Annotated in this window: 46 protein-coding genes and 1 other RNA gene (2 of these 47 running past the window's edge); 17 read left to right on the plus strand and 30 right to left on the minus strand. The window is 35.9% G+C overall.

Features of this window, described 5'->3' with window-relative positions; translation table 11 throughout:
• On the plus strand, positions 1-1764 hold the 3' portion of the coding sequence (gene thiC, locus FEZ13_RS06600) for a phosphomethylpyrimidine synthase ThiC (protein WP_146551940.1). The gene continues 15 nt to the left of window position 1, outside the view; only the last 1764 of its 1779 coding nucleotides appear in the window; its start codon lies beyond the left edge, outside the window; it ends in the stop codon at positions 1762-1764.
• 301 nt (positions 1765-2065) lie between these two features.
• Here thiC and FEZ13_RS06605 read toward each other — a convergent pair whose 3' ends face one another.
• Both FEZ13_RS06605 and FEZ13_RS06610 read right to left on the minus strand, forming a co-directional pair.
• A complete protein-coding gene (locus FEZ13_RS06605) occupies positions 2066-3256 on the minus strand; it encodes a hypothetical protein (RefSeq protein WP_146551941.1) in 1191 nt (396 codons plus the stop codon).
• 566 nt (positions 3257-3822) lie between these two features.
• Entirely contained in the window at positions 3823-4386 is a 564-nt protein-coding gene (locus tag FEZ13_RS06610; protein WP_146551942.1) for a GNAT family N-acetyltransferase, read from the minus strand.
• Between the two features lie 246 nt (positions 4387-4632).
• Between FEZ13_RS06610 and FEZ13_RS06615 the strand changes: the two genes are divergently transcribed.
• Positions 4633-4821 (plus strand): hypothetical protein, encoded by a 189-nt coding sequence (locus FEZ13_RS06615; protein ID WP_146551943.1) that lies wholly within the window; start codon positions 4633-4635, stop codon positions 4819-4821.
• 273 nt (positions 4822-5094) lie between these two features.
• Here FEZ13_RS06615 and FEZ13_RS06620 read toward each other — a convergent pair whose 3' ends face one another.
• From FEZ13_RS06620 to FEZ13_RS06635, 4 genes are all read right to left on the minus strand, one after another.
• Complete coding sequence (locus FEZ13_RS06620; RefSeq protein ID WP_146551944.1) at positions 5095-5382, minus strand: hypothetical protein; 288 nt, start codon at positions 5380-5382, stop codon at positions 5095-5097.
• 346 nt (positions 5383-5728) lie between these two features.
• Entirely contained in the window at positions 5729-6856 is a 1128-nt protein-coding gene (locus FEZ13_RS06625; RefSeq protein ID WP_146551945.1) for a conserved virulence factor C family protein, read from the minus strand.
• Positions 6857-6874: 18 nt separating this feature from the next.
• The gene (locus tag FEZ13_RS06630) at positions 6875-8758 is read right to left on the minus strand and encodes an ABC-F family ATP-binding cassette domain-containing protein (protein WP_146551946.1); all 1884 of its coding nucleotides are present in this window, start codon (positions 8756-8758) and stop codon (positions 6875-6877) included.
• Between the two features lie 259 nt (positions 8759-9017).
• Positions 9018-10769: a formate--tetrahydrofolate ligase gene (locus FEZ13_RS06635; RefSeq protein WP_146551947.1), complete on the minus strand. Its 1752-nt coding sequence runs from the start codon at positions 10767-10769 to the stop codon at positions 9018-9020.
• A gap of 487 nt (positions 10770-11256) precedes the next feature.
• On the opposite strand from FEZ13_RS06635, the gene FEZ13_RS06640 reads away from it, so the two are divergent.
• A complete protein-coding gene (locus FEZ13_RS06640; protein ID WP_146551948.1) occupies positions 11257-11457 on the plus strand; it encodes a cold-shock protein in 201 nt (66 codons plus the stop codon).
• Between the two features lie 182 nt (positions 11458-11639).
• The gene (gene tnpA, locus FEZ13_RS06645; RefSeq protein WP_146551549.1) at positions 11640-12116 is read left to right on the plus strand and encodes an IS200/IS605 family transposase; all 477 of its coding nucleotides are present in this window, start codon (positions 11640-11642) and stop codon (positions 12114-12116) included.
• Positions 12117-12248: 132 nt separating this feature from the next.
• Here tnpA and FEZ13_RS06650 read toward each other — a convergent pair whose 3' ends face one another.
• The 4 genes from FEZ13_RS06650 to FEZ13_RS06665 all read right to left on the minus strand — a co-directional run bounded on the left by FEZ13_RS06650 (position 12249) and on the right by FEZ13_RS06665 (position 16367).
• Entirely contained in the window at positions 12249-13556 is a 1308-nt protein-coding gene (locus FEZ13_RS06650; RefSeq protein ID WP_146551949.1) for a hemolysin family protein, read from the minus strand.
• 311 nt (positions 13557-13867) lie between these two features.
• Entirely contained in the window at positions 13868-14089 is a 222-nt protein-coding gene (locus tag FEZ13_RS06655) for a hypothetical protein (protein ID WP_146551950.1), read from the minus strand.
• A 131-nt stretch (positions 14090-14220) separates the two neighbouring features.
• The gene (locus FEZ13_RS06660; RefSeq protein WP_146551951.1) at positions 14221-15588 is read right to left on the minus strand and encodes an aspartate kinase; all 1368 of its coding nucleotides are present in this window, start codon (positions 15586-15588) and stop codon (positions 14221-14223) included.
• Positions 15589-16172: 584 nt separating this feature from the next.
• Positions 16173-16367, minus strand: coding sequence for a zinc-finger domain-containing protein (locus FEZ13_RS06665; RefSeq protein ID WP_146549957.1), 195 nt, complete (start codon positions 16365-16367; stop codon positions 16173-16175).
• Positions 16368-16914: 547 nt separating this feature from the next.
• On the opposite strand from FEZ13_RS06665, the gene FEZ13_RS06670 reads away from it, so the two are divergent.
• Entirely contained in the window at positions 16915-17316 is a 402-nt protein-coding gene (locus FEZ13_RS06670; RefSeq protein ID WP_146551952.1) for a ribonuclease HI family protein, read from the plus strand.
• 286 nt (positions 17317-17602) lie between these two features.
• On the opposite strand, the gene coaW is transcribed toward FEZ13_RS06670, so the two are convergent.
• The gene (gene coaW, locus FEZ13_RS06675; protein WP_146551953.1) at positions 17603-18430 is read right to left on the minus strand and encodes a type II pantothenate kinase; all 828 of its coding nucleotides are present in this window, start codon (positions 18428-18430) and stop codon (positions 17603-17605) included.
• Positions 18431-18933: 503 nt separating this feature from the next.
• Between coaW and FEZ13_RS06680 the strand changes: the two genes are divergently transcribed.
• Both FEZ13_RS06680 and FEZ13_RS06685 read left to right on the plus strand, forming a co-directional pair.
• Positions 18934-19350: a hypothetical protein gene (locus FEZ13_RS06680; protein WP_146551954.1), complete on the plus strand. Its 417-nt coding sequence runs from the start codon at positions 18934-18936 to the stop codon at positions 19348-19350.
• A gap of 412 nt (positions 19351-19762) precedes the next feature.
• Positions 19763-20581: a squalene/phytoene synthase family protein gene (locus tag FEZ13_RS06685; RefSeq protein WP_186725808.1), complete on the plus strand. Its 819-nt coding sequence runs from the start codon at positions 19763-19765 to the stop codon at positions 20579-20581.
• 232 nt (positions 20582-20813) lie between these two features.
• On the opposite strand, the gene FEZ13_RS06690 is transcribed toward FEZ13_RS06685, so the two are convergent.
• Entirely contained in the window at positions 20814-21284 is a 471-nt protein-coding gene (locus tag FEZ13_RS06690) for a YaiI/YqxD family protein (RefSeq protein WP_146551956.1), read from the minus strand.
• A gap of 581 nt (positions 21285-21865) precedes the next feature.
• Here FEZ13_RS06690 and gdhA point away from each other — a divergent pair.
• Both gdhA and pepF read left to right on the plus strand, forming a co-directional pair.
• Entirely contained in the window at positions 21866-23239 is a 1374-nt protein-coding gene (gene gdhA, locus FEZ13_RS06695) for an NADP-specific glutamate dehydrogenase (protein WP_186725809.1), read from the plus strand.
• A 935-nt stretch (positions 23240-24174) separates the two neighbouring features.
• Positions 24175-25989, plus strand: a complete 1815-nt coding sequence (gene pepF, locus FEZ13_RS06705; RefSeq protein ID WP_370467634.1) for an oligoendopeptidase F — start codon at positions 24175-24177, stop codon at positions 25987-25989.
• Between the two features lie 132 nt (positions 25990-26121).
• On the opposite strand, the gene FEZ13_RS06710 is transcribed toward pepF, so the two are convergent.
• On the minus strand, positions 26122-26799 hold the full coding sequence (locus tag FEZ13_RS06710; RefSeq protein ID WP_146551957.1) for a TerC family protein: 678 nt from the start codon (positions 26797-26799) through the stop codon (positions 26122-26124).
• Positions 26800-27958: 1159 nt separating this feature from the next.
• On the opposite strand from FEZ13_RS06710, the gene FEZ13_RS06715 reads away from it, so the two are divergent.
• Positions 27959-28927, plus strand: coding sequence for a 2-hydroxyacid dehydrogenase (locus tag FEZ13_RS06715; protein WP_146551958.1), 969 nt, complete (start codon positions 27959-27961; stop codon positions 28925-28927).
• Positions 28928-29253: 326 nt separating this feature from the next.
• Complete coding sequence (locus FEZ13_RS06720) at positions 29254-29493, plus strand: hypothetical protein (protein WP_146549148.1); 240 nt, start codon at positions 29254-29256, stop codon at positions 29491-29493.
• A 173-nt stretch (positions 29494-29666) separates the two neighbouring features.
• Here FEZ13_RS06720 and FEZ13_RS06725 read toward each other — a convergent pair whose 3' ends face one another.
• From FEZ13_RS06725 to FEZ13_RS06750, 6 genes are all read right to left on the minus strand, one after another.
• Positions 29667-30311, minus strand: coding sequence for a Yip1 family protein (locus FEZ13_RS06725; protein ID WP_146551959.1), 645 nt, complete (start codon positions 30309-30311; stop codon positions 29667-29669).
• 78 nt (positions 30312-30389) lie between these two features.
• Complete coding sequence (locus FEZ13_RS06730; RefSeq protein ID WP_146551960.1) at positions 30390-30683, minus strand: hypothetical protein; 294 nt, start codon at positions 30681-30683, stop codon at positions 30390-30392.
• 218 nt (positions 30684-30901) lie between these two features.
• A complete protein-coding gene (locus FEZ13_RS06735) occupies positions 30902-32113 on the minus strand; it encodes a hypothetical protein (protein ID WP_146551961.1) in 1212 nt (403 codons plus the stop codon).
• A gap of 521 nt (positions 32114-32634) precedes the next feature.
• Positions 32635-33567, minus strand: a complete 933-nt coding sequence (locus FEZ13_RS06740; RefSeq protein ID WP_146551962.1) for a C39 family peptidase — start codon at positions 33565-33567, stop codon at positions 32635-32637.
• Between the two features lie 23 nt (positions 33568-33590).
• Complete coding sequence (locus FEZ13_RS06745) at positions 33591-34406, minus strand: sulfurtransferase (RefSeq protein ID WP_146551963.1); 816 nt, start codon at positions 34404-34406, stop codon at positions 33591-33593.
• The gene (locus tag FEZ13_RS06750) at positions 34406-38032 is read right to left on the minus strand and encodes a dynamin family protein (RefSeq protein WP_146551964.1); all 3627 of its coding nucleotides are present in this window, start codon (positions 38030-38032) and stop codon (positions 34406-34408) included. Before FEZ13_RS06750 ends, FEZ13_RS06745 begins: the two co-directional genes overlap by 1 nt.
• A 359-nt stretch (positions 38033-38391) precedes the next feature.
• Here FEZ13_RS06750 and FEZ13_RS06755 point away from each other — a divergent pair, with 359 nt between their 5' ends.
• Positions 38392-38853, plus strand: a complete 462-nt coding sequence (locus FEZ13_RS06755; protein WP_146549155.1) for a chemotaxis protein CheX — start codon at positions 38392-38394, stop codon at positions 38851-38853.
• Between the two features lie 208 nt (positions 38854-39061).
• Here FEZ13_RS06755 and FEZ13_RS06760 read toward each other — a convergent pair whose 3' ends face one another.
• Together FEZ13_RS06760 and FEZ13_RS06765 are read right to left on the minus strand one after the other, a co-directional pair.
• A complete protein-coding gene (locus FEZ13_RS06760) occupies positions 39062-39994 on the minus strand; it encodes an ABC transporter permease (RefSeq protein ID WP_146551965.1) in 933 nt (310 codons plus the stop codon).
• Entirely contained in the window at positions 39972-40886 is a 915-nt protein-coding gene (locus FEZ13_RS06765) for an ABC transporter ATP-binding protein (protein ID WP_255473067.1), read from the minus strand. The genes FEZ13_RS06760 and FEZ13_RS06765 overlap by 23 nt, the downstream gene beginning before the upstream one ends.
• An 864-nt stretch (positions 40887-41750) precedes the next feature.
• Between FEZ13_RS06765 and FEZ13_RS06770 the strand changes: the two genes are divergently transcribed.
• The 3 genes from FEZ13_RS06770 (at position 41751) to FEZ13_RS06780 (ending at position 44097) form a co-directional block, all read left to right on the plus strand.
• On the plus strand, positions 41751-41873 hold the full coding sequence (locus FEZ13_RS06770) for a cytochrome c oxidase subunit 2A (protein WP_146551967.1): 123 nt from the start codon (positions 41751-41753) through the stop codon (positions 41871-41873).
• 23 nt (positions 41874-41896) lie between these two features.
• On the plus strand, positions 41897-42379 hold the full coding sequence (locus FEZ13_RS06775) for a cytochrome c oxidase subunit II (RefSeq protein ID WP_146551968.1): 483 nt from the start codon (positions 41897-41899) through the stop codon (positions 42377-42379).
• Between the two features lie 116 nt (positions 42380-42495).
• Positions 42496-44097: a b(o/a)3-type cytochrome-c oxidase subunit 1 gene (locus tag FEZ13_RS06780; RefSeq protein ID WP_255473139.1), complete on the plus strand. Its 1602-nt coding sequence runs from the start codon at positions 42496-42498 to the stop codon at positions 44095-44097.
• Between the two features lie 104 nt (positions 44098-44201).
• Here the strand turns inward: FEZ13_RS06780 and FEZ13_RS06785 are convergent, their stop codons facing one another.
• From FEZ13_RS06785 to FEZ13_RS19460, 9 genes are all read right to left on the minus strand, one after another.
• Positions 44202-46103, minus strand: a complete 1902-nt coding sequence (locus FEZ13_RS06785; RefSeq protein ID WP_146551970.1) for an ATP-dependent DNA helicase — start codon at positions 46101-46103, stop codon at positions 44202-44204.
• 149 nt (positions 46104-46252) lie between these two features.
• Positions 46253-47404, minus strand: a complete 1152-nt coding sequence (locus FEZ13_RS06790; RefSeq protein WP_146551971.1) for a THUMP domain-containing class I SAM-dependent RNA methyltransferase — start codon at positions 47402-47404, stop codon at positions 46253-46255.
• Between the two features lie 2 nt (positions 47405-47406).
• On the minus strand, positions 47407-49143 hold the full coding sequence (locus FEZ13_RS06795; protein WP_146551972.1) for a putative bifunctional diguanylate cyclase/phosphodiesterase: 1737 nt from the start codon (positions 49141-49143) through the stop codon (positions 47407-47409).
• A gap of 84 nt (positions 49144-49227) precedes the next feature.
• An RNA gene (gene rnpB, locus FEZ13_RS06800) (RNase P RNA component class B) lies at positions 49228-49613 on the minus strand.
• Between the two features lie 114 nt (positions 49614-49727).
• Entirely contained in the window at positions 49728-50054 is a 327-nt protein-coding gene (gene gpsB / locus FEZ13_RS06805; protein ID WP_146549163.1) for a cell division regulator GpsB, read from the minus strand.
• Positions 50055-50145: 91 nt separating this feature from the next.
• Positions 50146-51411 carry a ribonuclease H-like domain-containing protein gene (locus FEZ13_RS06810; RefSeq protein ID WP_146551973.1) on the minus strand — a complete coding sequence of 422 codons (1266 nt, stop codon included), beginning with the start codon at positions 51409-51411 and terminating at the stop codon, positions 50146-50148.
• Positions 51412-53694, minus strand: coding sequence for a DEAD/DEAH box helicase (locus tag FEZ13_RS06815; protein WP_146551974.1), 2283 nt, complete (start codon positions 53692-53694; stop codon positions 51412-51414). It lies immediately after the preceding gene.
• Positions 53684-54049: a YppE family protein gene (locus FEZ13_RS06820; protein WP_146551975.1), complete on the minus strand. Its 366-nt coding sequence runs from the start codon at positions 54047-54049 to the stop codon at positions 53684-53686. Before FEZ13_RS06820 ends, FEZ13_RS06815 begins: the two co-directional genes overlap by 11 nt.
• Positions 54050-54236: 187 nt before the next feature.
• The gene (locus FEZ13_RS19460) at positions 54237-54413 is read right to left on the minus strand and encodes a hypothetical protein (RefSeq protein WP_186725810.1); all 177 of its coding nucleotides are present in this window, start codon (positions 54411-54413) and stop codon (positions 54237-54239) included.
• 182 nt (positions 54414-54595) lie between these two features.
• Between FEZ13_RS19460 and recU the strand changes: the two genes are divergently transcribed.
• Positions 54596-55201, plus strand: coding sequence for a Holliday junction resolvase RecU (gene recU / locus FEZ13_RS06825; RefSeq protein ID WP_146551976.1), 606 nt, complete (start codon positions 54596-54598; stop codon positions 55199-55201).
• A 35-nt stretch (positions 55202-55236) separates the two neighbouring features.
• Positions 55237-57671 carry the 5' portion of a PBP1A family penicillin-binding protein gene (locus FEZ13_RS06830; RefSeq protein WP_146551977.1) on the plus strand. It continues 199 nt past the right edge of the window, so only the first 2435 of its 2634 coding nucleotides appear in the window; it begins with the start codon at positions 55237-55239; the stop codon falls past the right edge of the window.

Below are 57671 nucleotides of genomic sequence, written 5' to 3' on the forward strand. Positions count from 1 at the left end.
GAAGAATTAAATTTCACCATTATGTCCAGTTTTTCAGGAAGTCAGAAAGTATATGTAGAAGGATCACGTCCAGATATAAAGGTGCCAATGCGTGAAATTACTTTAACGCCAACACATAACAATACGGACGTTATGAAAAATCCTCCATTGCGTGTCTATGACACAAGTGGCCCATATACAGACAAACATCGCTCCGTTCATATTCGAGAAGGCTTATCCCCCCTTCGTCGTGATTGGGTTTTGGAGAGAAACGATGTAGAGGAATATGTAGGCAGAAATATCAGACCTGAAGATAATGGCTATCAAAAAGAAGATCGGACTCATTCTATGGAGCAATTTCCTTGCATCAATGGTCAACCATTGCGTACTCAAAAAGGAAGAAATGTCACACAACTTCACTATGCACGGAATGGGTTGATCACACCTGAAATGGAATTTATCGCCATAAGAGAAAATGTAGAACCCGAATTTGTTCGTCGAGAAGTAGCTGAAGGGAGAGCAATTATACCAGCCAATATTAATCATCCTGAAATTGAACCTATGATCATAGGAAGAAATTTCTATGTGAAGATCAATGCTAATATTGGAAACTCGGCTGTCTCATCTTCTATCGAAGATGAAGTTGAAAAAATGACTTGGGCGACTCGCTGGGGTGCTGATACAATTATGGACCTTTCTACAGGTAAAAATATTCATACAACTAGAGAATGGATTATTCGAAATTCTCCAGTACCTGTTGGAACAGTCCCTATTTACCAAGCCTTAGAAAAAGTTGGTGGAATCGCTGAGGATCTAACTTGGGAAGTCTTTCAAGATACTTTGATCGAACAAGCAGAACAAGGTGTAGACTATTTTACGATTCATGCAGGTGTACTTTTACGCTATATTCCATTGACCGTTCATCGTATGACTGGAATCGTATCTCGTGGGGGTTCAATCCTTGCACAATGGTGTTTAGCACATCATGAAGAAAATTTTCTCTATAGTCATTTTGAAGAAATTTGTGAGATTGCAAAATCGTATGATATCGCTCTCTCATTGGGTGATGGTTTACGCCCAGGGTCCATTGCGGATGCGAATGATGCAGCGCAATTTGCTGAGCTCGAAACACTTGGAGAACTAACCAAGATTGCTTGGAAACACGACGTACAAGTCATGATCGAAGGCCCAGGACATATCCCCATGCATTTGATCAAAGAAAATGTCGATAAACAAATGGAAATCTGTCAGGAAGCTCCCTTTTATACATTAGGCCCACTTACTACAGATATTGCACCTGGCTATGACCATATCACCTCTGCAATTGGTGCCGCGATGATTGGATGGTTTGGCACAGCGATGTTATGCTATGTAACACCAAAGGAACATCTAGGTTTGCCCAATAAAGAAGATGTGCGTACTGGTGTGATTACGTATAAAATTGCTGCACACGCTGCTGACTTAGCAAAGGGACATAAAGGTGCCCAACAACGAGATGATGCCTTATCAAAGGCACGCTTCGAGTTCCGTTGGAGGGACCAATTCAACCTATCTCTCGATCCTGAAAGAGCATTAGAATACCATGATGAAACATTACCAGCTGAGGGCGCTAAAACAGCGCATTTTTGTTCAATGTGTGGTCCTAAATTTTGCAGTATGCGCATTTCACAGGATATTCGAAATTTAGCAAAAGATAAAAAACTTACGGTTGAAGATGTCATTGGAGAAGGCATGAAGGATAAAGCTTCTGAATTTCGTCATCAAGGAAGTCAAATTTATCAATAAGAAGAACTTCACACAGGGGAGAATTTTTCATCTCCTACTGTGTGTTAGTTGAAAGAATCAAATCTATACTGGCAGTTGCTCCTTGTTTATTCCCTTCAACTTGGTATAGTAGAAGTTTGCTACCTGTTCATGCAGATTCAACCAATCGTTTATCATAACGGCGCTGTCAGAAATTCCTTTAAAAGAAAATCCCTTTAAATTATCCTAAACGCAAAATAGTATGCTAGGATTAGAGATAGCCCTCAGCATACTATTTTTATTATACGAATAAAAACCCTCACATACTTCTTCTACAAGGTGATTATTTCAGCACTTCTAGGCTTGTTAAAAAGTAATTCTTATCGCCCATTGGTAAAAGACGATCTAAATTTTGTATTTCTACAGTGTTGGTTGATTTTTTTAAAGACAAATCATATGTTTCTAGGTAAAATCGTTGTTTCTCGTTCGAGTAGATATGATGAATTTGATTGTTTTGAAACGTAATTTGTTCAAAACGGCTATTCCCCTTTTCGATATGACTAAGTTGCAATATCTTTTGGATATCTCCAGCAGCAACGTGATACTCATACACTTCACCAAGTCCATTGACATAATAAAAATGCCCATCATTCACATAAGCTGAATGATTAAAATTAAACGGTAATCCATTTTCAACTTGATATTTTGAACGATATTGGATAAACGGTACATTCTTCACTTTTTTCGTATCTCGATTAACAACCACCAATTGCAGATCTTCCCGATTTTCCGCCTGATAATGCGACATGATGAAATAATAGTTCTGATCATCTGCAACAACTGGTGTAATCGCATCTAACTCTTCCGTCTTTTCTAATGATAGATCTAGCAGCTTTCGTGTCTTTACTTTAGGCGTAAGCTCTACTTTTTGTAAAGCAAACTCTCCAGAAATTAAATCTTGCGTCACAATCATCAAGCTGTCCGATAATTGGCCAGCAGTTGATATAAAGTAAGGAATATGTGCAGAGTGTATACCTTTCTTTCCACCATAACGAATTGTAGAAACATAATCATCCTTTTTACTAAAACCTGTGTTATATAAACTATAAAACTGTTTTGTTGTTGTAAGATAACCAGTTTGAATACCTCGTAATTCTTCAGATGGCATATCATATGTATTCAGTCCACTTCCATCGAGCATCATTACCCGATCCGATTCCTCCATGAAAAGTCCCTTTGTATGAAAATATGTACTGCCGCTTTCCAAGCCCGAAAGTGTCAGCCCACGTGCGTGTCCTCGCCGATCGATAAAGATGACTTGACTATTGCCCTTTTCTTTCTGTAATACTTCCGTCGTAGATGAAGCATAAAGGACCGCTTGCTGATGATTCAGAAAGTTTTGGTGTTTTAAATCATTTATTGACAGCGTTGCATCATTGAATTTTGATGTTTTTTTATAATTGGCAATTACAAGTATTCCAACGATTAACAGCACAATCATCGAAACTAAAATAAAACTCTTCTTGTATTTCATGCTTCCTCCTCAATATTTTTATATTGAATAATCCCAACTATATCTTACCATAAATTCTAAGTAAAATTATGTAAAAATGATTTCTACAAAAATAATTGTACTATGTAAAAAAAACAGGATATCTATAAATGAATCAATTTCATCAATCATTTTCTTCTTAAAAAATACGAACATTTAATAATAACCAATTTTGATAGTTGTGGAGCGGAAGACGGCGACTCCTCGATTAGGCTTGCGCATTTCCTTCGTGCGGTGTGAGTTCAAGGAGGCTTATTCAAAGTCCTACGGGAAAAGCTTGAGCTGAAAGCCCCGCAGGAACAATTTAAGGGACAAAGCCTAAGTTCGCCACGTCCTGTGGCAACGGCTTCGGGGTCAACATCGTGTCGACCCGAGGAGATTGAAGCCAAGCCCGTGGAAAGCGCCGTCTGTAGCGGAACAAAAATTTCTGAATATTAACGTCCATGTCTATTTAAAATGTTCGTGTTTTCCATCTAAATTTTGCATTGTGAAATTGATTCAAATACAGTTAAAATAAAAAAAGGTTGATTCTCCTTCATCGAATCAACCTAACTAACAGCTATATCTTGGTAATACCAATTTAAAAAATCTTCCCTTCTGACAACATTTAGGATGCAAGGCGTATGTTCTAACCATTCAAGTTTTTTCCATTCACGATAAAACTGCTGACCCACATTAAGTGTCATATATGGCAGTTTAGCTTGAGCCTTCTGTGAGCGGATATTTTCCAAACGCGCTCCTGCGAATACATAATTTAATTGGAATCTTTCAAACGCTATTTTTAACATTTCCATTTTAGCGACTTGGTTATATCCTTTTCCCCAATATTGTCGTCCTAGCCATGTACCGATATGGCATATTTTTTGTTTTTCATCCATACCTTTTAATGAAATAACACCGATTAACTCATCGTCCTCATTAAAAATCATTCGTGAAAATTGTTGACCAAGTTTTTCTTCTAATTGCATCAAACGAATATAGTCTCTTGTTCCTGCAATTGAGCATTGTGTATCGGATAATCCAAGAGCATTACGTATAGCTGGAGCACTTGTCATTTTCGAGATCTCTTCGGCATACTGAACATCATGAGGAACTAAAGTAATACATACCATATAAAAACCTCCTTGCAGTAATATTTACCCACAATTTACTTATTGCCAAACTTTGCATCCAACTTTCATTGGATTGCACTCATTATAGACATAAAATTTTCACATTTCAAATATTTCTCATCATTTTCAAAAATATTCCTTCCAATTAGTTTTCTTAGTAAAATGGGTAAAATTCAGATAAAAAGAGGATTAAGAATTAAAAATATAGAAATAATAGTGTTACAAACGCATAAGGAGAGGATATACATGAAGGATATAAATACGGCGATTTTTCTTTTAATATTAGGGATCATCTTATTATTTTCAGGACTCTTTGCACCCATTCATAGTATTGAAATCCGTTGGTTAGTAGGAATATTAAGCATTCCTTCTTTTTATACTAGCTATGTGTTAACAGCAAAAAGTAAACGTCAGGAAAACATGATTCGTTCGTGAAACTAAACAAGCATTATAGTTATATCAGGACAACGTATTTTGTTAGCAAAGGCAAAGGGACCTCTTAAAATTTTCAACATTATTAGATGACCCAATCATTTATCTATTGATAAGTGAAACTTCACACAGTGTTGGTTTTCTTCTTTCCCTACTCATTGTGTGTTAGTTGAACGATCGGGCTTTTTACAGACAGTTGATCCACACGCTACTGATTATCAACTTGTTACTTGCGTCTTGATTGGGGCTTATTGCCAAATGATATAGGTTAAAGCTTTAAATGTCTTCAAATTGAACATGGGTAATTCCTGAAGAATTTATGGTAGCGCAATAATTATTAATTTCCATTAAAACCGATTGTGGCACTATTGTTTCACACTCACACATTATCGCAGGAATATTATGAATATGAACATGTCCATTAGTCGTCTGAAAACTTTGCGATAAATGGACATTTTTCTTTTCACAACTACATTTTCCACAAATCATAAATACGCCCCTTACTGCATCTTTTAGAAAGGCAATTTTAAAATAAATTGCAACAATAGACTTATCAAGAATCATTATATTAGTTCTTTATTCTCAATGTCAATAATTAAAGATAGTTCTAAAATCTCAAAATCATTTCCAAACTATCCATTCATTAAAATAAGTTCAAATTTTTAGTTCATTATCGTAACTTAGGATTGATTTGTGCTTTGCGAATGCTTTCCAAAGACCTCCGATAAGCCACGTGAGTCGTGTAAAACCGCAGCCAAAAAATAGGCTATCTGATTTTTATACCGCTTTAACAGGTAGTAAGATCCCCATCTCAAGATTTAAAGAAAAGCGAGATAGATTAGTGAGAACCCCCTACTGATGGAAGCTTTACCTTATGTCGAGAACAGATTTTGGTGTAGATTCTAAAAATCTATTCTTTTTTCTTAGCAGTCGCACGTGCTTCCGTCATTTGTTTCCAGACAGATCCCATTGCTTCTTCCCCATGTGAAATGCGGGCAATTGCCATCTTCGCTTGTAATTTCACTTCAAATTCTGCATCATCACTTGCCGCCTCTAATGCTCCTAAACAAGCTTCCGTCCCGGTTTCATAGAGGAACATAGCCGCACGCCAACGAACAAGTTTATTGCGGTCTTTCAAAGCTTGCATCATAGCTGGTTCAAACTCTACAAAGCCTAAATCACTCATACAATCACCCGCTGTACGACGAACAGCAGCACTTTTATCTTGTAGTGCTTGTACTAAACTAGGAACAACCTCTTTATCTTTAATCATGCCTAAATATACAGTTGCAAGGCGGCGAATAGACATTTTTTCATCTTGCAAGGCTTTTTGCAGCAATGGTAAATCGCTTACTTCCGGATCCGCCATCTGATCAAGCAATTGGAAACGAGTTTCCCAATCTTCAACATCAAAATCCTGTAACGATACTTTGCGTTTATGATTGTCAATTGCTATTTTTTGATTATTGCTAGCCGAAATAAGCCCTGTTATTCTGCGCTCTGGAAATGCTGCTTCCAATTCATCAACTACGCTTTGACCGATTTCGTCTTTTTCACCATATCTAACGCCATAATCTACCCATTTACGCTGTAAAATATAATTTTCATCACTTTGCATCGCTTGGTTAAATGCATCGATAAAGCGTTTCGCTAAACCAAATCGTTGTTCAGACATATTATCGAACACTTTTACTTGTAGTGGAATTCCTTTAAACATTTGCACATGAACATAAACTTCCCCATAGTGCTCGTTCACCTGCTCACCTGCTGATGTGCTATTTTGTTCACCAAAAGCATTACGAACAGCCGCTAATATATTTTCCCATTCATATTTTGCAATACGTTCAACTGCAAGAAAATCCGCAACGTGATAAACACCTTTCACACCTTCAATAGCAAGAATATCTTGAATCTCTTTCGGAGCATCCTGCTTGTTTTTTTCATTGTAATTATTGGCCGTTCCAAAAGGCAACTCTTGATCTAATATTACTTTCATCGTGTTTGGACTTGGAGTGGGTTCAATCGTTACTATTTTCATCTCTTTTACCTCCTCATTTTACCCGTTCACTATATCTTGTAAGTATTCCCATCGTTCAATAAGATGTTCGTATTTTGCATTCAAGTCATCTAACTCTGCTGTTAAGTTTTGTAGTAAAGTGAAGTCAGAGCCTGCTGCTGCGATTCTTTCTTCCTTATCTATAATTGCTTCCTCCACTTTGGCAATATCATCTTCGATTGTTTCCCATTCTTTTTGCTCTTTAAATGACAATTTTTTCTTTTGCACTTTCACTTTTTGTTCTTTCGTTTTTTCTACTTTTACTTTCTTGACTTGAGATGGCAGTTGAGTTTGCCTTGATAGATAATCACTATACATTTCCAAGCTTTCTTCGACACGACCATTGCCATCTAAAATCCATAGTTTTTTCGCTATTCGATCGAGGAAAAATCGATCATGAGAAATCGTCACTATGACACCGGGAAACTGCTCGATAAAATCTTCTAATACTGAAAGTGTTTCGATATCTAAATCATTTGTCGGTTCATCTAGTAATAGCACATTTGGCTGTTCCATTAATAATTTCAGCAAGTATAAACGTTTTCGTTCACCACCAGATAATTTTCCAATTGGTGTCCCATGTGTATGCAATGGAAATAAAAAACGTTCTAACATAGATGCCGCTGAATGATGTTCGCCAGTGGCATCTTCAATATCATTGGCGGTTTCACGAATATACTCAATCATTCGTTGATGGATATCCATCGTAGGTAGATGTTGTGTGAAATGCGCAATTCGTACAGTTGAACCTGCGTCAATAACACCTGCATCCGGCTGAAGATCACCGGCAATCATATTCAATAATGTACTTTTCCCTACACCATTAGCACCAATAATGCCAATTCGATCCCCTTGTTGTAAAAAAAACGAGAAATGTTCGATCAGTTGCTTATGTTGATAACCTTTTGAAATATCTTTCGCTTCAATTACTTTTTTACCTAGTCTTGATGTTGCTAATCCCAATTCAAGATGACTATCTTCCGTTTTATGTTCAAGTTTTTCTGATAGTTCATCAAAACGTTGAATCCTTGCCTTTTGTTTTGTCGAACGAGCTTGTGCACCACGTCTTATCCATTTTAGTTCGGAACGATAACGATTACGCATCTTGGCTTGGGTTGCAATCGTCATTTCCTCTCTTATCGCTTTTGCTTCTAAATAAGCCGCATAATTTCCATTATGCCTGTACAATGTTTGATCAGCTAATTCATAAATATGAGTTGAAGTCGCATCGAGAAAGTAACGATCATGTGTGATGAAAATGACTGCACCCTTAAGTCTCATTACCATTTCTTGTAACCATTCAGTAGCCTGTACATCTAAATGGTTCGTCGGTTCATCTAATAAATATAAATCAGCTGGTTCTATTAATACTTTTGCTAAAGCTACTCGTTTTTGTTGACCGCCAGAAAGGTTCACCACTTGTGCTTCAAATGTACTTATTCCTAGTTTCGTCAATGCGGTTTTTGCCAAAGCATTGACATCCCAAGCATGTTGTTGATCCATTTGCTGCTGTAAACGAAATAGTTTTTCCTGCAAAGAATTCGATTGAGGATCACTACTTAACGCAGCAACCGTTTCTTCATATTCACGATTAAGTTTTAAAATGGGAGAATCTCCAGCAAAAACCGCTTGTAAAACAGTTTCTCCATCTGCAAAGATAGGATTTTGTGGCAAATAAGCAATGTGATATTTATTAGGATGATCTAATTCAATTGAATCTGCTTCTAATTTTTCAGCTAAAATGGCCATTAAGGTGGACTTTCCTGTTCCATTTATACCGATTAATCCTACTCTTTCCCCTTCTACGATTGTAAATTCTATATTTTCAAATAGGGTTTTATCCCCTACTGTTTTCGTACAATTTGAAACAATTAAATGACTCATAATTTCCCTTCTCTTTCTAACCTCTCTTAATATAAAAAGTCTACCACAAATCGATGCTATCCTTCAGCCATTTGCTTTTCAATTTAAATGTTCACAGGAAAACCCTACCACTCCGCTTTCGTCTAAAAACTCAACTGAATAAAGACAAAAAATCTGCCCATCCTTCCCATTAGATTGAGCAGATTTTCCCTAATTTATGGAATCCTTATTTTGTACAAATGTTCTTTGTAAATATACTATCAACTATTCATGCTAGTCTCTAAAATAACCCTACAGCATTCCCGTTGTCATCTACATCCATTTTCAATGCAGCAGGTGCTTTTGGAAGCCCTGGCATTGTCATAATATCACCTGTTAAGCACACCAAAAATTTCGCCCCTAGCTTTGGAATAATTTCTCGAACAGTTATTGTAAATCCTTCAGGACGACCCAATAGAGTAGGTTGATCTGAAAGTGAATACTGTGTTTTTGCCATACATATTGGCATTGTATCCCAACCAAACTTTTCAATCTCAACCATTTGCTTTCGCGCTTTGTCTGTAAAATTCACATCTCGACCACCATAAACTTTTTGAACAATTGTCCGAACCTTGTTTTCAATGGAATCTGTTACATCATAAATGGGTTTAAAATGATTTTCGGTTTGAATGACTTCTAATACAGCTTTCGCAAGATCGATTCCTCCTGCTCCGCCCTCCTCCCATACATTTGTAAGAGCAATTTTAATATGATGCTCTTGACACCATGTGATGATTTCATCCATTTCCGCTTCTGTATCTGTCACGAAACGGTTCAATGCCACGATTGGTTCTACTCCAAATTGACGTACAGTATCGATATGTTTGGCAAGGTTCGCAATCCCTGCTTTAACTGCTTCAACATTCTCTATTTTTAACTGTTCTTTATCCATACCACCATGCATTTTTAGTGCACGTACAGTTGCAACAATCACGACTGCATCAGGCTTAAGGTTTCCTTGAACAGATTTTATATCCATAAATTTTTCTGCGCCCAAATCCGCACCAAAACCAGCTTCTGTCACAACAATATCTGCCAGTTTACGCGCAGTATTGGTTGCTTGTATGGAGTTACAACCATGTGCAATGTTTGCAAATGGACCACCATGAATAACAGCAGGCGTTCCTTCAATTGTTTGTACAAGATTTGGTTTGAAAGCATCTTTTAAAAGAAGCGTAAGTGCTCCTTGTACACCTAAATCTCTTACAAATACAGGATTTTTATCATAAGTATAACCGATAACTATATCAGAAAGTCTCTTTTTCAAATCTTGAAGATCTGACGCTAAACAGAAAATAGCCATTATTTCTGAAGCAACTGTAATATCAAAGCCATCTTCACGAGGTGTACCTTGTCCAGCACCACCTAGACCAATAACAATATGACGCAACGCACGATCATTCATATCTAATACGCGCTTCCAAATAATTCTTCGCGGATCAATCCCTAACTTGTTTCCTTGCTGGATATGATTGTCGATTAATGCTGCAAGGGCATTATTAGCTGTTGTAATTGCATGAATATCACCTGTAAAGTGAAGATTGATGTCATCCATTGGTAAAACCTGAGCATGCCCCCCACCAGTTGCGCCACCTTTTATCCCCATAACAGGACCTAAAGAGGGCTCACGAAGAGCGACCATCACATTTTGTTGCAATTGATGCAAAGCATCAGCAAGACCAACTGTGACGGTTGATTTTCCCTCTCCAGCTGGTGTAGGATTCGTTGCAGTTACAAGAATTACTTTTGCATCAGGAACATGGTTAGATAGTTTGCTAACATCGATTTTTGCCTTATATTTGCCATAAAGTTCTAATGCTTCTTCTGGAATTCCTGCTTTTTTAGCTATTTCCACTATTGGTTGCATCGTTGCATTTCTAGCGATTTCTAAATCTGATAGAGTTCGAACAGTTTTTGACACAGCAGTTCCTACTTTCGTTTCAAATATTAAAGGTGGATAAGATGATACTAACAAAAATAGAGTTTTCTTCATCTCCTCTACTTTTGTTAGCTGAACCAATCGAGCTTTTACAGGCAGTTCACCTTACGTCAATCCTTCTGCTTATTCATGCTGGATCTTCTGTAAAATCAAAATAAAGTGAAGCTTCCATCAGTGGGGGGTTTCTTCCTCTCCCACTGAACTAGAAGAACGGAAGTGAAAAGCGCCACGTCCTGTGGCAACACCTGAGGGATCAACATCCTGCCCGTCCAAATCAATCGGACTTTTATAGGCAGTTCATCCCATCTATCTTTCTCGTTTCTCTCTAAATCTTGAGATGGGTGTCTTACTGCCCGTTAAAGCGAGATAAATTTTACGCACCTTTTTGCTAAATTAACCATACTATAAAATAGATTATTCATCAATTAGGGCTAAATATCGACAAATAATTGACATTGCATAAATATTCATGTATAGTTTATCCAACATTAATTGTTCAATAGATGTAAAAAAATTGAATTTGTTGTTGGGAGGAACGCGTATGCACCAAGGAAAAGTAAAATGGTTCGATAACGAAAAAGGTTATGGTTTTATTGAGTACAATAATGGTGATGACGTTTTTGTCCATTTCACAGGCATTCAAGAAGAAGGATTCCGCACATTGGAAGAAGGACAAGATGTGAGTTTCGATATTATCGTAGGAAACCGTGGGCCTCAAGCGGCAAATGTGATTAAATTATAAAATAGTCATAATTAATAGTAGAGCTATTCAAGTCATACGACTGAATAGCTCTTATTGTAGAATTGAAAACCCCTTGCTATGCGAGGGGTTCTAAAAAGCTTTTAGCTATGGACAGAAAAAAAACCCCGGTCGTACAATGGAGTTAGGTCTAGCCAACCGACTCTGTACGAAAGGGGATCCAAATGGATAATAAAAGTTTAGCACATACAACATGGAATTGTAAGTATCACATTGTTTTTGCACCAAAATATAGAAGACAAATTATATACGGAAAGATAAGAGCAGATGTAGGAAAAATATTACGCCAATTATGTGAAAGAAAAGGCGTTGAAATAATAGAAGCAGAGGCTTGCCCTGATCATATTCATATGCTGGTAAGTATTCCACCGAAATTAAGTGTTTCATCCTTTATGGGCTATTTAAAAGGAAAAAGTAGTTTAATGATTTTCGACCGACATGCAAACTTAAAATATAAATATGGAAATCGGAAGTTTTGGTGTCGTGGATTCTATGTAGATACAGTAGGCCGGAACAGAAAAGTGATACAAGAGTATATAAAAAATCAATTGCAGGAAGATATTTTGGAGGATCAAATGACGATGAAAGAATTCATTGATCCTTTCACAGGTGAGGAAGTAAAACCTAAAAAGAGGAAATAAATAGAACCACTTTAGTGGTAGTGTGAGAACGGAGTGCGGTTGGCGGACCTTTCAGTATGTCTTTAGACATGGGCCAGTACCCCAGCGTTTCACGCGCAGAGCAAACCACCAGTTATACTGGTGGCTCTGATTTTATGCTCCTAACTTTTTTGCTTCAATTCTGACGATTTGATGTTTATTGACTTGATTTACGATAAATTGAAATCCATCTACCTCAAAAAAATCCCCTTCTTTTGCATTATCTTGATGTGACATAAACCAGCCACCGATTGTGTCAATGTCTTCCTCTATGATTTGAACACCTAACATATTGCTTACTTGATTAAGTAATACTTTACCATCGAAGCTGAAATGCCCATCGCTCACCTTTTGGATCTCTGGTAGTTCATCATCATCGAATTCATCACGAATTTCACCAACAATTTCTTCGATAATGTCTTCAATCGTTACCAGTCCGGAAGTACCACCATATTCATCAAGTAATACAGCCATATGGATTCTTTCTTTTTGGAATTTTATGAGAAGATTATTGATGGGCACAGTTTCTATAATACGAATAATAGGCTGCATATAATCTTGCACGGTTTTAGAGCCACAATTTTCATCTACAATCAGTGCTGATAAAAGTTGTTTCATATTAACAATTCCAATTATATGATCTTTATCACCATCTATAACGGGGTAGCGAGTATATTGCTCCACGTTCATCAGTTCGAAAACTTCATTTAACGTCATTTCTTTATCGAAACTTACGATTTCCGTCCGAGGTACCATAATTTCTTTGGCAATCCGTTCATCAAACTCAAAAATTTGATTCACTAATTTATATTCGGAAGGATTGATTTCACCATTCTTGTAACTATCTGATAAGATCATTCGCAATTCTTCCTCACTGTGAACCTCTTCACCCTCAGATTGCATTTTCAAGCCAAAGATACTCGTCAAAGCTCTTGCTGAACCATTCAATAATTTGATCACAGGATACATGATGTTGTGAAAAAGTATGAGAGTGCCTGAAAAATTTAAAGTAATTAATTCTGCTTGCTGAATCGCTAATGTTTTTGGTGCTAATTCACCTACCACGACATGTAAAAAAGTAACAACAGAAAATGCAACTATAAAGGATAGAATGGAAGCAGTATTTCCTTCAATACTCAGCATTTCAAAAAGTGGATGTAATAATTTTGCTGCTGTTGGTTCACCAATCCACCCTAAACCTAGTGCTGTAATCGTAATCCCTAGTTGACATGCTGATAAGTATTCATCTAGATGCGTGATCACTTTTTTTGCTTTGTTGGCTTTCTTGTTACCATCGGATATCAACTGATCAACTCGTGTGGGCCTCACCTTTACAATAGCGAATTCAGTTGCTACAAAAAATCCAGTCATTGCAATTAAAATAACAAACAGAACTAAATTACTGGCTATCTCAATGTCCAAATATGGTCTCTCTACGCTGATTTTTCAACGTAGAGAATTCACCTCCCGTTTTCTTACTATTCTAAATTTATAGGAAATCCTATTAAAAAAGCAACTTTAAGGCATCATTAGTTTATTAATTTTTGGTCAAAAATAGAAACAAGTTCATGGTGGTCTGAAGAAATTCCAATCATCTTTTTCATAACATCAAAATATGGTTGACAATGAACGGATAAGATACTTATGCAACCTGTAAAAAACAGTTGGATGGGAAAATCACTTTTCCCATCCAACTGTTTCATAGATTGATTCCTTATTTACTATTTCAAGCCTTATCCCATATTATATGGCTGTAGGCTCTTCCCATTCAAGACGCCAAAAACAAGTAGAAGATATCTGCCTGTAAAGTGAAGCTTCCATCCGTGGGGGTTTTCTTCATCCCCCACTGAACTAGAGGAACGCAAGTGAAAAGCGCCACGTCCTGTGGCAACACCTGAGGGACCAACTCTTGCCCGCCCGAAGCAATCGGACGCATGTGGCAGTTGATCCCCCATCTATCTTTTTTGTTTCTCTCTATATCTTGAAATGGGGATCTTACTGCCCGTTAAAGCGGGATAAAAGATCTTTTGACCCAACTAACACACAGTGTAAGATGAAGAAGATACACCCTTGCGTGAGTTTCACCTTATCTTACTGCTGCAACTGCAAAAAACTCATCATATAAAGCTTGTAAAATAACATTTTCAAACTTCTCTTGTACGCCAAAGGACAAACTTACCTCTGATGAACCTTGATTGATCATTTCAATATTCGCACCAGTTTTTGCGATAGCAGCTGTGGCACGAGCTGCTAAGCCCGTATTGTTATTCATCCCTTCCCCTACAATCACAATCATTGAGAAACCGTGACGGAAGTAAACATCATCAGCATGCAATTCATTATATACACGTTTGACAATACGTTCTTCTTTTTCTGGTGATAATTGATGGCTTCGAATGATGACGGAAATATCATCCAATCCTGATGGTGTATGCTCATAAGAAATATGTTCTTCTTCTAAGATTTGTAGTAATTTACGTCCAAACCCTATTTCTCTGTTCATCAAATATTTACTTACATATAAAATAGAAAAGCCTGAATCTGCCGAAATACCTGTAACAGGTCGATGGTTCTCTTTACGTTTTGAAACTATTTTCGTACCCTCCACTTGCGGATTATTTGTGTTTTTAATATTTACTGGAATTCCCAATTTTACAACAGGCATCAATGCTTCATCATGGAATACAGAAAAACCTGCATAGGATAATTCGCGCATTTCTCTATATGTGATTTCTTGAATTTCTGCCGGATGGTTCACCACTTTAGGATTTGCGCTAAATACACAATCTACATCTGTAAAGTTTTCATATAAATCTGCTTGAACAGCGGCAGCTAAAATGGAACCTGTGATATCAGAACCACCACGATCAAAAGTACGCAATACACCAGATTTTGTATATCCAAAAAATCCAGGAAAAACGATTACTTCTTTCGAATTTTTCAATGAACTTAAATTGTCATAAGCATCAGGTAACGCCATTGCTCGTTCTGGTGCATCGTTCACAATAAGCCCAGCCTCTTTGGGACTAACATATTTCGCATTTACACCAACACTTTTAAAATAAGCGGCAATCATTTTTGCATTATTATCTTCACCGCTTGCTTTTAATGTGTCAAGTAAATATTCCTCACTAACTTTTGAAGCTTCATGAATACGAGCATGTAAATCTGTCGTGATTTCTTCAATAATGGCAAGATCAAGACCTAGACCTTCTGCATTTTCTTTATATCTCGAAACAACCTTTTGTAATTTATCTTCATATTTTTTGCCTGCAATGACCGCTTTTGCTAACTGGATCAATAAGTCAGTCACTTTTATGTCTTCACTAAATCGTTTCCCCGGTGCAGAAACAACAACAATTTTTCGCATAGCATCCGACTTTACAATAGCCACTACTTTTTTGACTTGTTCTGCACTCGCCACAGAAGTTCCACCGAATTTACATACTTTCATCTCATCAGATCCTTACGTTTTATTTATATTAAGTATTTATATTTGTATTTTTATAAGAAACAACTGTTTTTTCACAGTGTACAAATTATCCTGATAATAGTCAATACCTTTAAAGAAACTATTATTATAAGATTCAAAAAAATAATCATAAGAAGTAATGTCCAGTCATTTCTTTTTTATTGATCATTATATCCAAAGTTCTTCAAGCTTGCTCGAAAAGTACCTCTTCCGAATTCGTGGCATCCGCCGACCGAGGGCATCTTGATTTAACTGACGTTTATACACCTGCTCAATCGAGAATAAAGACGTATTCTTCTACTGAATCAAGATAAAAACACCATAAGATTATCATTCTTAGGGTGTTTTTATCAATATTATTTTTATCCTGTGTTAACGGGCAGTAAAACCCCTACATCAAGGTGTAGAGAGATACAAAGTGGGGGACCAACTGCCCATTTGGTTTGGACCAACAAGATGTTGGCCCCTCAGGTGTTGCCACAGGACGTGGCGCTTTTAACCTGAGTTCTTCTAACTCAGTAGGGAATGAAGAAAACCACACTGATAGAAGCTTCACTTTATATGAATTATGCTTTTGTATATACTTTTAGTAATTCTTCGCCTAAAAATTGTAATTGTTCTCCAACTGTGCAAGATGCGATACAAAATTTATGAGCACCGGTTTTCCCCCGCTCTTTCCGCATTTGTTTTTTCACCAAACAGTCTGAACAATAATTTTCTAATAGTTCATCAATTTCCTTGATGATGGTGCTCTGCTCTATCAAATGAAATCACCTCATTTTGCAGTGTTTATCTATTCTACTACCAGTATGTGTTAAAATGCAAGTATCATTTATGCCCTTGCTTAATGACGTCCGAATTTTTTCGACTTTGCTCGAAAAGCTCTTCTTCAAAGTTCTCGACATCCGCCAGTGACTTTGGGGCAACACGATGTTGATTACTCAGGCATCACTATAGGATATGGCTCTTTTAGCCTGAGTTCCACCGTTTCAGCGGAAGTTTATACATCTGCCGAATAGGAAGCAAAATCTCATTCAGCTAGCCAAATCGAATTGGAAGTCTTCTGTACCTGCTATGCTCTCGGTACAAAAAAGATTTGCTACTACCTCTGCGCTTTCGTCGCATAAAACATTTGCTGAATCAAGATAAAATAAAAAATTCTACAGTGGTGGGCGTTTTTTCACTTTCATCGTGTGGGAGTTGAACTAATCAATTTTGGATCCAACATATGCCCCTGTTTATGATCGGCGTTTTGTAGTAAGATCTTACTGTCCGTTAATGCGGGTAAAATGTGGGAGTGATCATGTGATGTTAGAAGTGTATATTGATGCAGCAAGTGCCGGAAATCCTGGTCCTAGCGCTATTGGTATCTTTATAAAAGGTGAAGGCCACCAAGTGAAAATCAGTGAATCCGTTGGCATAACGAATAATCATATAGCTGAATTTATGGCACTTATTCGAGGATTACAAGAAGCTGCCAAGCTATCAACAGGAATCATTTCTGTGCGCTCTGATTCAAAAATTGTCGTAGCTTCGATTGAAAAGGAATTTGTAAAAAATGAAGAATATAAACCCTATTTAAACCAAGCATTACAGTTAATCGAACCATTTGAATTATTCTTTATAAAATGGATTCCAGACTCTCAAAACAAAGCAGCAGATGCCCTTGCGCGAAAAGGGATTCAAAAAGGAAAATATAAAAATAAGTAAGCAGGATCAAATTTTACTTTATGCAAGATTTCGTCAAGTTATTTTCACTTCTTCAAAAACTACTATTATTAATTCTGTCCATTTTTTGTTTAACAATTAAGAAGGGAAAATGTTTTTCAGAACCTCTTTTATTCGTCAACTTAAGCTTGATACAAATGCCTACTTTTATGCCTAAACTGAAGAGTCGCGCAGTGGAGGAGTTCTTCATTCCCCACTGCGTATTCATTGAAGCAAATCATCGTACTTTTACTCACTTATTTTTTCTTCAATCATTAATTTTTTTCGATTATTCAAGAATATTCATTAACGCACCGATGGCTCCGCTGAAACCATGATCTTGCAAAAAAACCGGTGTTTTCTTTTTTAATATCGTATAATGAGAAATTATCTCTCGTAATTTATCATTATTATCTAAAGTTGTACCGATATAAATAATATGCTCCGTATCCCGCTGTTCTGCTAATTGAATACTCAGTGTAGTAATGACTTCACCGACCAAACCTTGCACAGTTGCCAAAACATCTTCAGGCTCATATTTTATGACTTCTTTTATTCCAACTTTTCCAAAATTACTAGCTGTTAATGTTGGTTTCAGCTCAGCTGGCGTATCCATACCTTGGTAAATATCCTGCACCAATAAATCAATACCATGACGTTTGCCGTTTTTGGCAAGTTGAAGAACTTCTTCATAATCATGAATACCTGTTATCAATGATGCAAGCCCAATTAATGTGCCCCCACCAACACCTGTTCCCCCAACTCTCATATGTTTTTCAGTATCCATATAATGTATAGACGTTCCCGTACCAATATTCGTAATGATGCTTTTTTCAAAAAGATGGCCTTCTTTTTCTAGCTGGTACCGGACTCCTTTGAGTGTTGCCTCGAACTCTACTAGATAATGAACAGAATCGACCATATCTAACATCATCTTGATTTGTTCCGTTCGACCACCCGTTAACCCAATTTCACGTATATCATATTGATGAATCCAATTTAAAACAGCTGATAAGTCACTGGATGGAAAATGTTGTAATTGGAGTTCATGCTGATCATTTAAATATGCCAACTTTGTAAGCGTTCCTCCAGCATCTATTCCAATTGTCTTTGTCATACAAATCTGCCCCTTTTTAATCGCCACTAACACTTTAATCCGTTATAACTGAATGTGCAATTTGTTTTAAAAATGATTGTCCCCTGTTTTTTTATTACGCTGATCCGTAATACCAAAACAATATTTTTTAAAATGAAAATTCACACAGTAGAAGTGTTTTTCATCTCCCATTGTGTGTATGTTGAACCAATCGGACATTTACAGACAGTCGTTCCCCACCTATCCCCTCTTTTTGCTGGAGTTTTGATGTGAATGCCTTATGCCCGTTACTGTAGAATCCATTTTTGATTTCATACCAAGGATATGGATCATCCACTAGAAATCGAAAATAGTTTGCTTGAATTCACATTTTAGACAAATTAAATTTTACCCATTATAGCATAATAGACAATCTTTGAAAATGCTTTCAAAAATGAATATAAGAAATATATAGACACCTTATCAATTTTGCAGAATAATAAGAGTATACATTATATTTATTTTTTGAGGTGACTATGCACAATATGAATACATTAAATAATAATGAGGAAAAAAAGGCAAGAATTGCAAAGGAAAGAGAGCTAGTACTTTCAAAAGCTCAAAATAGTCTATCAACTATTTTCTACTTTAATTTAGAGGAAACTTATAAACATGAACGCACCATACGCACATTACAAAGAGGGGCAAAATTAGAATTAGATAATCGTCGTGATGAAATTATTGTAAAATATGGTTTACACATCATTGGTAAAATCCCCAAAGACTTCATACAAGAAATTTCTGAATCATTAATGAGAAGTCATAGTTATCAAGTAACCGTCTTAAATATACTGGGACGAGATGGTATGGATTATCAAACAACAACTGTCATTGATAATAATGAAGAAAAAATATTGAAGCACCTAGGTGTTGAAATCTTAATCGAATTTCCAATGGCTTAAAGTTTTTTTATAAATATCTATTGTGCTGATAAAGCGAAGTCTCCTATTTAAAGTCTCAACATACTACGCTTTTCAAGATGAAGCCAGTAAAATAACACTCTTTTTAAATGAACGATCTCGAGCATAGCAATTGCCCTAAAAGGTTATTTTTTATCTTTTAGGGCAACTTTTTTTGGATAAATAGAATAACACTCTTTTACACAAGAACCCATCGTTTTTTCACCTCAAACACGTAAAAAAGTTAACATCATCATAACAGATCATGTGTTTTCAATGATTACCTCTAAATCAGCAGTATGTGAAAGTAGTTTTCCTAAAAAGATTGAGTATGATGGGTAGATTTGATTTTCTATTTTGCTAAATTTGATATACGATATAGTTAATGTTTTATTTTGAACGGAGGAAGTTTTCATTGAAACATCAAAAAGAATTATATAAAGAAGCCATGACCGTTTTAAAAGCAACAAGTCGTACTTTTTTTATCCCTATAACATTTTTAGAAAAAGAATTAAAAACTACCGTTGGAACAGCCTATCTGTGTATGCGTGCCATTGATGAAATTGAAGATGACGAAAAATTACCGAATACTATAAAAGCCGAATTATTACATGCAACGAGTCAATTATTATTGAAACCTTTTGACCGTAATGCCTATTTGAAATTATTAGAACCCTATAGACATCAATTACCTGAAGTAACATTAAGACTAAGCGATTGGTTAGCTCTTTGCCCAGAAGGAATTCGAAATACTGTTGCTTCTTCAACAAGTGAGATGGCAGACGGTATGGCAAAGTGGGCATCGAAAGGTTGGCATATTCAGACAAAAGAAGATCTAGATGAATATACCTACTATGTTGCAGGTCTTGTCGGTACTATGCTTTCAGATATATGGCTTTGGGGAGCAGGTATTAAAACCGACCGCGAACTAGCAATTGGTTACGGTCGTGGATTACAAGCCGTAAATATTTTGCGTAATCAATCAGAAGATAAAGAGCGTGGAGTGCAATTTATTCCAGATGGTTGGACACGCAATGACTTGTTCCAATATGCAGAAGAAAATTTGGCGAAAGCAGATCAATACAATAAAAGTATTTCAAAGCGAAGCATTTTAATGTTTTGTAAAATCCCTCTAGCATTGGCTCACAAAACACTTGATACGATGCGCAAGGGAAACGACAAAATGACACGTAAAGAAGTTGAACAAACGGTTGAAGAAATTACATCTGAATAATTATGTCCCCTTTTATCAAGATATAAAATCTTCTAAAACAAGCGAAAAGCAGTTGGAGCAGTGATCTTCCTCCAACCGCTTTTTTTCATTGGAATTTGTGATAGTTACAGGATCATAGGGTATTGTTAACTTTTTCAATCACCCCATCATAACTCGATATCATGATGACCACACTTTGAATCGCACTCAAAACCTGAATCCACAATTTATTGTGGAGTAACCTCTCTTTGATTTAATCACTCCCAGATGAAGGATAATGATTACTTGTCACATACTCGCATAGTCTACGAAAATGATTGATAAATTGATCATCCGCTTCTTTTGTTCTTTTTTTAGGTCCCTTTGTTCGTCCACCTATTTGACGGATTTTTTGATTAATATGACGTGAATATAAAAGTTGATCGATATTATGAGATGTGTACTGTAGGCCATTTTGATTCATCACATAGCCACCTTTAGCTAACACCATTGCGGCAAGTCCATAATCTTGAGTAATTGCAATGTCTCCTTTTTGTATTTGATTGACTAATGCAAAATCAACCGCATCTGCCCCTTTAGATACCATTACTGTTTGTACCCCTTCTATTTCAAATTGATGTGAGGTATCACAAAAAATAATCACCTTCAATTGAAATTCTTTTGCAATTTGAATGATCTCTTTAACGACAGGACATCCGTCTGCATCTATACATATTTTTGACATCTGTCTTACCTCCTACATACTAACTTTTCTCAGTTTTAACCTAACATGAAAATGCTGAATTGTTACAATTTTATTGCTTTTAAGGTGAATTTTCTATTAATTTTGTATTTTTATAATATTAATTGATTGTAAATTCACATAACTATGTCTAAAATACACTTATATGCATCAATTTCATAAATCCACTTATATTCTAAAAACACGAACATTTCAAATAAAATCTTCTTTAATATTCAGATTTTATATTTTACAACAGATGGTACTTCCGCAGGTTTGACGGTTGCCCCCTCGGTCCAATCTATCGTTGAACCCAAAGCTATTATCACAGGACATAGTACACGATAGCTTTATTTTTAACCTTTCTACGAGGTTTTTCAGTTCAAGCTTTTCTGGCAGACGTCTGAATGAGCTTCACTGCATCAGCATCGTACGAAGAAAATACGCATGGATTTTAGGGATTTGCCGTCTTTCACTACACATCTATCAAAATTGGATATCACTAAACGTTCGTATTTTCAGATGAATTTTGTGTTATGAAATGGATTCATATCATAAATAAAAATTCATGGAGGGTCTTCATAATGGTCACAGCGATGTCAGATTCACAAAAAGTAGCAACTGAATATATTGATACAGTATATAACAATCTTAAAGAAAAACATGGTCATGAACCTGAATTCTTACAAGCGGTAAAAGAAATTCTTTACTCTTTAACTCCAGTTTTTGCACAACGTCCTGAATATATGGAAGCAAGTCTTTTAGAAAGAATCGTTGAGCCAGAACGTGTCGTAAAATTCCGTGTATCCTGGGAAGATGATCATGGTAAAATCCAAGTAAACCGTGGTTATCGCGTACAATATAGCTCTGCAATTGGTCCTTATAAAGGTGGTCTTCGCTTCCACCCCTCTGTAAATGAAAGTATTATCAAATTCCTAGGCTTTGAACAGATCTTTAAAAACTCATTAACAGGTCAACCAATCGGTGGCGCCAAGGGTGGTTCAGACTTTGATCCAAAAGGTAAATCAGATGCTGAAATCATGCGTTTCTGCCAAGCATTTATGACCGAATTACACAAGTATATCGGACCAGACGTTGACGTTCCAGCTGGTGACATCGGCGTGGGAGCACGTGAAATCGGTTTCTTATTTGGACAATATAATCGTATCCGTGGTGCATATGAACCTGGTGTGATCACAGGCAAATTACCACGTTTTGGTGGTTCGTTAGCTCGTAAAGAAGCAACTGGATATGGCTGCGTTTACTTCGTACAAGAAATGTTAAAAGAAATTAATCTATCATTTGCTGGGGCAACTGTTGTTGTATCGGGTTCTGGTAATGTTTCAACATATGCGATTGAAAAAGCACAACAACTAGGTGCGAAAGTCGTTGCATGTTCTGATTCAAATGGCTATATTTATGATCCAAATGGTATCGACTTGGATACAGTGAAAGAAATTAAAGAAGTACAACATGGTCGTATTAAAGAATATGTTGAAACTCATTCAAATGCAACTTATACAGAAGGTTGCCAAGGTATCTGGGCTATTCCTTGTGATATTGCCCTTCCATGTGCGACACAAAATGAAATCAACGAAGAAGCAGCAAAAACCCTTGTCAAGAATGGTGTCAAAGCTGTTGGTGAAGGTGCCAATATGCCTTCCACACTTCAAGCGATTGACGTTTATTTCGCAAACGATGTATTGTTTGCTCCTGCTAAAGCTGCAAATGCAGGAGGTGTAGCTGTTTCAGCTTTAGAAATGGCTCAAAATAGCATGCGCCTATTCTGGACGTTTGAAGAAGTAGATCAAAAATTACATGTCATCATGACATCCATTTACAATAACTGCGTGAAGGCTGCCAAAGAATTTGGTCATGAAGGAAACCTGTTAATTGGTGCAAATATTGCTGGCTTCCTAAAAGTTGCAGATGCAATGATTGCTCAAGGTGTTATCTAATCAGTCTGTAACCTTTAGGCAAGGTATTGCACAGGTTTCATTCGTTTAGTTTGCTAAAAACTTATACCAAAACATACTTCTGTTAGTAACTCTAAAAGCGCGAATGGGTGCCGTTCACTCACTATTCGCGCTTTTTTCGATGACGCTACATATTTATCCTGTTTTTTTCTAATCAATACATCTGTTAAATTATATTCTACTCCAACCACGCGTGTTGATGATCCAATTTTCTCCATAAAGATAGGGAGAATTCGTTGATTTCCGCTACGGCTTGCACGACTCATGCGGGCGAGCGCTGAGCCGCTTCCTTCGCTTGCGCTCCGTGCAGGGTCTCAACTGTCTCGCTTTTCCCGCGGGAGTCAAGCAAGCCGCAGCGAAGATCTACATAAATGGAACGAAAAATACATGTTTTTTTAAGAATTATATCAAAAATATTTCCTAATTTCTGCCTAATCAACACGCCTGTACTCCAACGAAACTTTCACACTTTTAGAAAATGTTATACCTTGAACTTTGAGATGGGGGTCTTACTGCTCGTTAAAGCGGGATAAATTTGTCATTTTCAGGTGTACTGATTATCTAATGTTGTCCATGAAAATAGGAAGAGCTTGCTCGTTTTGTCTTTTATCATATTGAGCTATCACTTAACTGGAATAATTTCTTTAGTAGGTTTAAGTTGTCATTTTTAATTATAACTTCATACATTATCTGAAATATTTTACTTTACAAAATATACGATTTATAATGAAAATAATTCGTGCTACGTAATAAAGTGAAGCTTCCATCAGTGGTGGTTTTCTTCATCCCCCACTGATGGTTAGCTAAACCAATCGGACTTTTACAGGCACATCCCCCATCTCTCTTTCTCGTTTTTCTCTCTATCTTGAGATGGGGTCTTACTGCCCGTTGAAGCGGGATAAAAGGAGGGCTTTTACTTGATCGATCATGTACTAAAACGGAAAGATGTTCCTGTTGCTGAAACTTGGGATTTAACAGATCTTGTACCAAATGAAGAGGCATACAATGAGGGAATCCAACAAATCATTGAAGACGCGAAAACATTCAATGACAAATATCAAGGCCATATTACTGATGCACAACAGATTGTCAATGTCATCACGGACTATGAAGCTTTAATCACATCTATAATCCCATATGATGCATTTATGTCCCTAGACCTTGAAACAGATCAAACAAATGATGCTGCACAAATTCGTGCAAGTAAATTTGGTACAGTTTCCTCCCAAATCGCTAGTTTAGTATCATTTGTACACAGCGAAATTCTACAATTACCTGTAGAATCATTGGAAGAAGCTATTAAACTGGCACCGACTTATACACATTACATCAAACGCTTAATCAACAAAAAAGCTCATCAATTGCATCCAGCAGTGGAAAAAACGTTAGCCGCACTTGGCTCTACATTTGATGCGCCATATGGTTTATACAATACAACCAAATTAGTAGATATGAAATTTGAAAATTTCACTGTTGATGATAAAAGCTATCCGCTTAGCTACAATCTTTTTGAAGGTGATTGGGAATTAGAATCCGATACTGCCATACGTCGTGAAGCCTTTAAAGCTTTTTCTAAAAAGTTGGCAGACTATCAACATACAACGGCGAAAACGTATAATACGCATGTACAAACTGAAAAAACAATCGCTACTTTACGTGGTTATGAATCAGTCATTGATTATTTGCTATTTGATCAAGAAGTGGACCGTGATTTATATAATCGTCAAATTGATATCATTATGAAAGATTTAGCACCGCATATGCGTCGTTATGCAAAACTTCTTCAAAGGGAACACGGTTTAGACAAAATCACTTTTGCCGATTTAAAAATTTCACTTGATCCAGATTATGAACCATCTGTCACAATTGAAGAATCACGCAACTATATGAAAAAGGCTCTAGGTGTCATGGGAGAAGACTATTTAGAAATGATCGATAGTGCATTTGATGATCGCTGGATTGACTTTGCTAATAATGAAGGAAAATCTACGGGTGCGTTTTGTTCTAGCCCATACGGATCTCATTCTTATATTTTAATTTCTTGGACACAACGTATGAATGAAGTATTCGTATTAGCACATGAACTTGGTCACGCAGGTCATTTTAGAAATGCACATAAATATCAATCATATTTTAACAGCGAAGCTTCTACGTATTTTGTAGAATCTCCATCCACTATGAATGAGATGTTGATGGCCAATTATTTACTAGAACATTCAGATGATCCCCGTTTTAAACGTTGGGTTATTTCAACAATTGTTGCTCGTACTTACTACCATAACTTTGTTACACATCTGTTAGAGGCTGCTTATCAACGCAAAGTATATGAACTCATAGATGCTGGCGAAAGTGTCAACGCAACGATTCTAAACCATTTAAAACGTTCTGTTTTAGAGGAATTCTGGGGAGAAGATGTAGAGATAAATGAAGGGGCTGAATTGACTTGGATGCGTCAGCCACATTACTACATGGGCTTATATCCTTATACGTATAGTGCCGGTCTTACTATTTCTACTCAAGTATCACAACGGATTTTACATGAAGGTCAACCTGCTGTAGATGATTGGCTAAAAGTACTGCAAGCAGGCGGTACGAAAACACCTGTCGAATTAGCACAAATGGCTGGCGTTGACATTTCAACGGATAAACCTCTTCAAGATACAATTGCTTTTATCGGCACATTGATCGATCAATTAGAAGAGTTGACTGAAGAAATTTATCAAGCCAAATAGTAAGCCCTATCTTGTACTAAAAAATACTGTGAACAAAATTGGTCATCAAAAAAGTACAATTCAAACATTCATTTGAATTGTACTTTTTACTTTTAGAACATTTTTGTTTTCTTTCGCTAAATACTATACTCACTACTTCTTGGTGATATTTCGTACTTGGCGGTTTTTAGTCCATAAACCAACAATCATTAACAATACCACGCTGACGATCGGTATAATATGTTCCATCATTGGGAATGTAAAGTCAACAAGTCGATGTCCATACTTATCTTCCACGATCATGGTTCCTGCAGTATAGGCAATCAATAGCGCGCCAACCCAAATAAGAATCGGAATTTTTTCCATTAATTTAATAATAATTTGGCTACCGAATATAATTAAAGGGATACTAACTAGTAAACCTAGTGCTACAAGTCCAATATGACCATTCGCAACACCTGCAATTGCTAAGACATTATCTAAACTCATAACAAAGTCTGCAACTATAATGGTGCGAACTGCGGCAAATAAGCTACTACTACTTTTAACATCTGGATCACCTTCACCAGATCTTAGCAAGTCAAATGCAATATAGAATAACAATAAACCACCGACAACTTTGACAAATGGTATTCCTAAAAGCCAAACTGCTATAAAAGTTAAAAGAACTCGTAAAATAATAGCGCCAGCTGTACCAAGAAGAATAGCCTTTTTACGTTGACCTTTTGTTAAATTGCGGCAAGCAAGAGCAATAACAACTGCATTATCCCCACTTAATACGATATCTAACAAAATAATTGAAGCTATTTTTGCTAGGAATTCTGCTTCCATTTCTTCTCCTACTTTCTAAAGTCCTATCCTTGTACTATTCTACTCTTTTCCTCTAAAATGAAAAAGGGAAAACTATTTTTTAGAAAAAAATTTGTGATTGAATCCATTTCATAATGCAAAATTCAGATAAGAAATGCGAACGCTGAATAAGCCTCCTTGAACTAACACCGCACGAAGGAAATGCGCATGCATTTTCGAGGAGCCGCCGTCTTCTGCTCCACAACTATCAAAATTAGTGATGATTAAATATTCGCATTTTTTAAGAAGAAAATGATCTATGAAATTGATTCATTTATACTTTTTCTTTTATTTAATCAGTTTACGATTCACGTTTGTTTTTTATTCTTCATTACCTATAACTTTCTGAATCGTATAATGAATCTATTGATCGAATTCAGGTCAAATAAGTATCCATCTTCAAGATTTTGTTTGTGAATCTTACTGGATAGAAACTACTTTCCATAGGCAAATAAAGAGTGACCCATTATTTTATTTGAACTATTGATTGAGTAGCTTGTATATCTTAAAAGTTGATGATTTCTAAAAACTTGACGATCTTAAAGCAGATAAAGTGGGGGCACACGATCGTTTTTTCGTCCACAAGTCCGCCGCATTCACTGGAACAACCAGTTTTTATGGGCAGCAGATACTTATTCTCCACTTATTTACCTACTTATAGTGGAGCTGTTGTCTTACTACTTGGTTAATACGAGAGGAAGAGGTTGAAGCATAACGGAACAAACACACCTTATAAATCCTAGCTTTCAAATAATGTCCTTCAAATCAATTGTTTAATTATTCTTTCTCCATATTATTTATGATGTTTATGTTGTGTTAAAACTACAATTTTATAAGAGGTTGCTACTGCATAACCTATTAGAACAATATATAAGAAATATCTTTGCATTTGATTGAGAAAGATAATATACGTAATACATATCACTAATATCGTATACATGAATAGATCAAACCAAATTTGACGTTCTTTATCTTCCATGACAAATCACCTTCCGCAAAAGGATTCATTATTCATAGCTATTGATAAATTCGACAATATGCATTCAAATTTCCTCTAAATAATGAGCATTTTTAGATTTTGTACATAATCTTCATATATACTTAATATGACATTAACATTTTCCAATGGAGGAGTGTTTTAATGAAACCAAAACTTTTAATTATACGCGATATCAAAAAGGATATCATCAACAAATTAGCTGAGCATTTTGAAATTGATTACCAGCCTTCGTGCTCAAGAAAACAATTACTGATGTCGCTACAAGAAGCTTATGCCTTACTAAACTATGGGATAAAAATAGATGAAGAACTCATTCAACATGCTCCTAATTTAAAGCTTGTTAGCAATATCAGTGTTGGCTATGATAATTTTGATACGGATGTCATGAAAAAGGCTGGAATTATCGGGACACATACTCCCTATATTTTAAATGATAGTGTTGTAGATTTAACATTTGGTCTTATGCTAAGTGCTGCTAGAAGGATTAGCGAACTTGATGCCAAGATCAAAAAGGGACTCTGGACAGTAAAAGATGATGTAAATTATTACGGATTAAATGTTCACCACAAAAAGTTAGGTATTATCGGTATGGGACGTATCGGCGAAGATTTAGCTAGACGAGCAAAACTAGGCTTTTTAATGGATGTTAGCTATTATAATCGTCGAAAAAAACCTGAATTAGAAGAACAACATATCTATTGGAAACCTTTAGAAAAATTACTCGCGGAATCTGATTTTATTGTTATGTTGACACCACTCACTGCGGAAACCAAAAATATGATCGATGCATCGAAATTTAAACAAATGAAAAATACCGCTGTATTTATTAATATGTCGAGGGGTGCAACTGTAGACGAAAAAGCTATGTACTTTGCACTGAAAAATAAAGAAATTTATGCAGCCGCTTCAGATGTATTTGTTCAAGAACCCATTAATATGGATAATCCTCTACTCCAATTAGAGAATTTTACGGCGGCACCCCATATCGGTTCCGCAATCCATGAGACAAGAGATGACATGGCGCAACTTGCTGCTGAAAACATTATTGAAGTGTTGATCCATGGAAAAAAGCAAAATGTAGTACCTGAATTACAGATACTTTTAAAATAAAGTGAAACTTCCATCCATGGGGTTTTCTTCATCCCCACTGAATTAGAGGAACTCAGGTTAAAGGCACCACGTCCTGTGGCAACAACTAAGGGACCAACATCTTGCCCGTCCGAACCAATCGGACGCATACGGCAGTTCTTCCCATACCTATCTTTCTTATTTTTTTTAGATGGGGTCTCACTGCCCGTTAACGCGGGATAATCTTAATATTCACCATCAAAACCATAGCTATTGGTCTCTTTGTTTTAAACAACATCAAATTGTATTGTATACTTATTAGGAAAGACATATTGTTCATAAGATTTTTAGACAAAGGATGTAGCATAATGGATGTAAATAAAAACTCAGGTAAAAACCCTAGTGTACTTACTGAAGATGAATTAGCTGTCTATGAATTTGCGCTTCGAGATGAATTTAATGGGATGCATATTCCCCCAGAAAAACAGGAATATTATCTTGAAAAAATCCTCAAAGCAGATGAAGAAGGCATATTGCATCTAAGAAAAAAGGGCGCCATTGCGATTTCTAGAGAAGTTGTCAATGAAGGAAATATATTCGGAGCATAATGAATCGTTTTTTAAAGAAAGGTCGCTGTACTACTAATGACAGTAATACATCGATCTTTCTTATTTTAGTCCTTAATCATTCTCGACTCAATCTTTTAACGATTGAGAAAACGTTATGATCCTAAAACGATCATACAGATTCTTTTTTTCTGTATAGCGCTGCGTCATTGTTATCATATCGTAGAAAATGTGATGAAGAACAATACACCAAACGCTAGACAAACTATTAATAGTAAAAATGTTGGGATGAAAATCGTAAAAAATGCTTTCCAATTTGAAAATCGATGTGCGACTGCCACTCCAGCGACATTAATAATAAATGTCCAAACTGAAATAATGATAGCTATAAGAAATGAAATAGCTGAAATTCCTATCATAACATTTGAAGTTACATAATTTGTATCAAAAAAAGTTTGTGGTGAATTGGCCATCCACACAATCATAAATGGTGTAATCGCGATGGTTGGTATAAATAACGCACTTTTCACTCTTAAAATATCTTCAAAGCTACCTTTGCCTCCAAAGATTTTACCAACAAGCCAAGTAATAACTGTGCTTATTAATACAGTAAATATACCTATAAAAGGTCCCGATAAAATACAAGCCATTAGCAATAGCCATGTGGCATAGAAAGGATACAGCTTTGTACCTTCTAAACACACAATGCTACTTGCTATACCGCCTAGTAAAATAAGGAAAATTGTAAATGACCATTTTTTTTGATTGATTAAATATTGAGCAGTCCTTTTGGGATGCCACCATATTGAAAAAAATGGTTGGATTTCATACTCGTGATGATGATCTTGAGGTAAATTCATTAAATCTTTAATCTCTCCTTTTAGTATAATCTATCGTTTAACGAAAATAATCTGCGACCATGAGCTTGTAGATTAAATTTATAACAATACTTCATTGAAATAGGGTCCTATATGTTCAATATAAAGATTTGCATCTTCTTTTGAGTTTAATGTCAAAAGTGTACGTTGACCATCTACTTTAAAAGTAACACCTATTTTATACCGATCTAACTTTTCTTGAACTTGTTCTTTTGTGAGGATGTGGAAATGTTCAAGAATGCCAATTTCAAGCAGATCAAATGGTTCTCCTTTTGTATTCACTGCATATATTTTTTCGATTTTTTGCGTTTCTTTTGAAACAAGAATTTGACTGACACGGAATTTATTTTTCAAAATGTTCATCCACTTTCTTTTTTCTTATCCATTTGCTTTTGTACTTTAGAAAAATGATTTTAGTGTTCATTCATCTACTCTTTTGAAAATTACATGACCAATTGATTTCCACATGGGTCTACTCGCTTTTCGCACGATAATTGAACCCTACTCCAATCGAATGATAGTCTTAAAGCAATCAAGAGAGGAAGAAGCCTCTTACCATGTGAAGTTTTACTTTAATCCGGCCAAGGAAAATCATTTTGATAATATTCTTCTTTTAAACGCCTCAAATCAAAACTCCATTTTTCAATTGCATTTGCATATCTTTTTTGATCTTCTTCTCTTCCCATTTTTAGTCTGATTCTTTTATGTAATTCATTGACTGTTGCTTGTAAGCCATACTCTTTCATAAATTCCAGTAAAGCTGCCCAGCGTTGTTCATCTGTACGGTTCGTTATTTGATAACCAAAGTTCCGAAGCTCACTATAATGAGGATGCCGATATCTATAATCTTTAAGGCTCATATATTGAGTCTTTTTTCCAATATTATAGTGGTATCCAAATTCTTCTTTAAAAAATTTTTTCAAAATACTTTGTACCATTTCTATTTTCAATAAGTCAATACATAGCTCTTTCTCATGAAAAAGCTTCATCATTGAATATAAGCAACTTCTGTCTTTTTTATATAAGTACAGTTTATATAAACTATAAAATCTTTTGGCATAATAATTCTCATCTTTATTGTAAAAAAACTGAAATTGTTCGTTGTCTTGATGTTCTTTTATCTTATTGTAATAGATTATGTATAAAAGAATATTTAACGCATCTTCATCATTATATGAATATAATCTATTAGAGCGTATAAGTTCATCCAATAAATGTTTAATCATATCTTTCATTTTATCAGAATGGTAGGCAAATAGGATTTTTCTGACGGACTGCGATTGTGCTGTTACAAATAATTGGTGAAAGAATAGATAGTTCTTTTTTATCTCTCTTTTAATGACTCTTTTTTGATAATAATCAAAAAAAGCGAATGCATCACTGAGAATTTGCATCAATTCCTTGACATATCCTTCTATTTGCTCTTCTTTCACAGCCAGTTTAAGGAGTTGTTTGATCAGTTCTACTTTGTCATCATTGGTAATTTCATCTTCGCATAATAAAACAGTTATGATGCCAATGACAGTTGTCCTCTGTTGTTTCACATTCAATTCTTTTAACAGTAATTCTCTACTGCTATTCAAATCTAAGTTTACCTTTTTTAAAGTTTCTACATTTTCAAGTAAAGCTGAGATTCTCTCTTTTAACTTATGAATTTGATGTACTTGATTGTCGTTTTCAATTTCTAAAATTTTGATTCTTTTGCTATAAATACTCTCCATTTCCCATAAACCCTGTTTAAGCTGTATGACAATCGATTCTAGTAGATTTTCTTTTGTTCCCAATACATCACCTCATTAAGAGTTTTATTATGCTGAATATACCCTTTAGAACAACGGTTTTTTTAAGAACTTCTGAAAACTAACGATAGATAATGCAAGAAAATGTCATCTATTTTTTTCTATTTCTGACATTATTCTATTATTCGACAAAATAAGCGATTCTCCTTTTTAATCAGGATTTTTTTGATAATATGTCGAACTACATCCGATTGACTATTACGAGGATAACGATGAATTTATAATTCCCCCTAACACTTGACTTCATAGTGTTTGGTCTTTATAAGCTTGTACTCCATAATAAAAGTACTAATCTCATATAAATGACACTGGAACTGTATAAAGTAAAACTTCACACAATGGAAGATTCTTTACTCTACTGCACATCAGCTAAACCAATCAGACTTTCACAGGCAGTCTGCTCCCCACTCAGCCCATTTTTACTGGAGTCTTGAAAGAGGAGGGCACTGCCTATTAAGGAATAATTTATGCAGCTAGTCGATAAGATAAAATTCTCTTTGTATCACTTAGCGTACTACAACAGCATATTTTAAAGCATTATAGGCGCGTTCAAATTCATATTTGTTTACCCAATATTCACCTTTGTTATTTGGATCTATAACCTTGTAACGTTTTGTCTTACTACTATAGCCGGCCAATGTCATCACATGAAGATTATCAACCATTTTAACGTTTTTCCCGGCAGAACCCATATTCCATTTTGTCCATTTAGGTTTTGAGAAATTCAAAGTGACATATACGACAATTGGATTGCCATTAGCAAGCTCTTGACGTAAAGTACTTACAGATGCACCTGAAATATCTTTGACCGTATTACTATATTTCTTTCCATACTTCGTTAAAGGCTTTGGAAAAATAGATTGAAATACACCATCAATAGAATGGTATGGAGAACCAGCGAAACCCTTAAACGGATTACGTGTAGTCTTTGGCATATTATTCAAGAGTTTTTTATAGCTCGTCTTTTTAGCATATCCCTTGTAACGTAACGCTTGTAACAGACTTGCACCTTCACATCCAAAAGGGGCGTAAACCGGTTTTAGCTGATTGATATAAGGTACATTTAAGGAAATGGCTTTCTTGTCACCACTTGTTTTATAAATAAATTTTTTAGTCAAAAGTTTTCCTGAAATCCAACCATATGTTGAACCGATTTTTATTTTATACCAATAGACTTTATCCTTATTTTGTTTACGAACAACAGGTTTAATCGTTGTGCCTTTTTTGAGCGTTTTTAAAATTTTATGATTTGTTCCAATTCCCGAGCGCACATGACTATTCACTTTTAAAATATATTCATTTGATACTTTTTCCGATGCCGATGCAGCTTGTGCGGTTAATGGCTGTACGATATTGGCAAGACTTGCCGCCAATAATGTTGCACTTAATGCTGTAACAGCCAGCAATTTCCTGCTATTTTTTGTCCTTTTTAATAGCAACTGAAAACCCTCTTTCTACGGTTTTATTCTCCTTTTTCCACTTCATATTCAGTGATCCAATCACTATAGCTTCCTGTATACAATTGCACATTTTGATAATCCATTTCTTTTAAAACGGCATAAAGTGGTGATGCTGTTACACCGCTTCCGCAGTATACAGTAATAGGTTCATCTTTAGATACAACTTCTAGCAGACTATCATTAGGTGCTAAGTACCCTTTTGTTTTTAACTGTTCCCAATCATAATTTAGTGCTCCTGGAATATGCCCCGCTACTTTATCGATTGGTTCTATTTCCCCTTTATAACGATTATGCGCTCTTGCATCTAGTAATGTACGTTTTACTTTTCCTTCTACAATATCCTTTACCCCATTACGATCTGTATATAAATGGTCTTGCCAGTCGATTTCTAATGAAGTCGTTTTCACTTTTGACTTCTCATTCGATGTTTTAAAACCAGCTTGCTCTAATGCTTGATAGCCTTCTTGAACAACTTTTACATTCTTGAATCCACCATATTGCAGCATCCACCAAGCTCTTGTTGCAAATGGTGCGCCACCTTGATCATAGATGAGAATATTTTGTTGTTGTTGTAAGCCGCTTCTCTCAAAAAGTGCCTTTAGCTGCTCTTTATCAGGCATTGGATGCCTACCTGCCGCTTTGTTCATATCAGATAAATCTTTTTCTAAATCCCAATAGACAGCTTGATCGATATGACTGTTTTCAAACAGATGATGCCCTTCTGCTGAATCCTGCAAATTAAAACGTGCGTCAATCCATTTATACGCATACTGGTTGTTCAATTCTAAATCTTTTACTGAAACGAATACATTTCCCATTAATTTTTCACTCCATTCATTAATGATTCATAGATTAACTTCCATTCATCCAATTTACTGCTTTCTTGAAGCAATGATCTCTCTGTTTCAATTTGTTCAATCGCTTGTTTACTAATGTACAAACGTAATTCTTCTGCTTCTTTCGTAATCACATCTTCTGACCATTTTTTCATCCGTTCAGCTTGCTCATCTAGATAGGATTTTGCAGCTGGCTTTGTTAATTCTTCAAGTGCTTCACGCAATTGAATACTATCCCCTTTTTCAAAGAATGATTTACTATTTTTGAAATAGGATTTGACAGATTCATAAGGTTTTGTACTTGTAAAAGGACCTGTAAACTCTAATATGGCTGGTTCTTCAACCTCAAATGGCATAAATGAAAAACTTGCATTGAGATCCTTTAATTGTTTTGTATCATAAACATAATGCTCTTGAATTTTTTTCAAAATAAATTTAGCTAAACGGAAGTTTGTAACACGCATTTCTTGTTCAAAGTCAAAACTTAAACTTGCTAATACTTCTTTCAAGGCAATATCTAACGCAACTGATGATGATTTCGAAGCAAACGTCGTTGGATTATAGCCCTCTTTAAAGAAATCTGGATAACGATAGTAAACTCGTTGTAAAACATAGTACACTAGTTCACTCAATTCTTGCCATGCATCTTTTTCGATCGTTTGTGCCGCAGAGTACATAAAATGAGTATGGATATATTGCTCTAATTTTGCTAATTCAGCAAGCCGTTTTTCTTTATCCTTTAAATTTTCTTCTGTATGTTGGATCAGCATCCGTAAGCGTTCTTGTGCTTTTTCTGTTTCTTCCACTAAAGCCTGTACGGCAAGTGCTGTCAGTTCTTCAGATAAAAAGTGATGGAAATTCTCTTCAAACATTGACATACCTGAATCTAACGCTTTTTCTTCAACTTTTTCTTGCAATGCCAGTATGCTTGAAACGCCGAATAATCTTGGTTTACGAATACCAAAACGTTGTAATTCCTGTTTTACATATGTTTTCACATCTTCTGCTTCCTCATTATTGGAGGCAAGGTCAATGGCATTGACAACAAAGAACATTTTATCGAGTTCAAAGGCATCTTTGACACGCCCTAACTGGATTAAAAATTCACGGTCTGCTTTTGCAAATGCATGGTTATAGTAAGTTATAAATAAAATAGCATCGGCATTTCGGATATATTCAAAGGCTACTCCAGTATGGCGAGCATTAATCGAATCTGCTCCTGGGGTATCCACTAACGTAACACCCATACGTGTCAATTCACAATCAAAATAAAAATCAATGGTATCGACGAAACAACTTCGATTTTCCTGTGCTACAAATTTTTCAAATTCCACACGGTTTGTACGTATTGTGTTCCCTAACTGCTCTTTAAAGATTGGATATCCTTCTTTAAAAGCACGGATAAAAGATTTATGGACATGCAGTCTTTCATTCTCTAGTTTTTTTGCCAGTGCTTCCTCTGTTTTATGATAAGCATCTTCTAAAGATGAAACTCGAAGGCCGATCGCGCCAAAGCTTGCAATGATATCTTCTTGTAATTGCTGTACTGTTTTTAAATGGACATCTGCTGTTTCATGTGGATGTTCCGATGAAACTGGACGTATTTTATTAATAGCAGCTGTTGTTGGATTAGGCGAAACTGGTAATACTTTTTGTCCCATCAAAGCATTTGAAAAAGAAGATTTGCCAGCACTAAATGCGCCAAATAAAGCAATCGTGAAATCCTTTTTCTCTAAACGTTGCACTTTATTTTTCAAAAAGTTTGCGACTTCTGAGAAGCCTTGGATGGATGCAACTTCATTAGCTGTTGTTATTGCATTTTGAAGAGCCGTTGTTGTATGAATGGATACTCCCTTGTCAATTTGTTCATCTTCTACGCCTTCAATCTCTGATTCTTTTTCCTTTGCCAGCATAGAAGGATCAAATTTACGTATCTTGTCAAAGGCTTCAGCATGTTCTTTCGACCAAGTAGAAACGAATTGATCTGCTTCTGGGTTAACAGTTTCGATTGATACAGATTTTTGAATTTCAAAATACTTTTGTTGTTGTTCAATAGCTTCAGCAGCTGTAATAACTTCAGCTTTTTCTTTTAATGATGCGCATTTTTTCTTAAGCGGTTCGGTAATGGTAATTGATAATTCTTTAATATATGAAGCTTTTTCAAATTTCCAATCATCCGTACTTTGTTTGTACCATCTTTTCGTCGCATCTGCTACACGATTGGCAAAATTCAACAATGCATCCCCTGTAATGCCAGAGTCTAATTTGACTTGTTCTTCAATAACACGCATTGGTGGTTTTAAAGTCATTTCATCAATCTCATGAGCCATTTCATCTGTCAGTGCATTAACCTCTTTCAAGGATTGCTTCATAAGCGCTCTCAAATGACCGGAAATTTGAGATGTTGTGATCGAACTATATAATTCATAAAGGCTCTCTTTACGTGCCAATTGTTCCGCTTGTGTTTTCTTCCCTGAAAAAAAGGTTCCCACTTTAAAATTAGGTTGGATACTTTCTAAATAGAGTGTGAGTTTTTCCCGTAGCTCAAACGGCATAATAGCTGCGCCTGCATTTTCTAAAAGCTCATCCCGATGATCATCAAAGCTGTGCTGCCAATTGGAAGACGAATAGAGCTTTAGTTGATGCAAAACAGTGGCATAATCTTCGGTGATGGCTTGACGGTTTTCCCATTCTTCACTTGACAATTTGTCTTCATTATTCACCAACAGCTCTTGTTTATTCGTCGTCAAATATTGGTCATGTTCCATATTTAACTGTTGTAATGTCTTTTCTGCTACTTGAAGCAAACGTTCCTGCCAGCCATCCATACTATTCATCACGATTTCTTTTACTTGTTCGAAATCATTATGACTATTGGCTGGATCACGTAACGACGTAAAGAAGATCCCTTTTGGATTTACACCCCAGTTGGCAAAAGAGGTGTAAACGGAATTAGAAAAATCGTTGAATGATAATTCATTTTCTTTATGTTTATCAATTTGGTTCACGATCAAATAGACATTCGGATTATACTTCATCAAATTTTTTGTGAATTGAAAGTTCAGTTCTGATTGAACATGGTTATAGTCCATGACATAAAAAACAATATCTGCTAAATGTAATGCGGATTCAGTTGATAGTCGATGTGCATCATCCGTAGAATCGACGCCCGGTGTATCCATTATCGTAATTCCTTCTGGTAGAACCGAATCTTGATGACCGATTTCTATTTGTGAAACAAGCGCACCATTTTTCGCAAATTCTTTCACTGTACGGATATCATAGTTTTCATCAAACAAAACAGGCGCCTGATCTGTTAAATAAGCAATTGCATAATCTTTGTCAGATTTATGTACTTTCACAACATTTGCACTTGTTGGAATTGGACTTGAAGGTAAAAGTTCTTCTCCAGTTAATGCATTGATCATACTGGATTTACCTGCAGAAAAATGGCCAGCAAATGCAATCATATATTCCTTATTTAGAAGCTTTTCAGCAAATAATTTTGTTTTTTGTAGTCGTTCTTCATCTTCATTATGTTGATAAATTAAATATTGAACTGCAGTCTGCTTTAAAAGTTTCTGTAATTGCGGTTCGAATTCTGTCATAACAATCATTTACCCCTTTTAATAAGTGATAAACTTATTTTACCATGCCCAAACAAAAAAAACCCTCCCATTTTTACATAGAAGGATTTAAGAAATTATTTTATATGTGCGGTTATTTGATTTAAAACATATTTTCCTATTGCTCCATAAATCAATAATGTTGCACCTATAAATGCATATACCATCATTACCGCTCCTTTTTATAATGATTCTTATTTAAAATTATTTATTGAATATGAAAATCATTCTCATTGGTTGGTTTTATCATAATAAAAAATCAAAAGTTCGTCAAGGTTCGCTATTCAATTTTATTCAAGCGTGATATTATAATATAAAGGTCACACTTAAAGGAGATAAAAATGAGCACATCGACGCAAATACAAGCTATTTTGAATGGTACTATACTTTCGCTCAAAGCTGTTTTACCTAAAGAAGTTCATGTTTCATCTCCATCCATTACTTCAGACCCTTATGAACAGACAGAAATTGGTGTTTTAATCGGGATGGTTGGAGATATGAAGGGACGTATTATCATTGATTCAACTCCAACGACATTTAGTGCAATAGGTGAAGCAATGTATGGAATGCAACTTGATGGTGCAATGTTAGAATCTTTTACAGGTGAATTCGGGAATATGATCGCAGGAAATCTTTGTACATATGTAGCAGAACAAAATTTAGAACTTGATATTACACCACCAACTGTAATGGTTGGACACACAAAGCTTTTTGGCTTTAAGCATGCCTTCAAACTTCCTGTGATTGCGGATGGAATAGGTGATTTAACCATTTTGTTAACAATAGATCCCGTTGATGAATAACATATAACTCAAAAGAATGACTATAACAGGTGTGCTGATTAGAAATCAATCAAGACAAACTTGTGTGCTTACACACATCTGTGATTATAACAAAAAATAGAAGTCAACTATACTTTTGGTATGTTGACTTCTATTTTTCTGTTTAAAAACTTTTTCATATACAGTTTAGAAGCAAATACTCTTAAAAGTTGTTTTTCATTAATAATGATTATGCGGTTACATCACGTTTTATAAAGGTAACAAAGCTTGCCACTAAGAAAATAATAGCATAAATGGCTAATATGGTTAGAGAAAATGGCATGGTTAGTCCCTCTACGATAGAGTAATCTGATTCAAACTGGGTTAAATCTGTGTTAGCTATCCATAAATATTTTACAAATTCATATTTACTTAAAAACACAACAAGGCTTGATCCCATAAAGTTGATAAAAAGCGTAAGTCCAATTGCCAAAGAGCTAGAACGGAAGATACTGCCGATCATAAATGCGAAAATAACTGACATGAAAATTTCACCCATACTTAATAGATACATATAGAGGGAATGCGTGATAGGAGATGATTCTACAATTTTATTTCCTTCCATAACTAAATCTGTTCCGGAGGCAAAACCATACAAAATAATACCCATGATGAAATTTAACACCCATGAAAGGATTGCCATAAGGATAACAAAAATAAAAACCGTTAAAAGTTTGGATGTTAAGATTTTTGCTCGACTAATCGGTCTTGTTAAAAGCATTTTAATCGTTCCAGCAGAAAATTCGTTCGACACAATGCTTGCCCCAATAATCGTCCCAAAAAGACTAATCAAAGCTAATAAGAATGAACCATTATCCAAATACGCTTCTGCACTATCTGTTTCTATAGGAGGTTCATTATTCTTTAAACGATAGTTAGATATTTGAATAGAATCTTTTGCATCCTTTAATTCATCTTTTGTCAATCCACCTGCATCGATACTCTGTTGCTGCTCTTTTATAGACTGTTGTTCAACCGTTTTCCAATTTTCTGTTTCTAAATGATCCACCCATTTATAAATCCCAGCCACTGCAAATACTGCTAAGATCAACAGGATGAACATGACCCAAGTTCCTTTTTTGTTCCATAATTTCATCCACTCATTTTGCAGAAGTTTGAGCAATTTGTCCACCTCCTGTCAATTCTAAGAATTGATCTTCTAATGATTGATGATGTGGTTGCACAGCAAAGAGATCAATTCCTGCTGTTGTAAGATTAGTGATCAATTTTGGCACATCCTCTCGTTCGATTGAAACTAAATAACCTTTTGAAAATTTTTCAAATAGATAATTTTGTTCTTTTAATAATGGCTCACATGGTTGTCCCACTTCAATATAGTATGTTGATTGCTGTTCAACAGTCATTTCACGAATATCAATTAATTGTCCATTTTTAATAACCGCAATACGGTCACAGATCAATTCAATTTCCGCCAATAAGTGACTGGATATAAAAATAGAAACTCGTTCTTTTTGAGCAATTGTGCGGAGATGTTCCCTAAATTCACGAATACCAGCTGGATCAAGTCCATTTGTCGGTTCATCTAATATTAAAAATTGAGGGTGATGTAATAATGCTTGGGCAAGTCCTAATCGTTGTCTCATACCAAGTGAATACGTTGATACTTTTTCATTTATACGTTTTTCAAGCCCGACAAGATGAACGACTTCCGCTATTCTTTCCTTTGACACGTTTTTATGCATTCTAGCAAAATGAAGTAAGTTTTTATATCCTGACATATATTTATACATCTCAGGATTTTCAACAATGACCCCTACTTTACTAATGGCCTCTTCGAAATTTTCTTTCAACGAAATACCATCAATTAAAACTTCTCCACTTGTTGGTTTCATCAACCCAGTCATTAAACGAATAGTCGTTGTTTTTCCAGCTCCATTAGGTCCTAAAAAGCCCGTTATTTGACCAGGAAAAAGCTCAAGATTCAAATCTTTAATTATTTCTTTCCCTTTGATTGTCTTAGATAAATGTTTCAGTTCAACAATTGGTTTCATCAAATCATCCTTTGCTATCTCTTTTTCCCTTCGACATTTTCCTATTGATTCAAGTTGTGAAAGTTATAATCTCCTTTGCCCTATATTTAGAGAAATCTTTAAATTGAGATGTATATGTCCCATTAAATTCGAGAAGAACTCATCAATATTTGGTAAATATGCTATATCTATTGCACCTTAATGAGGAACCATTTGCCCATCTATTTCAATTTTTCCCTTAATTGGAATTTTAACATTTACCAACAAGCGGAGCAAGTCTATTTCCCACAGCCCCTTCCACAAGTAGGGTTTCTTCATTCCAAATAGTATTGTTGGATGGGTCAGGCTTTTACGAGGAAACAGGCACGTTGATGATCCAATTTTCTCCATAAAGTATTTATTCGCCCTTTGAGACAATTTATTCGCTCTCTCAAAGACTTTATTCGCTCTTTCCGCAGGACATTGGATTGTTTTTTTATCGAATATGTGCTACACAAAAGGAACGAGCAAGCCGCAGCGAAGATCTATATAAATGGTCCGAAAAATACAGGTTTTCTCAAAAATTACGCCACAGACAACCTGATTTTTGTCAAATCAACACGCGTGACGAGGAAATATCCCAATGTATCCCAATCTCTTCTCCTTCAACTCATTACTTAAGTCTCAAGTCAAAGAATCTTACTAACTGTTCATGTGGGATAAACTGAAAAATCAGTAATAACTTATAGGAATAAAATAGTATATGTATCTTCACTATTTTATCAATTCTTTTTCACACTTCATTCACATTTCACACAAGAAGTGTGATTTTTGTCACATCGAAAGCGTTTTATTTTATATATCATGAATTTAAGAAAGGAAGTTATAAGAATAAAGGAGAGGATCAATATGGGTAACAAAAATGAACCCGAAGAAAATCTAAAGGGCACGCTTTACCTCGTCACAGGATTAGGCATTGTGATCATAGCTTTTTGGGTTACATGCTTTGGTCTATTTCTTGATCGCTTTTAAACAGAAGGAAAGAAGGGAAAACTATGCATCTTCATAAGTATGAAAAATATTGGCTAACATTTGGTGTTGGATCCCTGATCGTATTTTTATTGATTACCGGTATAATGGCCTTTCATAATGGGAGTCACCCACCAAGTGCAAAGAACACTATCAATCATGAAAAAGTTGATGAAATCGCACCATTCAACAAACCGGGGGTACATAAAGTATCCGGTAAGGATTGGGACTATGAAGTAGTAGTAGTAGCTTCCGCTTTCTACTACAATCCACCTGAATTGAAAGTACCAGTAGGATCAAAAGTTAAATTTATTGCTACTTCTAAAGATGTTGTCCATGGTTTTGAAATTTCAGGAACTAACGTTAACATGATGCTAGAACCTGGTTATATTTCAGAATATACAACAACAGTGGATAAAGCTGGCGAATACTTAATCGTATGTAATGAGTATTGTGGTGCAGGTCATGCTCAAATGCATTCTATGCTTAAGGTGGTGGATAAAGAATGAGTCAAACAGTAATTGATCAATCTAATGTAAATGAAGAAAACGTAACTGTTTCAAGAAAAATAGCGAAGAAAACTACTGAATTATTAAAAGTAGATTCTAAAGATGCTAAACTTGCGATGGCACATATTTTTGTAGCGTTTATCGCCTTATTTTTAGGTGGTACTGCTGGTCTTTTACAAGTATTAGTTCGTTCAGGTCACTTTGAACTACCATGGGGAATTGGCTATTATCAAGTTTTAACCGTACATGGTGTGTTACTCGGCTTAATTTTAACAACATTCTTTATTATGGGCTTTCACATTGCAGGAGTTAGCCGTACATCCGGTACACTGTCTTCAAAACAAAGGCTGCTTTGTTGGATTGGTTTTTGGAGCATGACAATTGGTACCGCAATGGCAGCGGCTATGGTTCTCTTAAATGAGGCATCTGTTCTTTATACATTCTATGCTCCATTACAAGCACATTGGATTTTCTATGTTGGTTTAGCTCTTGTCGTTGTTGGATCTTGGATTGACGGACTCGGTCAATCATTGCGCTGGATACAATGGCGAAAAGAAAATCCACATCAAACATCACCATTGCTTTCATTTATGGTAGTTTGCAATAACTTAATGTGGTTTGTAGCTACTATAGGGCTTGCTATTGAAGTATTATTCCAATTGATTCCTTGGTCACTAGGTCTTGTTGATCGGGTTAATATTCTATTATCTCGTACGCTATTCTGGTCATTCGGTCATGCACTTGTTTACTTCTGGTTACTCCCTGCTTACATGGTTTGGTATGTAGTTGTTCCAAAAGTAATCGGAGGAAAAATATTCTCTGATGCACTAGCTCGACTTTCATTTATGTTATTTGTTATATTCTCAGTTCCAGTCGGACTTCATCACCAATTAACTGAACCAGGTATTGACGGTTCTTGGAAATTCTTACAAGTTGTTTTGACAATGATGGTTGTTATTCCATCTCTATTAACGGCATTCTCCTTGTTTGCCACATTTGAAATGCGCGGACGTGAATTAGGAGGTAAAGGTGTATTCGGTTGGTTGAAAAAATTACCTTGGGGTGACGCTCGTTTCTTTGCTCCGTTCATGGGTATGTTAATCTTCATTCCTGGTGGTGCTGGCGGTATCGTTAATGCATCTCACCAAATGAACCAATTAATTCACAATACCATTTGGGTAACAGGTCACTTCCATTTAACGGTTGCTACCGCTGTAGTGTTAACATTCTTCGGCGCATCTTATTGGTTGGTTCCTCACCTTACAGGACGTACTTTGACAAAACAATTGAACCGTCTTGGTATCATTCAAACGATTGTATGGGCTGTTGGTATGGTGATTATGTCTAGTTCAATGCACATCGAAGGTTTGTTGGGTGCCCCTCGTCGATCAGCATTCTCAGATTATGGTGGCGCTGAAATTGCAAAAACTTGGGCATCTTATCAAGTTGCGCAAGCTGTTGGTGGAACATTATTATTCATCGGGATTATCTTGTTCCTATATATCTTTGTAAAACTTTGCTGGTTTGCTCCTAAGGGTGAACAAGAATTCCCAATCGGAACTGTAGCACCACATGCACAAAAGACTCCAGCTTTCCTAGAAAACTTCAAAATCTGGATTGTCATTTTAGTAGCATTAATCTTAATAGCTTACACGTTCCCAATCTACGATATTATTCAAAATTCTCCGCTAGGTTCTATAGGTTATAAACTTTGGTAATCGCTAGCGATAATAAAAAATCCGCTTTCTCAGTAGAGAGAGCGGATTTTTTACTTTGTGAACCTCTTAATGGTTACTATCTCTAAACATTCACACATAAGGCTTCAATGATATTCATCAGCAGAAACTGCAAAAATTGGTTCTATTTGCGCTTTATAATGCACTTCTTCTTCATTTAATAAGATATGAATATCTCCATAATCATTGGATGTTCGAATTAGTCGTCCCATCCCCTGCTGCAAACGTAAGAGCATGAATGGAAGATCTACATCATCAAAAGCATCCTCTGCAAATTCCCGCTTTGCATCAAATAAAGGATCATTAGGTGGGAATGGCAAATCATAAATAATCACACGCGTTAATGTTTCTTCTGGCAAATCTAATCCTTCCCATAAATGATACGAACATAATACTTGGATTTTACCCTCTTGGAAATCGCGGATAATGGATGATAATTCTCGATCTCCTTCGAAGCCGATTTTAGTGGTCAAGCGTTCATCAATTTGCGACTTAAAGCCCTGCATTGCTTTTTTAGACTTAAAGAGTATGAGTGTTTGCTTTTCTTCTTCGAGTAAATCCTCAACTTTTTGAACTTTTTCTATTTGCTTTAAATGATGCAAAATGATTTTCATAACCTCTTCATAATCAAATGGTGATGATACTGAGAAAGACTGATAGTTTTGAATGCCTAAACTTCCCGCCATATAGCTGAAATCTTTATTGATTGATAGGGTTGCGGATGAAAAAACATATGGAATCCTTTTTGAAAATACTTTTTCTTCTAAGACCTCTGTGATAAGACGCGGCATAATCACTAGCGTTTCTTCTCCATCTGTTTCTTCCAACCAATCGACAGCGTCACCCTGCGCTATGAAAATCCGCATCGCAGCCTCATACTGTTCTAAAAACTCTTCCGCCATGCGTAATTCATATTCTGGAATAACGTATAATTCTGATTCAAATACAAATTCCTCTAGTAATATTTCAACAGTTTCAATAACCTTTTTCCCTAACTTTAACAGCAAAGCAGATTTTTTGATTCGTTTCCGATCTTCATCTGAATCAATAACATCTTCTCGTAACTGTTCAAAGAACAATTCATGACCATCTTGTAATTGTTCCATGGTGTACAATGTTTTTTCTCTTAAACCATCCACCATTAAATGATCAAGTAATTGTACAATCGTATAATCCTGAACTTTATAGGTCATTGCTTTTTGTGCCGCATACTCCAATAAGTGACCCTCGTCTAAGACAATCATCGATACCTCTGGAAGCAATGCTAATTGTCCCTCACGTATACGGGATTCTTTTGTAGAAATATGCTCCATTAAAAAGTCCTGCGAGCAAATGATGAGATCTGTTGATTCACGATAATGGGCACGGTGAAGCGTTTGCCCACAACGATTTCTTAAATTGCAGACTGAACATTGTTGAATGGAGTTGTAATTGACTAAGTTCCATTCTTCATCACTAATATTGGGATAATCACTGTGTTGACCATATAATTCTAAGGAACCTTGTCCAAATACGCCATCTGGAATTGTTTCTGCTATATCATCTAAAAATTCCCCATCAGCGAATTTTTCGGCTTCTTCATAACGCTTTAAACATAAATATTGATCACGTGATTTCGCTAGTCGAACATCAATCTTTAAATCTAGAAATTGTTGCAGTTTATAAATATCGCCCCCCTCTTTAACGAGCTGATCGATGAGTGCTTCATCTGCACATGCTATTAATGCAGGTTTTCCTGTATAACGAGCATACGCAATCGCTGGTAAAAGATATGCGATAGTTTTTCCTGTACCCACACCTGCTTCAGCAAAAAGGATGGATTTTTCTCGTAATACTTTTTCAATCTGATAGGCCATGAAAATTTGTTCATCACGACATTCTAGCCCTTTTTCAGGCAGTTCATCGTATAAAATATCGCCAATCCAGTCTCCCAATGAGTCAAAGAAAGACTTATCTTTGGATAAGGCAAATGGTATTGATTGTCTCATTCAAATTCCCCTCTTCTTGTACAGACAACGAAACGGAAGGGGTCACCCCCTCCCGTCTAAACATATTCAAAAAAACAGAGTCTATAATATTATAGACAAATATCCATCATTATAAAATATGATTTTAAAATTTTAAATAGTAATTTATTTTAGGATTCATCTTGTGTTTGTTTTGGTGTACGTTTTCCCCAGAATTGATAATAATCTGTTTTGATAAATCCATTAAATAGTTTGCGTTTTTTGGTTGCTTTTTTACCATACAGCGCTTCAAAGTTTTCCATGGAAGATAGCATATATACTGACCAAGATGGATATTGACTCATCACATGTCCCATGTCACGAATCATCTTCTCCAATACCTCTTTATCACCAATACGTTCTCCATACGGTGGATTACCGATCATTACGCCATCTGTCAGATGTGTAGTGAAATCTGTTACTTGCATTTGTTTCCAAGAAATTAAATCTGAGAATCCGGCTTCCCGAGCATTCGTTTTAGCGATTTCTACCATACGATGATCTATATCTGAACCAAAGATTTGGAGAGGTTGGTCATATTTCGCTACATCCTCTACTTCCAGACGTACTTCATCCCAAATTTTTTGTTTCATCCAAGGCCATTCTTCACTGATAAAATCACGATTATAACCGGGAGCTATGTTTTGTCCAATCATAGCCGCTTCCAATGCGATTGTCCCAGAACCGCAGAAAGGATCCACAAATGGTCGATTGGGATGCCATTTAGAAATATATACAAGGGCAGCAGCCAATGTTTCTTTTAACGGTGCTTCACCTTGATTAATTCGATATCCACGTTTATGCAATCCTGCACCACTTGTATCGATCGTCAGTGTCGCTTCATCCTTTAAAATAGAAACTTCAATTTTATATTTTGCACCTGTTTCCTCTAAAAAACCAAGTCGTTTATAATAATATTTCATTCGCTCTACAATAGCCTTTTTCGTAATGGCTTGACAATCTGGAACACTGAATAATTTTGATTTTACTGATTTTCCGGATACCGGAAATTCTGCATCCACTGGTAAGTACTTTTCCCATTCAATGGCTCTTACACCTTCGAATAATTGTTCAAATGTCTTTGCCGGAAATTTACCTACAACAATTTTTACCCGATCTGCTACACGTAGCCACAGATTTGTTTTCGCTATATCCTTTTCGTCACCTTCAAAATATACTTTGCCATTTTCGGTTCGCGTTGTATAGCCCAAAGCTTTTAACTCATCAGCGACAATGGATTCTAATCCCATCGCTGCGGTTGCCACCAATTGATAGTTTGTCATACTTATTTCCCTTCTAATTCTAATTCCCAGAATTCTAAGAATTCCATCAGCTTATTTAATGGGAGAGGTTTTGAATAATAATATCCTTGAATCATATCACAATCCAATTTATTGAGCAATTTGACTTGCTCCCGCTGCTCCACGCCCTCTGCAATCACCTTCATTTGTAAGCGGTGCGCCATTTGAATAATGGCATCAACAACTGCTTGTTTATCATTCAATGAACAAATCTGTTGAATAAAACTTCTGTCAATTTTCAAATAGTCTAATGGAAATTGTACTAAATAACTGAGTGATGAATAACCTGTCCCAAAATCATCAATTGATAGTTTGAATCCCATTTGTTTTAGCTTGATTAATTTCCGAATGGTTTCTCTTTCATTTTCCATAATAGTCCGTTCAGTTAATTCTAATTCAAATTGTCTTGCTGGTAAGTTATTTTGCTCTAATATTTGTTCTACTGAACGGATAAAGTTTCGCTGATGAAAATGGATACTAGAGATATTTATGGCAATCGGCATCGCTTTATACCCTTTGCTTGCCATTATTTGAGCATCTAAACAGGCACGTTCAATAATACATTCACTGATAGGGATGATCAGTCCCGTTTCTTCCGCATAGGGGATAAACTCCGCTGGTGAAACATTTCCGAGCTTGTCATTATTCCACCTTACAAGTGCTTCGACTCCAATGATTTGATATTTTTTTAGATCTACTTTTGGTTGGTAATAGAGTTCAAAACTGTTATTTTTAATAACCTTTCTTAACTCATTGTCCAAAAGTAACGCACGTTTAGCATCGGTCTTTAGCTCATCAAAATAAAATGTGAATTGATTTTTCCCATTTTCCTTTGCATAGTACATAGCTTTATCGGCTTTGCTCAACAAGATCTCCGTTTCATCGCCATCATGTGGATAGAGGCTGATCCCGATACTAGCAGAAATATATACTTTTTGATCTTCAATGAAGAATGGTTGCTCCAATAATTGAATGATCTTTTCTCCTAAATGTATAGCTTCACGAGGATGATGTATGTCCACAAATGTGATAACAAATTCATCGCCCCCATAACGAGCTAAAATATCCTTGTTTTTTAACAAGGTTTGAATTCGTTTCGTTACTTCTACTAATAACTGATCTCCAACTCCATGACCTAATGTGCTATTCACTTGTTTAAAACGATCTAAATCTATAAACAGGACCGCATGCTGATAATTATGATTTTTAGAAGAATTCAATAGAACATTCATACGCTCATTATAGGCAAAACGGTTTGAAATGCCAGTAACAGAATCTGTCATGGTACGCCTTTTGAGTTCACTTTCAACAATCTTTTCCTCTGACAAATCAGAAAATACTCCACAATATCCTAGAGTTTGATGATTACCATCGTGGATTCTAATGATTTTCAACCATTCTGGGTATATATCTCCTGTTTTTCTTCGATTCCAAATTTCACCTTGCCACTCACCATACTGATCAATATCTCTCCACATTTTCTTGTAAAACGCTATCCCATGAACTCCTGACCTTAGTACATCAGGTTTTCTCCCAACTACTTCCTCTTTTTTATATCCTGTAACAAATTCAAAAGCTGGATTTACATCAATAATACGGCTATTTAAGTCTGTAATCATTACCCCTTCTGAAATTGCTGCAAGAATCTTTGGTGTTATGTATTGACAATTATCGGTTATATTTTCCTTGTTAAGTATTTCTTGAAAATCTTTATTATCCATCGTATTTATCACCCCATTTCTAAAAGAAAAGCTCTCCAAAAAACTCTGGAGAGCTTGTCTAATCATGTTGAGCATCATTAAAAGATCATAAGCCATGTTTTGTGCCCAAGTACTATAACGGCTTTCGCCTCGTACAATTGGGTAGTAATCATCTATCTACAAAAGTTTTATACTTTTGTCTCTCCATCCATTCATTTCCTTCAGGAGAGCGCCCCTACCATAATTTGGGTTGCTCACTCGCGGGGTTTACCTCGTTCCACCTGATACGTTTCCGTAACAGCTTCGTCACTGTGGCACTTTCAGAGAGTTTCAACCATATCCATATGGACTTAGGCCTTCCTCTCGCCGTCAGCTATCAAACTGCCTTAGCTTATTTATTCACTAAGCACGAACACTACGGTCATCTCAGAACCGTGCGAGCATGGACTTTCCTCAACAATGCTTAAGCATTGCAGCGATTACTCGTTCTTTCATGATGATAGGACAATTATATGCCTAATAATTACTAAATTCAAGAGTTTTATACTCTTTTATAGTGGCATGTGAGAAAAGTGTGAAGTCGTCAAAGAACTTAAAACTATATGCTAATCATAAAGTTTATCGCCAAATACATGTTTTTCTAAGTTGGCAATGCGCTTTAAAATATCAAAGTTTGTGTTGCCAGTATAAGCTGGAGAAGTCAATTGACGTCTTGATTCTTGCGATGATGTTTGAGATTGAGCAAGCTTCAATTCATTTTTTAAAACATCTATTTCTTGTTGTTTTTCTGCTAATGCTTTCTCAAAACTTTCATAATCCTGGATGATAATATCTAAAAATTGGTCTACCTCATCTTGGCTATAGCCTCTAATTCCCGTTTTAAAATCTTTATCTAAGATCGTTTTTGCTGATAATTTAATGTCCATATCCATCTTCCTTCCATATAAACGTAGGTTTTATAATTATACCACATTTCACATAAAACTACCGTACTCTCTTCCAATGTTTAGCAAATCCCTCTTGCTATTTCCCCGGAAATAATCGTTTTTTTTCATTGCGAATCTTTCTCTTTTCAATTTCTCTTAATTTTTTAGATTTCAAATCAGGTTTCCACAATGCACTATTTTTTACCAGTTGATAAGCTTGGTGAGTATAATAAATGGCTTGCTCATAATTTTGATGACGATGTTCATCGATTTTAGCTAATTCAATCAGAGCAATGATTTGCTGTCGTTCATCAATGAAAGAAATCGCATTTTTAAACGACTGATAGGCCTGCTCAAAAGATTGCTGTTTCTTTTGTTGAAATGCCAAATGATAATAAGCATAACCTGTTTCACTGTTATTATATTGCTTTGTCACATTTTTTAATAGTTCTCTGCTTTTTTCAGTATCAGATAAATCGCCATACCATTTTCCAATGTTCGTATAAGTTGTGGCGGATTCTTCTTGTATACCTTCACATAGTAATTTGGTTGCTTGTATATAAAGCGTTATTAATGACAATAGATCATATTCGTTATGCTCTAATACTTTTAGTAATGACTCTGGATCACCATTTTTTACAGCATCTAAATAAATGACAGGAGCAAGATAACCAGGGATATCACCCTTTCGATGGAAACCTAACTTTTCTTCTTCCACCTGTGATAGTTTCATCCGAGATAAATCATTTTTCCAGATCCTTTTGGAACCATGAAGTAAATCAATTTGCTTTTGTTCTGGTAGTTTCGGTAAATCTTTTCTATGCAGAGTAAAACGTGTTTGTAATTGTGGCCAATCAAAACTTTTTCCATTATAGGTGACAATTGTTTTATGTTCTTGCCACAATTTTGATTCCCATAAAAAGGCCACTTCATGGCTTGGGTCTGCTAATACATATTGCTTTAAAACAAACCTATTATGATCTCGATCGGCTTCTAAAATACCATTTAAAAAGATCTGTGTTCCTACACCCTTTAATCCGGTCGTTTCCGTATCGTAAAAAACTAAATTCTTATCATCTGTTAACGCTAACGGATGCTTTTGATCTGTACACTTCCATAATTGAAATGCATGATAAAGTTCGCCCAATTGAAAATTACCATGTTGATAATGAAATGAATAATGCTTTTCCAGTAAAAATACTACACCAAAATCGTTATCGATCCTTTTCAACCCAGCTTCTTCCCATTGGTCTGCATATATTGGCACATTAGGTTTTTTAAATATTGTTTTTGATGGCTGCTCTGTTTTAGGCGCTTTTTTAAGCATTTTTTTCATTTGAAGAATTTTATTTTCATATGACATTTAATCATCCAACTCTGTTAATAATATTGATTTTAAGAAAGTTAAAACTTGTCTTTTTCCTTCGCCATTTAAATCTTGTGCACCAATACATGAAGGGCATCCGTTTTGACACGGGCAACTTGCAACATGATTGTACACGTGTTGAAGTAGATCCTCCCATAAATCATAAACACGTTCGCTTAAGCCTATGCCACCTGGATAGCGGTCATATACAAAAAAGGTTGACTTTTCTGAGTGAGCCGCTTTTACTTGTGGCACAACATGAACATCACTCCGATCACTTTGAATGAATAATGGTATAAAACTGTTCATGGCATAAGCAACTCCTGTCATAGCCCCTGTTAAATCATCTTCTTGCCAATTTTCTGGCTGGTCAAAAGACAGCCAAGTACCACTTGTATGTAGTTCTTCGGGTGGTAAATGAATAGGTCCACTGCCTATATTATCATGCGTTCCAAAGCGGATTTTTTTAAAAACCGTTGCGGTTGCTAATGTCATAATATCTCCGAATGCGACTTCTGCATGTCCTATTTGCCTACTTTTATCTTCACTAATAACTTTCAGCTCTACGGCTAAATTTGCATCTGTAAAATAATCTACATCAACTTCACGAACATATGCCTTTTTTTCTTCCCAATCTAGCTTTTCAACTTGAAACTGAGTCCCTTGGTGTAAATAGATCGCTTCTTCGTGAAGTAATGTTAGTGCACTATAACGATCCATTTCCCCGATAACTTTTGTTTGAGCGGGAATAGATTGATCAATAATTACAACATTTTCTTGAGAAGCCGACCGAAGACTTATATCATGTGCTGGAAAGCTATCACTCATCCAATGCCATTTATCAGAGGTTTTGATGAGTACACCTTCTTCTTGTAAATATTCTAACAAATCTTGTATGTCAAATTCGCCATACGTATCATCTGTTGTGAATGGTAATTCAAAAGCGGCGCATTTTAAATGATCCATTAGAATTAACATATTCTCCGGATACACTCTTGCTTCTTCAGGTGAACTTTCAAAAAGATATTGTGGATGCTTAATAATATATTGATCTAACGCAGTAGATTGTGCAACATAAATGACTAGAGCATCATCCTGTCTTCTACCAGCTCGTCCTGCCTGTTGCCATGCGCTCGCAATATTACCTGGATACCCTGTCATGATACATGCTTGTAATTGTCCAATATCTACACCTAATTCTAATGCATTGGTCGAAACGACGCATTGTATGGTACCGTCTCTTAAACCTTTTTCAATGGCACGCCGTTCAGACGGTAAATATCCTCCACGATACCCACGAATTGTTTCATCCTGAATTTTCTTCACTGTCAAGGACTTCATATAAGTGACAAGCATTTCTACTCTTACTCTGCTTTTAGCAAAAATAATTGTTTGGATTCTCGAATTATATAATTCTCTTGCCAAATCGCGTACTTCTAATATGGCACTTCTTCTCACGCCAAAAGTCGGGTGGATTATTGGTGGATTGTAAAACAAAAATGTTTTCTTTCCAGTTGGTGCGCCATTTTGAGCGATTAATTGGTGCTCTGTATTGGTTAGATCTTCTGCCAATTCTTTTGGGTTTTTTATCGTAGCCGATGTACAGATAAAAACAGGATGGCTTCCATAAAAATGACATATTCTTAAAAGGCGTCTAAGTACATGTGCCACATGTGAACCAAATACCCCTTTATATGTATGCAATTCATCTATGACAATATACTGTAAATTTTCAAATAGTGAAACCCATTTTGTGTGATGTGGCAATATTCCTGAATGCAGCATATCCGGGTTCGTCATCACTATATGCCCCGCTTTACGAACCTTTTGTCGGATCCCAGGTGCAGTATCCCCATCATATGTATAGCTTAAAATTTCTTCACCACTCTCTTCGATCAACTTATTTAAATCACTTTTTTGATCTTGAGCCAGTGCCTTGGTTGGAAACAAATATAATGCTCTTGATGCTCTGTTCTCCAAAATTGCCTGTAAAACGGGCAAATGATAGCATAGTGATTTACCTGATGCAGTAGGTGTGACCGCAGTAAAAGACTGACCATTCATCGCATATTCAAACGCTTCTCTCTGATGGGAGTATAGTTGATAAATCCCTCTCTTTTGTAAAGCTTTTTTAAGAGAAGGATGCAGTCTGGCAGGAAAATCAACTAATTTTGCCTCTTTAGCAGGTAGTGTATGAACGTATTTAATCCGGTCTTGCATTTCTGGATTGGCTTGCCATTCTTCTAGTATTTCTTCGATGGTTTTCTTTTTACTGATCATCTGAATCATCCTTTTGTAAAATACGTTGCAAATTTTCTAAAGTATATGTAACAGATTGAATCGATTGATATAATCGTTTTTTACTTGTTTTCTGATAAAAGGATTGCACGATCAATTGATCCATTGCATCTACAGCATTTTGAATTTGGATTTTATGTATATATTTTGGTTTTTCTTGATCAATCCAAATATCCACTTCACTTTTCCAAGCTAACAGTTTTTCATGGTATAAATTAGCATGTGGCTTTACATCGGCAAAAAAATCTGGAGATGTGTTGGTTTCTCTCATTTTTAAAAATCGTTGCCAACATTCTTTGCATTCATCTAATAATTCCTCTGTTAATGCTTGCAGCATTGTACACACCTCCAAATAAAACTTCTCTCAGTGGAGATTTTCTCCATCCCTCACTGTGAGTTAGGGGAACTCAGGTTAAAAGCGCCACGTCCTGTGGCAACACCTGAGTGATCAACATCTTGCCCGTCCGAACCAATCGGGCAACTTGTTTCTATTATTATAGTGTATCAAAAAAGACATCTTTTCACTACTTTAAAGCGAACAAATATTCTTTTTGCTGTTCGATCAACTCAAGGCGGTTTGCAACATCAGTCATATTCTTTTCAAGCGTCTTGCTAAACATTTCCTCTTCATGGTTCACTCTGTTTTGTATAAGTTCATCCACCATTTCAATTAAAATAATTAGCTTGGTTATTTTTTGCATGTTCATCGCCTCCTGCTGATACTTTTCAATATCTAAATAACAAATCCTTTGAGGTGGACAAAACAAGTGCATATTCGACGATAATAGTTTTATTTTTCAACTCTTTCTCATGAATTTCTCATCAATTACCATCCGTGGTTTATGGTATCATAGAGGCAGATGAGGTGAGATGAGGTGCTTTTATGACGATTCGCTATCCAAATGGGAAAAAATATACACCTGTACCCAAAACAGATGAGAAACTTCCCAAAAAGAAAGATTTATCTTACAGTAATCGTGGGAAAACTCTTGAAGAAGAAATAGACGAAACAAATGAATTTTACCTACAAAGAAATATTGCAGTGATTCATAAGAAACCTGTTCCTATACAAATCGTCAAAGTAGAATATCCATCAAGAAGTGCTGCAGTTATACGCGAAGCATATTTTCGAACACCATCAACAACCGACTATAATGGTGTTTACAATGGTCACTACATCGATTTTGACGCAAAAGAAACAGAAAGCAAAACAGCTTTTCCATTGAAAAATGTCCACCCACACCAAGTCTCCCATATGGAGTCTTCAGCAAAACAAAAAGGCATCTGCTTTTTGTTGGTGCGTTTTTCTTCCTTAGAGCGCTATTTTGTAGTACCTTTAGAAATGCTGTTACTAGCATGGAGTCGTATGCTAAATGGCGGAAGAAAATCAATTCCTCTAGGGGAATTTGAGGAACAAGCTATAGAAATTCAACTTAGCTATTTTCCAAGATTAGATTATTTAAAAGCAATCACACAATTGCTACCATAACTTGATCGTAGTTATGAGAAAGTGAGGAGAATGTTGTGGATCAACAAATAAATTCTCGAAAACAACGAAAGCAACTAGAAGAACAGCAACGAAGAAAAAAACATGCAAAGAAGAAAAAAACAAAAAACCCCAAGGAACCAAACCGTTCTTGGCTTAAAAAAACCATCATCGCTATTTTAGCGATTGGTATAGCAATATTTGTAATTGGTGCTTCTGTTTTTGCATTTTATGCAGCACAGGCTCCTAAATTGGATGAAGAATTATTAAAAGATCCCGTATCATCAAAATTTTATGATGCTAACGGCAAAGTTTTTTACACAATGGGCGATCAGGAACGCGAACATGTAGCATATGAAGATATTCCGGCAAGTATGCGAGATGCTATTATTGCGACAGAAGATTCTCGTTTCTTCCAACATCATGGAATCGACTTTGTTCGTTTAGGCGGAGCAGTATTAGCCAATTTTCGTTTTGGTTTTGGTGCACAAGGTGGTAGTACGCTAACGCAACAGGTGATTAAAAACTCTTTTTTAAATAATGACAAAACATTAAAACGTAAAGCGCAAGAAGCTTACCTAGCCATACAATTAGAACGTGAGTATTCAAAAGAAGAAATTTTCGAAATGTACTTCAATAAGGTGTTAATGTCTGGTCGGATCTATGGTTTTGGAACTGCAGCAAAATTCTTTTATGGAAAAGATTTAAAAGAGTTAACCCTAGCAGAACAAGCTCTTTTAGCAGGTATGCCACAAGCGCCTAATGCCTATAATCCATTTAAAAATCCAGATCGTGCAGAAAAACGTCGTAATATTGTTTTAGATCTAATGTATCAACATAAAAAAATTACAAAAGAACAAATGGAAGCCGCTAAAAAAGTTGATGTCAAAAAAGGTCTTCTACCTGAAAGTAAAAGACAAACTGCCAATGCATCAAAATATGATGCATTTATAGATGTCGTGTTAAAAGAATTAGATGAAAATGGCGATGAAAAAGCATTAGAAGATGGTGTCAATGTATATACAACATTAGATACATCCGCTCAAAAAATCGTTGAAAAAACAATGAATAATGATGCAAACTTCCCGACAAAGGATATACAAGCTGGTCTGTCTGTGATCGATACAGAAACTGGCGCGATTGTTGCGGTAGGTGGTGGACGTGATTATGGCCCAGAACGTGGATTTAACTATGCAGAGGCTCTTACAAAACGTCAACCTGGTTCTACAATGAAACCTTTAATGGATTACGGTCCTGCTATTGAAAATCTAAAATGGTCTACGGGTAAAACAATTGTAGATGAGCCAATAACTTATAGTGGAACAGATCAACAAATCAATAACTTTGATCATCAATATAAAGGGACTATTACGATTCGACAAGCATTATATAATTCACGTAATATTCCTGCTGTCAAAACATTTAGAGAAGTTGGTGCTGCTAAAGCAAAAGCATTTGTTAAAAATCTAGGGGTAAATGCAAATAACGTTACAGAATCAGATGCTATTGGTGGTGGTAAGATCAATCTATCTCCAATTGAAATGGCAGGTGCATATGCTGCATTCGGAAATAATGGTATCTACACTAAACCACATGCGATTAAAAAAATCGTCTATCGTGATGGTAAAACGGCTAAATCATATACACCAGACCCAGTACCAGCAATGAGCGATTATACAGCTTATATGGTGACAGATATGTTGCGAGATGTCGTAAGTTCTAAGTATGGTGCATCTGGTACAGCCGCAGGAATTGCAGGATTGGATGTTGCCGGTAAAACTGGGACAACAAACTATAATTCAGACGAGTTTAGTAAATGGGGACTCCCTGAAACTTCTGTTCCTGATTCATGGTTTGCTGGATACACATCAAAATATTCAATCGCTGTTTGGAGCGGTTATACAAATTATAAAGATCCAATTACAACCAGTGCAGAACGAGTTCTTCCACAGCAATTGTTTAGAATTGTCATGTCACAAATTTCGGCAAATGTCCAAACGCCTGATTTTAAACAACCTAATTCCGTTGTGAGAGTTGGCGGTGAACTATACGTGAAGGGTCAACAACCAGCTGAACCGACAACTAAAGAAGATACGAAAGAAGAAGATACGAAACTAAATGCTCCATCTGGTTTAAAAGCAACGTATGATGCTAATTCAAATTCAATCAATTTGTCTTGGTCACACGAGGCAAACGGCGAAGAAGCTACTAGTTTCAAAGTTTCTGTATCTGTCGATGGCGGAGGTTCACAGGCTTTGACAGAGACATCTTCAAAATCTTATACGTATAGTGGTGCAGAAGATGGCAAAACTTATGTATTCTCTGTTGTCGCAGTTGCTGGCGACAAGACGAGTAGCGCTGCAACAACGTCTATTCAAATACAAGCTTCGGAACCCAAACCTGATGTAACAGATCCAGATCAGACGGAAACGCCGACAAACCCTGATGAGACGGAAACGCCAAATACACCGTC

Source organism: Rummeliibacillus sp. SL167 (genome assembly GCF_007896505.1).
Taxonomy (GTDB): Bacteria; Bacillota; Bacilli; order Bacillales_A; family Planococcaceae; genus Rummeliibacillus; species Rummeliibacillus suwonensis.

What these genes read in the sequence shown, in the direction of transcription:
- gdhA (WP_186725809.1), top strand. Translation starts at nt 21,866, where the DNA reads ATGGTCACAGCGATGTCAGATTCACAAAAAGTAGCAACTGAATATATT.
- FEZ13_RS06745 (WP_146551963.1), bottom strand. Translation starts at nt 34,406, where the DNA reads ATGGGAAATGTATTCGTTTCAGTAAAAGATTTAGAATTGAACAACCAG.
- FEZ13_RS06635 (WP_146551947.1), bottom strand. Translation starts at nt 10,769, where the DNA reads ATGAAGAAAACTCTATTTTTGTTAGTATCATCTTATCCACCTTTAATA.
- FEZ13_RS06655 (WP_146551950.1), bottom strand. Translation starts at nt 14,089, where the DNA reads ATGGGGGATCAACTGCCACATGCGTCCGATTGCTTCGGGCGGGCAAGA.
- FEZ13_RS06610 (WP_146551942.1), bottom strand. Translation starts at nt 4,386, where the DNA reads ATGGTATGTATTACTTTAGTTCCTCATGATGTTCAGTATGCCGAAGAG.
- FEZ13_RS06625 (WP_146551945.1), bottom strand. Translation starts at nt 6,856, where the DNA reads ATGAAAATAGTAACGATTGAACCCACTCCAAGTCCAAACACGATGAAA.
- recU (WP_146551976.1), top strand. Translation starts at nt 54,596, where the DNA reads ATGACGATTCGCTATCCAAATGGGAAAAAATATACACCTGTACCCAAA.
- FEZ13_RS06615 (WP_146551943.1), top strand. Translation starts at nt 4,633, where the DNA reads ATGAAGGATATAAATACGGCGATTTTTCTTTTAATATTAGGGATCATC.
- FEZ13_RS06770 (WP_146551967.1), top strand. Translation starts at nt 41,751, where the DNA reads ATGGGTAACAAAAATGAACCCGAAGAAAATCTAAAGGGCACGCTTTAC.
- FEZ13_RS06630 (WP_146551946.1), bottom strand. Translation starts at nt 8,758, where the DNA reads ATGAGTCATTTAATTGTTTCAAATTGTACGAAAACAGTAGGGGATAAA.
- coaW (WP_146551953.1), bottom strand. Translation starts at nt 18,430, where the DNA reads ATGACAAAGACAATTGGAATAGATGCTGGAGGAACGCTTACAAAGTTG.
- FEZ13_RS06795 (WP_146551972.1), bottom strand. Translation starts at nt 49,143, where the DNA reads ATGGATAATAAAGATTTTCAAGAAATACTTAACAAGGAAAATATAACC.
- FEZ13_RS06710 (WP_146551957.1), bottom strand. Translation starts at nt 26,799, where the DNA reads ATGGAAGCAGAATTCCTAGCAAAAATAGCTTCAATTATTTTGTTAGAT.
- FEZ13_RS06785 (WP_146551970.1), bottom strand. Translation starts at nt 46,103, where the DNA reads ATGAGACAATCAATACCATTTGCCTTATCCAAAGATAAGTCTTTCTTT.
- FEZ13_RS06720 (WP_146549148.1), top strand. Translation starts at nt 29,254, where the DNA reads ATGGATGTAAATAAAAACTCAGGTAAAAACCCTAGTGTACTTACTGAA.
- tnpA (WP_146551549.1), top strand. Translation starts at nt 11,640, where the DNA reads ATGGATAATAAAAGTTTAGCACATACAACATGGAATTGTAAGTATCAC.
- FEZ13_RS06815 (WP_146551974.1), bottom strand. Translation starts at nt 53,694, where the DNA reads ATGATCAGTAAAAAGAAAACCATCGAAGAAATACTAGAAGAATGGCAA.
- FEZ13_RS06640 (WP_146551948.1), top strand. Translation starts at nt 11,257, where the DNA reads ATGCACCAAGGAAAAGTAAAATGGTTCGATAACGAAAAAGGTTATGGT.
- FEZ13_RS06775 (WP_146551968.1), top strand. Translation starts at nt 41,897, where the DNA reads ATGCATCTTCATAAGTATGAAAAATATTGGCTAACATTTGGTGTTGGA.
- FEZ13_RS06680 (WP_146551954.1), top strand. Translation starts at nt 18,934, where the DNA reads ATGAATACATTAAATAATAATGAGGAAAAAAAGGCAAGAATTGCAAAG.
- FEZ13_RS06670 (WP_146551952.1), top strand. Translation starts at nt 16,915, where the DNA reads ATGTTAGAAGTGTATATTGATGCAGCAAGTGCCGGAAATCCTGGTCCT.
- FEZ13_RS06605 (WP_146551941.1), bottom strand. Translation starts at nt 3,256, where the DNA reads ATGAAATACAAGAAGAGTTTTATTTTAGTTTCGATGATTGTGCTGTTA.
- FEZ13_RS06690 (WP_146551956.1), bottom strand. Translation starts at nt 21,284, where the DNA reads ATGTCAAAAATATGTATAGATGCAGACGGATGTCCTGTCGTTAAAGAG.
- FEZ13_RS06820 (WP_146551975.1), bottom strand. Translation starts at nt 54,049, where the DNA reads ATGCTGCAAGCATTAACAGAGGAATTATTAGATGAATGCAAAGAATGT.
- FEZ13_RS19460 (WP_186725810.1), bottom strand. Translation starts at nt 54,413, where the DNA reads ATGCAAAAAATAACCAAGCTAATTATTTTAATTGAAATGGTGGATGAA.
- FEZ13_RS06660 (WP_146551951.1), bottom strand. Translation starts at nt 15,588, where the DNA reads ATGAAAGTATGTAAATTCGGTGGAACTTCTGTGGCGAGTGCAGAACAA.
- FEZ13_RS06725 (WP_146551959.1), bottom strand. Translation starts at nt 30,311, where the DNA reads ATGAATTTACCTCAAGATCATCATCACGAGTATGAAATCCAACCATTT.
- FEZ13_RS06620 (WP_146551944.1), bottom strand. Translation starts at nt 5,382, where the DNA reads ATGATTCTTGATAAGTCTATTGTTGCAATTTATTTTAAAATTGCCTTT.
- gpsB (WP_146549163.1), bottom strand. Translation starts at nt 50,054, where the DNA reads ATGGATATGGACATTAAATTATCAGCAAAAACGATCTTAGATAAAGAT.
- FEZ13_RS06780 (WP_255473139.1), top strand. Translation starts at nt 42,496, where the DNA reads ATGGCACATATTTTTGTAGCGTTTATCGCCTTATTTTTAGGTGGTACT.
- FEZ13_RS06810 (WP_146551973.1), bottom strand. Translation starts at nt 51,411, where the DNA reads ATGTCATATGAAAATAAAATTCTTCAAATGAAAAAAATGCTTAAAAAA.
- FEZ13_RS06715 (WP_146551958.1), top strand. Translation starts at nt 27,959, where the DNA reads ATGAAACCAAAACTTTTAATTATACGCGATATCAAAAAGGATATCATC.
- FEZ13_RS06755 (WP_146549155.1), top strand. Translation starts at nt 38,392, where the DNA reads ATGAGCACATCGACGCAAATACAAGCTATTTTGAATGGTACTATACTT.
- FEZ13_RS06750 (WP_146551964.1), bottom strand. Translation starts at nt 38,032, where the DNA reads ATGACAGAATTCGAACCGCAATTACAGAAACTTTTAAAGCAGACTGCA.
- FEZ13_RS06790 (WP_146551971.1), bottom strand. Translation starts at nt 47,404, where the DNA reads ATGACAAACTATCAATTGGTGGCAACCGCAGCGATGGGATTAGAATCC.